This window comes from Pseudomonas abietaniphila, assembly GCF_900100795.1.
Classification (GTDB): Bacteria; Pseudomonadota; Gammaproteobacteria; order Pseudomonadales; family Pseudomonadaceae; genus Aquipseudomonas; species Aquipseudomonas abietaniphila.
Window position 1 is genome coordinate 1 of sequence record NZ_FNCO01000029.1, and the last position, 42,897, is coordinate 42,897.

Annotated in this window: 33 protein-coding genes; 18 read left to right on the plus strand and 15 right to left on the minus strand. The window is 60.0% G+C overall.

Annotated elements, in window-relative coordinates:
• Positions 1–1,512: 1,512 nt before the first annotated feature.
• The 8 genes from fabI to gloB all read right to left on the minus strand — a co-directional run bounded on the left by fabI (position 1,513) and on the right by gloB (position 12,453).
• Complete coding sequence (gene fabI / locus BLS87_RS32035; RefSeq protein ID WP_074759137.1) at positions 1,513–2,307, minus strand: enoyl-ACP reductase FabI; 795 nt, start codon at positions 2,305–2,307, stop codon at positions 1,513–1,515.
• 18 nt (positions 2,308–2,325) lie between these two features.
• On the minus strand, positions 2,326–3,936 hold the full coding sequence (locus BLS87_RS32040) for an ABC transporter ATP-binding protein (RefSeq protein ID WP_074759139.1): 1,611 nt from the start codon (positions 3,934–3,936) through the stop codon (positions 2,326–2,328).
• Between the two features lies 1 nt (position 3,937).
• Positions 3,938–4,957, minus strand: a complete 1,020-nt coding sequence (locus BLS87_RS32045; protein ID WP_074759141.1) for an ABC transporter permease — start codon at positions 4,955–4,957, stop codon at positions 3,938–3,940.
• Position 4,958: 1 nt separating this feature from the next.
• Positions 4,959–6,032 carry a microcin C ABC transporter permease YejB gene (locus tag BLS87_RS32050; protein WP_074759143.1) on the minus strand — a complete coding sequence of 358 codons (1,074 nt, stop codon included), beginning with the start codon at positions 6,030–6,032 and terminating at the stop codon, positions 4,959–4,961.
• Between the two features lies 1 nt (position 6,033).
• Positions 6,034–7,917 (minus strand): extracellular solute-binding protein, encoded by a 1,884-nt coding sequence (locus BLS87_RS32055; RefSeq protein WP_074759146.1) that lies wholly within the window; start codon positions 7,915–7,917, stop codon positions 6,034–6,036.
• Entirely contained in the window at positions 7,914–9,743 is a 1,830-nt protein-coding gene (locus BLS87_RS32060; RefSeq protein WP_074759148.1) for an extracellular solute-binding protein, read from the minus strand. Before BLS87_RS32060 ends, BLS87_RS32055 begins: the two co-directional genes overlap by 4 nt.
• 223 nt (positions 9,744–9,966) lie before the next feature.
• The gene (locus BLS87_RS32065; RefSeq protein ID WP_074759150.1) at positions 9,967–11,574 is read right to left on the minus strand and encodes a LysM peptidoglycan-binding domain-containing protein; all 1,608 of its coding nucleotides are present in this window, start codon (positions 11,572–11,574) and stop codon (positions 9,967–9,969) included.
• Between the two features lie 99 nt (positions 11,575–11,673).
• A complete protein-coding gene (gene gloB / locus BLS87_RS32070) occupies positions 11,674–12,453 on the minus strand; it encodes a hydroxyacylglutathione hydrolase (RefSeq protein ID WP_074759153.1) in 780 nt (259 codons plus the stop codon).
• A 97-nt stretch (positions 12,454–12,550) separates the two neighbouring features.
• On the opposite strand from gloB, the gene BLS87_RS32075 reads away from it, so the two are divergent.
• The 4 genes from BLS87_RS32075 to BLS87_RS32090 all read left to right on the plus strand — a co-directional run bounded on the left by BLS87_RS32075 (position 12,551) and on the right by BLS87_RS32090 (position 15,390).
• The gene (locus BLS87_RS32075) at positions 12,551–13,309 is read left to right on the plus strand and encodes a class I SAM-dependent methyltransferase (protein WP_074759155.1); all 759 of its coding nucleotides are present in this window, start codon (positions 12,551–12,553) and stop codon (positions 13,307–13,309) included.
• A gap of 44 nt (positions 13,310–13,353) precedes the next feature.
• Positions 13,354–13,806, plus strand: a complete 453-nt coding sequence (gene rnhA / locus BLS87_RS32080; RefSeq protein ID WP_074759157.1) for a ribonuclease HI — start codon at positions 13,354–13,356, stop codon at positions 13,804–13,806.
• A 192-nt stretch (positions 13,807–13,998) separates the two neighbouring features.
• Positions 13,999–14,757 (plus strand): DNA polymerase III subunit epsilon, encoded by a 759-nt coding sequence (gene dnaQ / locus BLS87_RS32085; protein ID WP_074759159.1) that lies wholly within the window; start codon positions 13,999–14,001, stop codon positions 14,755–14,757.
• Positions 14,758–14,841: 84 nt separating this feature from the next.
• Positions 14,842–15,390 (plus strand): GNAT family N-acetyltransferase, encoded by a 549-nt coding sequence (locus BLS87_RS32090; RefSeq protein WP_074759201.1) that lies wholly within the window; start codon positions 14,842–14,844, stop codon positions 15,388–15,390.
• A 94-nt stretch (positions 15,391–15,484) separates the two neighbouring features.
• Here BLS87_RS32090 and BLS87_RS32095 read toward each other — a convergent pair whose 3' ends face one another.
• Positions 15,485–15,697 carry a hypothetical protein gene (locus BLS87_RS32095; protein ID WP_074759161.1) on the minus strand — a complete coding sequence of 71 codons (213 nt, stop codon included), beginning with the start codon at positions 15,695–15,697 and terminating at the stop codon, positions 15,485–15,487.
• 316 nt (positions 15,698–16,013) lie between these two features.
• Between BLS87_RS32095 and BLS87_RS32100 the strand changes: the two genes are divergently transcribed.
• Both BLS87_RS32100 and BLS87_RS32105 read left to right on the plus strand, forming a co-directional pair.
• Entirely contained in the window at positions 16,014–16,577 is a 564-nt protein-coding gene (locus BLS87_RS32100) for an NADPH-dependent FMN reductase (RefSeq protein ID WP_074759163.1), read from the plus strand.
• Positions 16,578–16,828: 251 nt separating this feature from the next.
• Positions 16,829–22,096, plus strand: coding sequence for a dermonecrotic toxin domain-containing protein (locus BLS87_RS32105; protein WP_074759165.1), 5,268 nt, complete (start codon positions 16,829–16,831; stop codon positions 22,094–22,096).
• 24 nt (positions 22,097–22,120) lie between these two features.
• On the opposite strand, the gene BLS87_RS32110 is transcribed toward BLS87_RS32105, so the two are convergent.
• The 5 genes from BLS87_RS32110 to BLS87_RS32130 form a co-directional block, all read right to left on the minus strand.
• Complete coding sequence (locus tag BLS87_RS32110) at positions 22,121–23,272, minus strand: acyl-CoA dehydrogenase family protein (RefSeq protein ID WP_074759167.1); 1,152 nt, start codon at positions 23,270–23,272, stop codon at positions 22,121–22,123.
• Between the two features lie 3 nt (positions 23,273–23,275).
• Complete coding sequence (locus BLS87_RS32115) at positions 23,276–24,373, minus strand: enoyl-CoA hydratase/isomerase family protein (protein ID WP_074759169.1); 1,098 nt, start codon at positions 24,371–24,373, stop codon at positions 23,276–23,278.
• A 210-nt stretch (positions 24,374–24,583) separates the two neighbouring features.
• On the minus strand, positions 24,584–25,162 hold the full coding sequence (locus BLS87_RS32120; protein WP_074759171.1) for a TetR/AcrR family transcriptional regulator: 579 nt from the start codon (positions 25,160–25,162) through the stop codon (positions 24,584–24,586).
• A 131-nt stretch (positions 25,163–25,293) separates the two neighbouring features.
• Complete coding sequence (egtB, locus tag BLS87_RS32125) at positions 25,294–27,441, minus strand: ergothioneine biosynthesis protein EgtB (protein WP_074759173.1); 2,148 nt, start codon at positions 27,439–27,441, stop codon at positions 25,294–25,296.
• Positions 27,442–27,611: 170 nt separating this feature from the next.
• On the minus strand, positions 27,612–27,968 hold the full coding sequence (locus BLS87_RS32130; protein ID WP_074759175.1) for a DUF427 domain-containing protein: 357 nt from the start codon (positions 27,966–27,968) through the stop codon (positions 27,612–27,614).
• A 282-nt stretch (positions 27,969–28,250) separates the two neighbouring features.
• Between BLS87_RS32130 and BLS87_RS32135 the strand changes: the two genes are divergently transcribed.
• The 5 genes from BLS87_RS32135 (at position 28,251) to BLS87_RS32155 (ending at position 34,712) form a co-directional block, all read left to right on the plus strand.
• Positions 28,251–29,423 (plus strand): XdhC family protein, encoded by a 1,173-nt coding sequence (locus BLS87_RS32135; protein WP_074759177.1) that lies wholly within the window; start codon positions 28,251–28,253, stop codon positions 29,421–29,423.
• Between the two features lie 394 nt (positions 29,424–29,817).
• Positions 29,818–31,497, plus strand: a complete 1,680-nt coding sequence (locus BLS87_RS32140; protein WP_074759179.1) for an MFS transporter — start codon at positions 29,818–29,820, stop codon at positions 31,495–31,497.
• 101 nt (positions 31,498–31,598) lie between these two features.
• Complete coding sequence (locus tag BLS87_RS32145; RefSeq protein ID WP_425262259.1) at positions 31,599–32,705, plus strand: HlyD family secretion protein; 1,107 nt, start codon at positions 31,599–31,601, stop codon at positions 32,703–32,705.
• Between the two features lie 448 nt (positions 32,706–33,153).
• Positions 33,154–33,414, plus strand: a complete 261-nt coding sequence (locus BLS87_RS32150; protein ID WP_074759183.1) for a DUF2790 domain-containing protein — start codon at positions 33,154–33,156, stop codon at positions 33,412–33,414.
• Positions 33,415–33,488: 74 nt separating this feature from the next.
• Positions 33,489–34,712: a cytochrome c biogenesis protein DipZ gene (locus BLS87_RS32155; RefSeq protein ID WP_074759185.1), complete on the plus strand. Its 1,224-nt coding sequence runs from the start codon at positions 33,489–33,491 to the stop codon at positions 34,710–34,712.
• Between the two features lie 12 nt (positions 34,713–34,724).
• On the opposite strand, the gene BLS87_RS32160 is transcribed toward BLS87_RS32155, so the two are convergent.
• Positions 34,725–35,267: a cytochrome b gene (locus BLS87_RS32160; protein WP_074759187.1), complete on the minus strand. Its 543-nt coding sequence runs from the start codon at positions 35,265–35,267 to the stop codon at positions 34,725–34,727.
• A gap of 609 nt (positions 35,268–35,876) precedes the next feature.
• On the opposite strand from BLS87_RS32160, the gene BLS87_RS32165 reads away from it, so the two are divergent.
• The 7 genes from BLS87_RS32165 to BLS87_RS32195 all read left to right on the plus strand — a co-directional run bounded on the left by BLS87_RS32165 (position 35,877) and on the right by BLS87_RS32195 (position 41,933).
• Positions 35,877–37,118, plus strand: a complete 1,242-nt coding sequence (locus BLS87_RS32165; RefSeq protein WP_083370818.1) for a transaldolase family protein — start codon at positions 35,877–35,879, stop codon at positions 37,116–37,118.
• Complete coding sequence (locus tag BLS87_RS32170; RefSeq protein ID WP_074759191.1) at positions 37,115–37,852, plus strand: sulfotransferase-like domain-containing protein; 738 nt, start codon at positions 37,115–37,117, stop codon at positions 37,850–37,852. The genes BLS87_RS32165 and BLS87_RS32170 overlap by 4 nt, the downstream gene beginning before the upstream one ends.
• Positions 37,849–38,772 (plus strand): SDR family NAD(P)-dependent oxidoreductase, encoded by a 924-nt coding sequence (locus BLS87_RS32175; protein WP_244165937.1) that lies wholly within the window; start codon positions 37,849–37,851, stop codon positions 38,770–38,772. Before BLS87_RS32170 ends, BLS87_RS32175 begins: the two co-directional genes overlap by 4 nt.
• The gene (locus tag BLS87_RS32180; RefSeq protein ID WP_244165938.1) at positions 38,664–39,794 is read left to right on the plus strand and encodes a hypothetical protein; all 1,131 of its coding nucleotides are present in this window, start codon (positions 38,664–38,666) and stop codon (positions 39,792–39,794) included. Before BLS87_RS32175 ends, BLS87_RS32180 begins: the two co-directional genes overlap by 109 nt.
• A complete protein-coding gene (locus tag BLS87_RS32185; protein WP_083370819.1) occupies positions 39,754–40,566 on the plus strand; it encodes a class I SAM-dependent methyltransferase in 813 nt (270 codons plus the stop codon). The genes BLS87_RS32180 and BLS87_RS32185 overlap by 41 nt, the downstream gene beginning before the upstream one ends.
• 21 nt (positions 40,567–40,587) lie before the next feature.
• Positions 40,588–41,199 (plus strand): adenylyl-sulfate kinase, encoded by a 612-nt coding sequence (cysC, locus tag BLS87_RS32190; RefSeq protein ID WP_074759195.1) that lies wholly within the window; start codon positions 40,588–40,590, stop codon positions 41,197–41,199.
• Between the two features lie 98 nt (positions 41,200–41,297).
• Positions 41,298–41,933 (plus strand): CGNR zinc finger domain-containing protein, encoded by a 636-nt coding sequence (locus tag BLS87_RS32195; RefSeq protein WP_167362133.1) that lies wholly within the window; start codon positions 41,298–41,300, stop codon positions 41,931–41,933.
• Positions 41,934–42,897 lie beyond the last annotated feature (964 nt).

A 42,897-nucleotide genomic window follows, 5' to 3' on the forward strand; every position in this document is an offset into this window, starting at 1 on the left:
ATTGCCGACGCAGAAAGCTAGTGAGATCGAGCATCTACTGCCGCATCAGTGGATGCCTGGCTGATCTACGCAAGGCGTATTCCCCGTACGCTTACTTTTGGCGTTGGGATTGTGAGCTGATCCATTTTCCTGGGTAGCGCCTAATCACCTTTCCGCCCCTCCGGCGGGTCACTTTTGAAAAGGCACCAAAAGTAACCAAAAGTGCCCTGCTCCTGGTTGGGCCCGACTTCGTCGGGTACCCGCACTCCTACGACGCTCCGTGGGCCCGCGCTGAACGGACATCCATGTCCTGGCAGCGCTCTCGCGGCATCCCTGCCGCTCGGCCCACTGCGCGTCGTCTGCGTTTGGCCTGCACCCAAGTCGCGTTCTGCGGCGTCTGATCTATCGCGTATGAAGATCAAGATCAAAAGCGAACGTTGATCTTGGCCTCGCCCCGATCCCCTTGTAGGAGCAGTCGGAGGTCACGACGGCCGCGAAGGTGGTGTATCAGATAAAACATTTGCAGCTGACCCACCGCTTTCGCGGCCGTCGTAACCTCCGACCGCTCCTACAGGTTCGGCGGCGGGCACAGACCTCTGTAGCAATCCGGCTTGCCGGCGTTGGCGTCCGTGAGATCGCTGCCGCCGGCAAGCCGGACTGCTACAGGAGATCGCACGACCTCCAGCTTTTGTTTTCGCTTTGGCTTTGGCTTTGGCTTTTGATCTTCCTGCGCGATAGCCCAGACACCACAAGTCACGATTTGGGTGAAGGCCAAACGGAGACGACAGGAGGGCTTTTTAGTTTTTGACGTTGGCGGTTGGTGGGTTTGTTGGGGGTGGCGTTGGGATTGTGAGCTGATCCATTTTCCTGGGTGGCGCCTAATCACCTTTCCGCCCCTCCGGCGGGTCACTTTTGAAAAGGCACCAAAAGTAACCAAAAGTGCCCTGCTCCTGGTTGGGCCCGACTTCGTCGGGTACCCGCACTCCGACGACGCTCCGTGGGCCCGCGCTGAACGGACATCCATGTCCTGGCAGCGCTCTCGCGGCATCCCTGCCGCTCGACCCACTGTGCGCCGTCTGCGTTTGGCCTGCACCCAAGTCGCGTTTTGCGGCGTCTGGGCTGTCGCGTCCAAGAGCAACTTGGGCTGGAGCTAACGCTCTTCGCTTTCTTGAGTCGTGCATCTATCGACCGCACGGCATCCTGTAGGAGCGCGCTTGCCCGCGATCTGCCGCGTAGCGGTAGCAAAATCAGGCGACTCGGTTCTGCCTATCACCCCGCATGCACAGGTTTTGCTGCCGGTTCCCGGCAGATCGCGGGCAAGCGCGCTCCTACAGGATTCGCACAGCCGATACTTTTGCTTTTGATTTTCTAGAGCGGAACCATAATCCGCGTCACCATAAATAACGGATATACACCCACCACCACCCCAAAAAACGCCGGCCAAAAAAAACGGCAGGCCACTCAGCAAACCGCTGACTGACCCACCGCATTCGCCAGCAAGCCGGCTACAAAGGGTGCACGAAGGTTAAAGCATCAACCTTCCAGATCACCCATCGCCGTGGTGTTGAAGCCACCGTCGACGTACATGATCTCGCCGCTGACACCGGACGCCAGGTCAGAGCATAGGAAGGCGCCGGCATTGCCGACTTCTTCAATGGTCACGTTGCGACGCAGCGGTGTCTGCGCTTCGTTGGCAGCCAGCATTTTACGGAAGTTCGAGATACCCGAAGCTGCCAGAGTACGAATCGGACCCGCCGATACCGCGTTGACGCGGGTGCCTTCCGGGCCAAGGCTGCGGGCCAGATAACGAACACCGGCTTCCAGACTGGCCTTGGCCATACCCATCACGTTGTAGTTAGGCATGGTGCGCTCGGCGCCCAGGTACGACAGGGTCAGCAGGCTGCCATTGCGGCCTTTCATCATTTCGCGACCGGCTTTGGCCAGCGCCACGAAGCTGTAGGCGCTGATGTCGTGAGCAATACGGAAACCGTCACGGGTGGTGGCTTGGGTGAAGTCGCCGTCCAGTTGATCGCCCGGGGCGAAGCCCACGGAGTGCACGATGCAGTCCAGACCGTCCCACTTCTTGCTCAGTGCTTCGAAGACCTTGGCGATTTCTTCATCGCTGGCCACGTCGCACGGGAAGCACAGGTCGGCGTTCGAACCCCAGCCGGCTGCGAATTCTTCAACGCGGCCTTTGAGTTTTTCGTTCTGGTAGGTGAAGGCAAGCTCAGCGCCCTCGCGATGCATGGCGGCAGCAATGCCGGATGCGATGGACAGTTTGCTGGCGACACCGACGATCAGGACGCGCTTACCGGCGAGAAAACCCATGGTTTGTTCCTCTTCAGGTTAATCGACAGCTGCCGGCGCCAAGAAGGCGGCTTCCAGCAGCTGCTGTGTATAAGGATGTTGCGGTGCGGCGAAGATGTCTTCTGCCATACCCTGTTCGACCACTTGGCCTTGCTTGACCACCATCAGTTGGTGGCTCAGCGCTTTGACGACCGCCAGGTCATGGCTGATAAACAAATACGTCAGGTTGTACTTCGTTTGCAGGGAGCGCAAAAGCTCCACCACCTGGCGCTGAACGGTCCGGTCGAGGGCCGAAGTCGGCTCGTCCAGTAAAATCAGCGCCGGTTTTAACACTAATGCCCGGGCAATGGCGATCCTTTGCCGTTGTCCACCGGAAAACTCATGGGGGTAGCGGTGCCGGGTGTCCGGGTCCAGACCTACCTCCTTGAGCGCTTCGATCACCGCGGCTTCCTGCTCCACCGGCGTGCCGATCTTGTGGATACGCAGGCCTTCGCCGACGATGTCGCACACCGACATGCGCGGGCTAAGGCTGCCGAACGGGTCCTGAAACACCACCTGCATCTGGCGTCTTAACGGACGCACTTGATCCTGCTTGAGACACGCCAGTGAATCGCCCTGAAAGCGTATCTCGCCTTCGCTGCGAATCAACCGCAGAATCGCCAGCCCCAACGTCGACTTGCCCGAGCCGCTTTCGCCGACAATCCCCAGCGTCTGGCCCTTGGGCAGACTGAAGTGGATGCCGTCTACGGCTTTGACGTGATCGACGGTGCGCTTGAACACGCCTTTCTTGATCGGAAACCAGACTTTCAGGTCTTCGACTTCAAGCATCGGCGCGCCGGGAGCGTTGTTCGCAGGGCCGCCTTTGGGCTCGGCACTCAGCAGTTCTTTGGTGTACGGATGCTGCGGCGCACGGAACAGCTCTTCGCACGATGCCTGTTCGACGATGCAACCGCGCTGCATGACACATACTCGGTTGGCAATTTGTCGAACCACGTTCAAATCGTGGCTGATCAACAGCAAGGCCATGCCCAGACGCGCCTGCAATTCCTTGAGCAGTTTGAGGATTTTCAGCTGCACCGTGACGTCCAGCGCCGTGGTCGGTTCGTCGGCGATCAGCAGTTCCGGCTCGTTGGCCAGCGCCATGGCGATCATCACACGCTGGCGCTGACCGCCGGAGAGCTCGTGTGGCAGGGCTTTGAGGCGTTTCAGAGGTTCAGGGATGCCTACCAGTTCCAGCAGCTCCAGTGTGCGCCGAGTGGCGGCTTTGCCGGTCAGGCCCTTGTGCAGGCCGAGCACCTCGTTGATCTGCTTTTCGATCGACTGCAACGGATTCAGCGAGGTCATCGGCTCCTGAAAGATCATCGCGATCCGGTTGCCGCGAATGGCGCGCATACGTTTCTCGCTGACCGTCAGCAATTCGTTGCCCGCGTACTGAATCGTCCCGGTGGGATGCCGCGCGAGCGGGTAGGGCAGCAGGCGCAGGATCGAATGCGCGGTGACTGACTTGCCGGATCCGCTTTCGCCGACCAGCGCCAGGGTTTCGCCCTTGGGGATGTCAAAGCTGACGCCTTCGACCACGCGCTGGACCTTGTCGCCGGTGACGAACTCGACGGACAGGTTGCGGATTTCGATCAGATTGTCCTGATTCATCTCATTTCCTCGGGTCGAATGCGTCACGGGCGGATTCGCCGATGAACACCAGCAAACTCAACATGATCGCCAGCACGGCAAAAGCACTCATGCCCAGCCACGGCGCTTGCAGGTTGGATTTGCCCTGTGCAACCAGTTCGCCCAACGAGGGAGAGCCGGCAGGCAGGCCGAAGCCCAGGAAGTCCAGCGCGGTCAGCGTTCCGATCGCGCCGGTGAGGATGAACGGCATGAAGGTCATGGTCGAGACCATGGCGTTGGGCAGGATGTGGCGGAACATGATCGCGCCGTTCTGCATGCCCAGCGCCCGCGCGGCGCGCACGTATTCCAGGTTGCGCCCGCGCAGGAATTCGGCGCGTACCACGTCGACCAGGCTCATCCACGAGAACAGCAGCATGATGCCCAGCAGCCACCAGAAATTGGGCTGGACGAAACTGGCGAGGATGATCAACAGGTACAGCACCGGCAGGCCTGACCAGATCTCCAGAAAGCGCTGGCCAACCAGATCCACCCAGCCGCCATAGAACCCCTGCAATGCACCCGCGATGACGCCGATGATCGAACTGAGGATGGTCAGGGTCAGGGCGAACAACACAGAGACGCGGAAGCCGTAAATCACCCGCGCCAGCACGTCCCGCCCCTGGTCATCGGTGCCCAGCAGGTTCTCCCGCGAAGGCGGGGCGGGCGCCGGGACTTTCAGGTCGTAGTTGATGCTCTGATAGCTGAACGGGATCGGCGCCCACAGGGTCCAGCCGCCTTTGGCTGCCAGCAGTTCTTTGATGTACGGGCTTTTGTAATTGGCTTCCAGCGGGAACTCGCCGCCGAAGGTGGTTTCCGGGTAGCGTTCCAGCACCGGGAAATACCAGTGGCCGTCATAGCGCACGGCGAGCGGCTTGTCGTTGGCGATCAACTCGGCGCCCAGGCTCAGCCCGAACAGAATGAGGAACAGCCACAGCGACCACCAGCCACGTTTGTTGGCCTTGAATCGTTCGAAACGGCGTCGATTGAGAGGGGACAACGTCATATCAATGATCCCTGCGGTCGAAGTCGATACGTGGGTCAACCAGCGTGTAGGTCAGGTCGCCGATCAGTTTCACCACCAGCCCCAGCAGGGTGAAGATGAACAGCGTGCCGAACACCACCGGATAGTCGCGGTTGATCGCGGCTTCAAAGCTCATCAGGCCCAGGCCGTCGAGGGAAAAGATCACTTCTACAAGCAGTGAGCCGGTGAAGAAGATGCCAATGAAGGCCGACGGGAAACCCGCGATCACCAACAACATGGCATTGCGGAACACGTGCCCGTACAGGACCCGACGCTGGGTCAGGCCCTTGGCCTTGGCGGTGATCACGTACTGCTTGCCGATTTCGTCGAGGAAGCTGTTCTTGGTCAGCAGGGTCATGGTGGCGAAGTTACCGATCACCAGTGCAGTGATCGGCAGGACCAGGTGCCAGAAGTAGTCGCCCACTTTGCCCAGCCAGGTCAGCTCATCGAAGTTGCTGGACGTCAGGCCGCGCAACGGAAACCAGTCGAAATAACTGCCGCCGGCAAACACCACGATCAGCAGGATGGCGAACAGGAAGGCGGGGATGGCGTAACCGACGATGATCGCCGAACTGGTCCAGACGTCGAACTGGCTGCCGTGCCGCGTGGCTTTGGCGATTCCCAGCGGGATCGACACCAGGTACATGATCAGCGTGCTCCACAGCCCTAGGGAGATCGAGACGGGCATCTTCTCGACGATCAGGTCGATCACCTTGGCGTCGCGGAAGAAACTGTCGCCGAAGTCCAGACGGGCGTAGTTCTTGACCATGATCCACAAGCGTTCCGGCGCCGACTTGTCGAAGCCGTACATGTGCTCGATCTCCTTGATCAGGCTCGGGTCCAGGCCCTGCGCGCCACGGTAGGTCGAGCCTGCCACGGAGACTTCCGCGCCGCCGCCGGCGATCCGGCTGGTGGCGCCCTCGAAGCCTTCGAGCTTGGCGATCATCTGTTCCACCGGGCCGCCCGGCGCGGCCTGGATGATCACGAAGTTGATGAGCAGGATGCCGAACAGGGTCGGCACGATCAGCAGCAAGCGCCGCAGCATGTACGCCAGCATGTTATTGCTCCGTGCCTTTGGATGGCGCAGCTTCAGGTTCGGCGAGGTCAGGCGCGGTCTGCACTGGAATCGCAGGCGTCGCATCGGGTTTGACCCACCAGGTCATGGTGCCGATGTCGTACAGCGGCGATTTTTTCGGGTGACCGAGATGGTCCCAGTAGGCCAGACGCCAGGTCTTGATGTGCCAGTTGGGGATCACGTAATAACCCCACAGCAGCGCGCGGTCGAGGGCGCGAGCGTGGTCGATCAGGCTCTGCCTTGAATCGGCGTTGATCAGGCCGCTGACCAGGGTGTCGACGGCGGGGTCTTTGAGGCCGATCAGGTTGTAGCTGCCCGGTTTGTCCGCAGCCGACGAGTCCCAGTATTCGCGTTGCTCATTACCCGGTGAGCTGGACTGCGGGAAACTGCCGACGATCATGTCGTAGTCGCGCGAGCGGCGGCGGGTGATGTATTGCGAGACATCGACCCGACGGATGTCGAGGTTGATGCCGATGTCGGCCAGGTTGCGCTTGAACGGCAGCAACACGCGCTCGAATTCAGTCTGGGCCAGCAGAAATTCAATGCTGACCGGCTTGCCTTCGGTGTCGACCATCTTGTCGCCGACGATTTTCCAGCCCGCGTCCTTGAGCAGCTGGAAGGCTTTGCGCTGTTGGTCGCGAATGATGCCGCTGCCGTCAGTCACCGGCAGCTTGAACTCATCCGTGAAGAGCGGCGCAGGCAGCTTGTCGCGCAGCGGTTCGAGGATTTTCAGTTCGGCGTCCGACGGCAGGCCGCGCGAGGCCATATCCGAGTTGTCGAAGTAACTCTTGGTACGGGTGTACGTGCCAAAGAACAGCTGTTTGTTGGTCCACTCGAAGTCCAGCAACAGGCTCAATGCCTGACGCACGCGGACGTCCTGGAACATCGGCTTGCGCAGGTTGAAGATGAAGCCCTGCATGCCCTGCGGGTTGCCGTTTGGGATTTCTTCCTTGATCAGTCGGCCTTCGCGCACGGCGGGCACGTCGTAGGCCGTGGCCCAGTTCTTGGCGGTCATTTCCTGCCAGAAATCGAAAGCCCCGGCCTTTAGCGCTTCGAGCGCAACGGTGTTGTCGCGGTAATAGTCGGTCGACAGCCTGTCGAAGTTGTAGAGGCCTTTGTTGACCGGCAGGTCCTTGCCCCAGTAATCCTTCACCCGCTCATAGCGCACCGAGCGCCCGGCCTTGACGTCGACCACCTTGTACGGCCCGCTGCCCAGCGGGATTTCCAGGTTGCCCTTGTTGAAATCACGGGACGCCCACCAATGCTTCGGCAGGACCGGCAACTGGCCAATGATCAACGGCAATTCGCGGTTGTCGTTGTGCTTGAACTTGAACAGCACGGTCAGCGGATCCTCCGCGACCACCTGATCGACGTCGGCGTAGTAACTGCGGTAGAGCGGCGAGCCATCCTTGATCAGGGTGTTGAAACTGAACACCACGTCTTCGGCGCGCACCGGATGGCCGTCGTTGAACTTCGCTTCGGGGCGCAGGTAGAACCGCACCCAGCTGTTGTCCGGGGCTTTTTCAATTTTGCCCGCAATCAGGCCGTATTCGGTGAACGGTTCGTCCAGGCCCTGACGCGCGAGGGTGTCGTAGATCAGGCCGATATCATCGGCAGGCACGCCTTTGCTGATGAACGGGTTGAGGCTGTCGAACCCGCCAAAACCGGCACTGCGCAGAATCCCGCCCTTGGGTGCATCCGGGTTCACGTAGTCGAAGTGTTTAAAGTCGGCCGGGTATTTCGGTGGCTCGTTGTACAGCGTGATGGCATGTTGCGGGGCCGCCTGGGATGAGCAGGCCATCCCCAATAGAAGAGGGCCGAGCAGGAACAGGCCGCCGGCCCGTGTCACGGCGCGCAGTGCGGTCATTGAGTTTTCTCCGAAGGCTTGAGCCACCACGCACGCAGGCCCAGGGTATAGGGCGGGGTGGTGACGAAGGCGAACCGGTTGCGGTACGCCAGGCGATGATTGTTGAGGAACCAGTTGGGAATCATGTAGTGCTGCCAGAGCAGAACGCGGTCCAGTGCCTTGGTGGCCGCGACCTGATCGTCCCGGGTTTTCGCCGCCAACAGCTGGTTGAGCAGGTTATCCACAACCGGGTTGGCGATGCCTGCGTAATTCTTGCTGCCTCTGATGCTGGCCTGGCTGGAGTGGAAATACTGCCACTGTTCCAGGCCCGGACTCAGCGTCTGGTTCAGGGTCATCAGAATCATGTCGAAATCGAACTGGTCCAGGCGCTGTTTGTATTGGGCACGATCCACCGTGCGCAGCCGGGCATCGATGCCGATCCGCGTCAGGTCTTCGATGTAGGGCTGCAGGATTCGTTCTAGATTGGGGTTGACCAGAAGTATTTCGAAACGCAACGGTTGGCCGGCATTGTTGGTCAGGCCACGGTCAGTGAATTTCCAGCCGGCTTCGGCCAGCAGACCCAGCGCTTTACGCAAGGTGTCGCGTGGCACGCCGCCGCCGTCGGTTTTTGACACCGTGAACGGCTGGGTGAACAGCTTGGGCGGCAGTTGATCGCGATAGGGCGACAGCGTCAGAAACTCGCGACCGGCGGGCAGGTCGGTCGCGGAAAACTCGCTGTTGGGGTAATAGCTGGTCGAGCGACTGTAGGCATTGTTGAACAACGTACGGTTGGTCCACTCGAAGTTGAACATCAGGCCCAAGGCTTCACGCACCTTGATGTCGGCGAAGGTGCCGCGACGGGTGTTCATGAACAGGCCTTGGGTCTGCGTCGGGATCTGATGCGCAATCTGCGCCTTGATCACGCTGCCGTTAGCCACAGCCGGGAAGTCGTAACCTGTCGACCAGTTCTTGGCCTGATGCTCGATGTAAATGTCGAACTCGCCCGCCTTGAACGCTTCGAAGGCGACGTCGGCGTCGCGGTAGAACTCGACTTCCACGCGATTGAAGTTGTACTTGCCGCGATTGACCGCCAAATCCTTGCCCCAGTAATCCTTCACCCGCTCGAACACCAGGCTGCGACCGGGACGCACTTGGGTGATGCGATAAGGACCACTGCCCAGAGGCGGCTCGAAGGTCGTGGCCTTGAAGTCGCGGTTCTTCCAGTAATGCTGGGGCAGCACCGGCAATTCACCGAGGCGCAGAATCAATAATGGATTGCCGGACCGCTTGAACACGAAGCGAATGCGATGCCGGTTGAGAATGTCCACCCGCTGCACTTCCTGCAACGCCGTGCGGTACTGCGGATGGCCGTCCTTGAGCAGCGTTCGGTAAGAGAACGCCACGTCATAGGCCGTGATCGGTTTGCCGTCGTGGAAGCGGGCTTCCGGGCGCAGGTTGAACACCACCCAGCTGCGGTCTTCGCTGTATTCGACCGATTTGGCAATCAGGCCGTAACTGGAGGTGGCTTCGTCGCCGGAAGGATCGTACTGACCGGTACCGACCATCAACGGTTCGTTCAGCTCGCTGACGCCGTACTGACCGAAGTTGGGCGTCGAAATCGGGCTGCTGCCCTTGAAAGTGTAGGGATTGAGGGTGTCGAACGTCCCGTTGGCCATGATTCGCAAGGTGCCAGCCTTCGGCGCCTCGGGATTGACCCAGTCGAAATGGGTGAAGCTGGCCGGATACTTGAGGACACCGAACTGTGCGTAACCATGGCTTTCGCTGATGGTCGCGGCGGCTGTCGTGCTCAAGACCAGGCTGGAAATCAGCAGCAATGGGCGTATCAAATGGGCATTCGATCCAGGCAGCGGTCGGTCACAGTAACAGCTTGTATGGGCTGGAAAAAGGGGAGTCGTGGATGCTCACCTGTAGGAGCGCGCTTGCCCGCGAATGCGGTATGTCTGTGACACATCTGTCGTTTGACACGCCGCAATCGCGGGCAAGCGCGCTCCTACAACGGGATCGTTTTCCAGGCGGGCAATCGGTGAATACTGCCCAGTTGTGCGCCCATCAATGCGGCAGATAAACCGTCAGCGTCTGCCCCGGCTTCAGCGCCTGGCCGCTGCGAGGGTTCCAGCGCTTGAGGTGTTGCATTTCGACGTTGAAACGTTTGGCCACCAGGTACAGCGAGTCGCCTTTCTGGATCTTGTATTGTGTGGCCTTGCCATCTGCGTCATCCGCTTTGCTGTCGTTTTTGGCGACGGCGCGGGAAGGGGTCCTGGCCGGTTTGCTGTTGTCCTGCATGACCAGGGTCTGACCCACTTTCAGGTTGTAGCCCGACAGTTTGTTCCAGTGCTGCAGGTCCTTCACCTCAACCTTGTTGATGCGGGCGATCTGGCCCAGGTTGTCGCCTTTCTTGACCTTGTAGGTGCGCGTGCGAGCGGGTTTTTCGTCCACTTCCGCCACTTCTTCGAACACCGGCATCGCCGTCTTCATGCCCGGCTGAACCGGAATGGTCAGCGCCTGACCACGTTTCAAATGGTTGCTGGACAGCTTGTTCAGGTCTTTGATGGTGCTGGTCGACACTTTGTAGCGGCTGGCAATGCTGGCCAGGCTGTCACCTGGACGCACGCGGTATTGCTGCCAGTCGACCAGCTCTTCAGGCTTCATGTTCGACAGGCTGGCGGTCAGCAACTGCGACTTCGAGGTCGGCACGAGCAAATGCTGCGGGCCGTCGATGGTCAGACGCTTCTTGAAGGCGGGGTTGAGCTGCATCAGCTCGTCTTCGTCGATGTTGGCCATCTGCGCGACCTTGTTCAGGTCCATGCGCTGGTTCAGCTCAACGACGTCGAAGTAGGGTTTGTTGTCGATCGGGTTCAGGTTGACGCCATACGCTTCCGGCGACATGACCACCTGCGAGAGGGCCAGCAATTTAGGCACATAGTCGCGGGTTTCCTGCGGCAGTGGCAGGTTCCAGTAGTCGGTCGGGAGGTTGAGCTTTTCGTTGCGTTCGATGGCCCGGCTGACGGTGCCTTCGCCGGCGTTGTAGGCGGCGAGGGCCAGCAGCCAGTCACCGTTGAACATGTCGTGCAGCTTGGTCAGGTAATCCAGCGCTGCCGTGGTGGACGCCGTGATGTCGCGGCGGCCATCGTAGAAACTGGTCTGACGCAGGTTGAAATAACGGCCGGTGGACGGGATGAACTGCCAGATCCCGGCAGCATCGCTGCGTGAAAGCGCCATCGGGTTGTAGGCGCTTTCAATCACGGGCAACAGCGCCAGCTCCAGCGGCATGTTGCGTTCTTCCAGGCGCTCGACGATGTAATGCATATACAGGCTGCCACGCTCGCCAGCCGTTTCGAGAAACGACGGGTTGTTAGCGAACCAGAGACGCTGTTGATCGATGCGCGGGTTGAGGTCGTTGCCATCCTGCAGCTGGAAGCCCTGACGCATGCGCTCCCACACGTCGTGTGGCGGAGCCAGAGGCGCTGGTTTGCGTGCGACAAATACCGACTTCGGCTTGACGGTGGCGGGCGAGTGAGAGGCGATTGACGCGCCGGCAGGGTCCAGACTGCTGGTGGTCTGGCAGCCTGCCAATGTTGCGCTCGCGACCACCGCGATTGCCTGAGCTAACCGAGTCAATGCGTCGGAATTAAAGGTTCTGCGTATAGATGACGACATTGGCTGGGGGATAGTTCCAGTCGAAAATGTCGGGCGATTCTAGAAAGCGTCTTAACAACGGTCAACCTTTCAGAATTTTTGTGCTGATCCCGACGCGGATTAGAACTTATCTTTCCACGCCCTCAAGGCGGCAAAAACCGCTGTGGGCGAGGTGTTGTCTGTACCGGTCCGTTCGTCTGCTTTTTGTTTCACCGCAGGCTGTGAAACACGTAGAAACGGATTGGTCTTGTGTTCCAGCGCCAACGTGGACGGCAGGCTGATGCGGTTCTCTTCGCGCCATTGGGTCACTTGCTCGAAGCGGCCGGTCACGTCGGGGTTGTTCGGTTCGACGGCCACGGCAAAGCGCAGGTTGCTCAAGGTGTATTCGTGGGTGCAGTAGACGCGGGTGTTGTCGGGCAGTGCGCCTAGTCGGGACAGCGAGTGGTGCATCTGCTCGGGCGTGCCCTCGAACAGGCGACCGCAGCCAGCCGCGAACAGAGTGTCGCCGCAAAACAGCAGCGGTGATTGTGGATCGGCGTGATAAAAGGCGATATGGCCCAGTGTGTGGCCCGGAACCGCATGGACGGCGAACCCAAGGCCGAGTACGGTGATCTTATCATTGTCGGACAATGCGACATCCCGGGCAGGAATTTTCTCGTTGGCTGGCCCATAGACGTTGGCGCCCGTGATGTTTTTCAGCTCGGCGACACCGCCGGTATGATCGGCATGATGGTGAGTCACAAGGATGTCACTCAGTTGCCAGCCGGGGTTGTTGCCCAGCCAGGCGAGGACCGGTGCCGCATCGCCCGGATCGACGACTGCGCAGCGCTTGCTGGCATTGTCTTGTAACAACCAGATGTAGTTGTCGGTGAAAGCGGGCAGAGCATCGATCTGTATCATGGCGCGGTTCGCTTTGTTGAGAACAAAGAAGCATCTTAGAGTCTGAACAGCGTCCAGGCGAGCCGCGCTCGCCGAGGATCACTCATGGAGACCGGAAATGACCGATGAAGCGTTCGCCCAGGCCGACCCCGAATGGCTTGAGTTGATCAGCTCTGCCCGTGAATGGTTGTCCGGGCCGTTGGGGCAATTGCTGCTGGAAGAAGAGCGCCGGGTGCTCGAGGAAGAGCTCGAGCGATTCTTCGGGGGTTATCTCGTGCACTACGGCCCGTCGGCGCAAACGCCGCCTGCCGCCAAACAGGTTCAGCGCAATGTGCGGTTGGGCGCGCCATTGCCGGGGGTCGAGATCGTCTGTGAAGAACAGGCCTGGCCCTTGAGTGAGCATGCCGCGGATGTCGTGGTGATGCAGCACGGCCTGGACTTCTGCCTTTCCCCCCACGGCCTGCTGCGCGAAGCGGCGAGCAGCGTGCGACCGGGTGGCCATCTGCTGATCGTGGGCATCAACCCTTGGAGCACCTGGGGCATTCGTCATTTCTTCGCCAACGACGCGTTGCGCCGGGCGCGCTGTATTTCGCCTTCCCGGGTGGGGGACTGGCTCAACCTGCTGGGCTTTGCGCTGGAGAAACGCCGGTTCGGATGCTATCGTCCGCCGCTTGCTTCGCCCAAGTGGCAGACCCGGTTATCGGGCCTGGAGCGTCTGGGCGACGGTTGGCAAAGCCCCGGTGGCGGCTTCTATTTATTAGTGGCGCGCAAGCTGGTCGTCGGGCTTCGGCCTTTGCGCATGCCGCGTCGCGAGCCCATGGGCAAGCTGCTTCCATTGCCGATGGCCAAGGTCAATCGGCGCAGCCCCGAGCCTTGATCTCCAGGCTGTACCCGGCCTTTAAAATTCTGGAATAAGTCGTAATGAGCGATACCGTAGAACTCTTTTCCGATGGCGCCTGCAAAGGCAACCCGGGCCCCGGCGGCTGGGGCGCGTTGCTGGTGTGTAAAGGCGTTGAAAAGGAACTGTGGGGCGGTGAGGCCAACACCACCAATAACCGCATGGAGCTGCTTGGCGCCATTCGCGGGCTGGAAGAGCTGAAGCGTCCCTGCGACGTGATTCTGGTGACCGATTCCCAGTACGTGATGAAAGGCATCACCGAGTGGATGGTCAACTGGAAGAAACGCGGCTGGAAGACCGCCGCCAAAGAGCCGGTGAAGAATGCCGACCTGTGGAAACAGCTGGACGAGCAGGTCAGTCGCCACAACGTCACCTGGAAATGGGTACGCGGACACATTGGCCACCACGGCAACGAACGGGCCGACCAGTTGGCGAACCGTGGAGTGGATGAAGTGCGTGGGATCAAACACGGTTAATTGTTGCAACCAGAACCGCTGAACCCTTGTGGGAGCGAATTCATTCGCGAGACGTCGGTACATTCGACTTAACGAGGTCGACTGATAAACCGTATCGCGAATGAATTCACTCCCACAGGGCGGGATCGTCGGTCCTGCACATCCCGAAAACACCCATGTTAGTATTCGCGCCTGAAAGTGAGGCGGTAGGCAATGACGGTACAAAACATCATCACTGAACGCAGGGTCGTACTCGACACCGAAACCACGGGCATGCCGGTAACTGATGGCCATCGGGTGATCGAGATCGGTTGTGTGGAGTTGATCGGTCGGCGCCTGACCGGGCGTCACTTTCACGTGTACCTGCAACCGGATCGCGAGAGTGACGAGGGCGCCATCGGCGTTCACGGCATCACGGATCAGTTCTTGATCGGCAAACCCCGGTTCGCTGAAGTCGCCGATGAATTCTTCGAATTCATCAAAGGCGCGCAACTGATCATCCACAACGCAGCGTTCGACGTTGGCTTCCTCAACAACGAATTTGCCCTGATCGGTCAGAACGACCGTTCGGACCTCAGCACCTATTGCACGATCCTCGATACCCTGGCCATGGCCCGGGAGCGTCACCCAGGGCAGCGCAACAGCCTCGACGCCCTGTGCAAACGCTACGATGTCGACAACTCGGGCCGCGAACTGCACGGCGCACTGCTCGACTCCGAGATTCTGGCTGACGTCTATCTGGCGATGACCGGTGGCCAGACGACCTTGTCTCTGGCGGGTAACAATGATGGCGAAGGCGGTGCTGACCGGCCGACGGAAGTTCGCCGCATCGTCAATCGCGCGCCGGGCCGGGTCATTGTCGCCAGCGAGGCGGAAATGGCGGACCATGAGGCGCGGCTCGCAGTGATTGCCAAGTCAGCCGGAGCGCCGGCATTGTGGACTCAACTGCTGGAAGCTCAGGCTCAAGCTTAAGGGCTGCAACGTAGGCGGCGGGCATCATGGATGACCGGCCGCACACGGGTGTGATCCTTTCATCGATGGTGCAGGAGGCCCATGGTGACAATGGCGAACCCGACATTGAACATTCGTGTCGCAGACGAATGCTTCGAAGACTACATCCTCAACTGCGAATTCACGTTTACGGTCACCGGCTACGCCCAGGTGCAGATCGGCACACCGGTCGCGCAATGGCGCATCGACCCGGTCGAACCTTATCTCAAGAATTACGGCATCGACTCGGAAGAGTTCTGCCATTACCGGGACGCGGCGGACGGCACCGTGCTGGTGGCGTGGCTCGACGAGGATCCAGTGGGGCATATTGTCATCAGCAAGCACTGGAACGGCTTTGCACACATTGATGAACTCGCCGTGGACACGGTCGCCCGACGCAATGGCGTTGCACGCAAACTGCTGGACGTCGCGCAGTTCTGGAGCCAGAAACACAACCTGCCCGGCATCATGCTGGAAACCCAGAACAACAACCTGGCGGCGTGCAAACTGTATGAAAGCTACGGATTTGTGGTCGGCGGGGTGGATCATCTGCGTTATCGCGCGATTGATCCGGCCACCCGCGAAGCCGCCATCTTCTGGTATCTGGTGTTTTAGCTGCAAGCCGCAAGCGCTGAGCCGAACGCGGTCGGTGGCCAGATTGCGGACAGCCGTTAACGTGCCACGTAAAGCCTGGTGCCTGTAACGGCTTTTAAACCACCCTGGTCAGTTTGATTCCCGACTGGAGCAACTCGAACTCGTCGCCGCCCAGATGAGTCACGCGGTCGCCAATGGCCAGGCGATAGGTAGACACGGGCTCCTTGCCGTCAGCCTCTTCCGGCTGTGATTCGCGGAATTCATGCACCGGGTAGATGCGGCCTTCCGCATCTCTGGCATGAAATTGCCCAACTAGAACTGAAGCCATTTGCTTTGTAACCTCTGGAAATAACTGCTCGTTTTCGTCCGCATCGTAACACTGCGCGCGAAGGGTCCGTGTCCGCTTGTAAGGGAATTCTGTAGGTTATGTACGTACCTTCCTCACTCAAGCCTCTCAGACCGCTGTTTTAAGGGGGAGTTTTCCGTGGAGGAAAAAATAGTCTCGACCAACGGTATCGCCGCAATACCCGGTATGGGCGTCACGTATCATTTTTTTCGATCAGTGATAACGAAAAAACAGGGCGGTAGACATCGCATCTTTCATCTATAACTGTCCATTCCTCCATTAGAAGAAGGTCAGCTTCATGAGCCAGGTTCATTCGATTGCGGTGATCGTCGGCAGTCTGAGAAAAGACTCACTCAACCGCAAGGTTGCCCGCACACTGGCAGAGTTGGCGCCCTCCAGCCTGAAACTGAGCATCGTCGAGATCGGCGATCTGCCGCTCTACAACGAAGACATTGATCTGGATTCACCGCCCGCCGCTTACACCGCGTTCCGTCAGGCGCTGCAAGGCGCGGACGGTTTTCTGTTCGTCACGCCGGAATACAACCGTTCGGTGCCGGGCGTGCTGAAAAACGCCATTGACGTGGGCTCCCGGCCCTATGGCAAGAGCGCCTGGGGCAAAGCCAAGCCTGCGGCGGTGGTGAGTGTTTCTCCGGGCGCGATTGGCGGCTTCGGTGCCAACCAGCACTTGCGTCAGAGTTTCGTGTTCCTTGATGTGCTGTGCATGCAGCAGCCTGAGGCGTATCTGGGTAACGCTGGCAGCTTCTTCGATGAGCAGGGCAAGCTCAGCGAGAAAACCCGGCCGTTCCTGCAGAGCATTATCGACGGTTTCGCCGCGCACGTGGCCCGGACGGTGAAGGCCTGATCGCATCGTTTCAAACACTGCGAACCCGTGTGAGAGTGAGCGGGCTCACTCCCACACGTCAGGGATTGACGACACGCCCTGCATGATCTCGCCGTTAGTCAGGCGGCCCAGGGCCGTCAGTCAATCCTGAATATCCCCTCTGCATGACAGCGTTATGTAACGCAGTTCGTACGAAATTCGACCATACGCTCCTTTGCCATTGTTGCCCCTGTCAGTTGCTGGCGGGGCGTTATTGTGCAAAAGGAACTGTTATGTCCTCGACGTCTTCTCCCTATTTCCACGCAGCTTCACTCAAGCAGCGGTTCATCGACGCGCTTGGCGAAGCGGTGCTTGAGCAGCGGCTTACGACCCAAGAGCAGCGATGGCTGCAACGCGTGACTCGCCACAGTGAAAGCGAGGCACCAGACCCTGTCCGAGTCGACCGCCTGACGCTTGATTCGAGCAGGGTGACGCCATTCGAACTGGCGGCGGCGTTGCTGCTGAGCCACGCAAATGGCAGCCAGCGGCAGGTCTATCTGTACACGCTGGCCCACGGTATCGAACGCTTCGAACATCGCATCGACCTGTTGGCCGCGCTGCAGCGCTATTTCGCCGACGCGAGTGCGACCGCCAATTTCGAGTACGAAAAAATCGATGACGATCCGTTTCAGGTGCAGATGCTGGAGATCGTCGATTATCAGGCCGAGCGCGTCGCCAGGCTGACTGACGCGCTCTCACAGACACCCTCGCTGTTCACGGCGTTGGTGCGTTCGCTCAAACATCAACTGTCGGACACGCTGCCGCAGCTGAACATCGATGCAGAGAGTCAGTTGCTTCAGGTCGTGGAGCGGGGCTCGGCGAACAATCCGGACATCGTTCTGATGACCCAGACCCTGGCTCAGGCTGCTTTTGAGGATGGCAGCGGCAGGATGTTGCTGCCCGGTGTCGAGCGACGATTCCTGGCGCCCGACGGGCAGCCATTGAGTGTTGAAAATACGCAGATGATGGCCCAGGCGTTGAGCAAGGCGGTGAGCCAGGTTGGCGACCACTATGGCGTGCTGCTCAAGGCGTTCTGGGAAGAAAAGCTGATGCACCAGCGAACCCGCCGTGACCTCGCGGTGGAGAGCTTTAGCGCCAGTGTGCGCCATGCGTTGTATCGGCAGCTCCATCAAACCGAGCTGTCGAAGCAGGCCCGGCACGTGTTGCAGTCTCTGTTACGGTCGGCCCATGGCACGTTGCCTGCTGATGGCAATGCGCGTCTGGCGCGAATGGCGATAGTGGGGAATGACGGCAGGTCGTACTCACTGGCGGGAACGTTCGTGGTCCGTCTCGGCGCGGGTTCCGACGCCCCGTTGCTCTGGTTTTCACCTCAGCACCGGTTGCTGCCGTTCGACAATCTGGCAGCGTTGCAGACCTTTGCCGCGACGCCCGAAGGCTGTGAGTGGTTGCGTCGGTCACTGGCCCTGGACGATCAGGGCATCGTGCTTGCGCCCGACACGTGGCAGCTGGGTCTGAACACCATCGAGACTGCGCTCTTCGCCGAGCGGGTCGATTCGATCATCGCCGTGCAAGCGCGAAATCTGGCGTATGGGTTGAGTGTGGTGATCAACTCCGAAAGTTTTTCGGCGATGGTCGACGACGCGCTCGATGTCCGGTTGCTGATGGACCCTCGGCAACTGCAATTCAGTGCCCGACGCTGGCGGGTGGATGCCCTGATCAATTTTGCCTCGGTCTGGGAAGGCAGCGTCTCCGACGACTTGATTCAGGTCCAGGTGCCCAGATCCCGAAGCGAGCCTGCGCCGTCGTGGGTTGAGCAGACTCAGATTTTTGAGGCCAGGGCCACCCAGCTGCGACACGTGGGCGACGGTCTTCGTCACTACTGCGCTCAATTGCTGCAGCACTATTTGTGCGTCGTGAACACGACGGACGTGGACCCAGCGCTTATTTGGGTGACGTGGCAGGCACCGGCTGCTGTCGATCCTCTGGATCCCCCGGTCAATGGCGAAGCCGCCGCCCCTGTCAGTGTGCAACCGGCGCGTATTTCCAGAGATCTGGTGTCGCTGCTCATCGAGCGAGTCAGTGGTCATTGGAGCGACGCCGTGGTTGCCGATGCGCAAATCGTGCAGCGTCTGTCATCGGGCTCGGACGAGTCGACGCTCAATGACCTTGACGTCCCTCTGATCAACCATGTGCTGGACAGCGCAGCCTTCGACTTCGTCGAGCTTTATCAGCGCTACGTCAAGCAATGCCGGGAGGGCGTATGGCGTGACGGCGATGAGAAGTGGAGACCTGAAACGGTTGCGCGGTATTTGCGTGAAGACATCTTGCGCCTGGATCTGGCGGTCAAGCGTCGCACCAATGACATTGAACTCGATGAGCTGAACATGGCCCAGCAGGTTCTGGATCGCCCGGTTCGTGGTTTGAGAACCGGGCTCCCCGGGCCTGTGACCGAAGCGTTTCTGGTGTCGGTCCTGTACGGCAATAATCGCGCGACCCCGTTGAGTGACATGCTGGTGGTGTGGCAACCGCAGGCGCAAAACGGTGGGGTGATGCTCTGGAACGGGGTGAAAGGCTGGTGCAGTTTTTCCTCTGTCAAACAGATGCAGGACCATGTGCGGAACGGGTTTTACGGAGTACACCGTGACCAGATGCTGGCGCTGACCGGCGCCTACGACCGGGCGTTGCTGCAAAAACACTTGCAGCAAGACGCCGACAGTACGGTGGTGATTCGGCTCGACCGGGTCGACGATCATGCCCTCACGGCCCTTGAAACCCGGGCGCTTGACCGCCAGCGGCAAAATCTCAAGCAGGTCACTGCCAGGGCCCTTCGCTGCGGTCTGGAGGCTGAGCTGTTTGCCCGCATGATCGAGGAGGTTAATTGCGATACGTATCTGAGTCGCGCACTGGACACATTGTCATTGCGAATCGACAGTGCATTGATGCAGGCCATGCTGCCGGACTGGCTGTTGGAGGCCTCCCCCGCAGACCAGATGCTGTATGCCGACAGGCTGCACCGCTTCGATCAGCAGACCCGTGACCAGCCGGATTTTCTGTTCGACATTCCCTCGTTGCAAAGCTACTCCCGTGAGCAATTGCTCCAGCAGTTGAGCAAGGACTTTACGGAGCAATCCTGGGACCCGGACCATATTGTTGTGACGCTGCGCCATTATGTGCCGGGATTGCCAAATGCGGGGCAGACACCGTCGGGCATTCCTGCCTCGACCATCGTCAACAGCGAGTCGTTGACCGAATACGCGCTGAACCGCTTCGTCACCATCCAGGACGCAGCGCTGAGTGTCACTGCGCCGGACCAGCCAAGGGCGGCCGAACTGCTGACGCCGGACTACTTGCGCGGGTTGATCGACAAGCTCGACGTGGGCGGTGGTTACATGACGCTGCTGGAAAATGCGCTGAGCCCGAAAAGCCCCGATTACCCGCTGCGTCACGAGTACTTTTTCGACCAACTGCCCCCGATGATGGCCATCCGGGCACTGGAAGAAAAGCTTCAAGGGAACATCAGTGATCAGGCCTACCACTACATTCTGGCCGTGATCATGATGCCGGACGGGATTGCAAGGGAGCCGGTGGGTCAAACACCCGTCATCATCAGCCCGCTGCAATTGGTGGCTGACGCGGGCATGGCGCCCGACGGTGTTCCGGGCGTCTACTTGATCTGTGCACGCGGTGCTGCCAGCGGGCCCGTGATCCTCCACACCGTTTACAACTCGGACTTCAGTATCAAGGAATACGCCAGTCTGGATGCGCTGCTCGTAGATATTCGCAGTGACGAAGCGCTGCAGAAACTGTTGCTTGCGCGCCTTGATCCGTTCACACGCCGACGTTACGACCAGGGAGGTTTTGTCGAGCCCCATCTGCCTTTCAATGTCGATGGGCTGGGGGAAGTGCCGTTTGAAACACCGGGCCCGGTGACGCTGGCGCTGGCCGAGCAAAAGGGCAACGCTCTGGAGTTCATGTTTGGCAATGCATTGCGTGTGCTGCTGGACATCGGACGCGCAAACACGGTGACAAACGCCGAGGCAAGCGAGGCATCAACCCGGTTTCTGCTGACCCTTGGGGTTGAACAGATCATGAGTTTGATGCCCGGCAAACTCGGTGCGCTGGTCGGTTTGTGGCAAAGCGAAACCCTGCTGCGCGCCTCGGCCGCCTCGGCACAGGGCAAGCGCTGGGGCGAGGCACTCTCGGAGTTTTCTGCGGCACTGGGTGTGATGGCCAGCGCCCGGGAGCAGGTTGACGACGACCTGGTGAGCGGGGGCGAGTCGCGACCCTATGTCATCGAGGCGCTGGAAAACGAGACCACGACGTTCTCCTGGTCTGACCCACGATTGACCCCCGAGCAATGGGTGCGATTAGGCGCGCTGGAAGTCAAGGATGTGGCGCTGAACGAACTCCAGCACGATGAGCTGTTAAGCCTGTACATCGGCGCCGGCGGTACGCGCTTCTACGCGTCGGTCAGGGGGCGGGTGTATCAGGTCGCGCGAACCACGGACGAAACCCGGTGGATGATCATCGGTGCCGATGGCGCGCCAGGGCCAATGCTTGAAATGGACGCCAGTCAGCGCTGGCAACTCGATTTGAAGCTGGGCTTGAAGGGCGGCGGTCTGATCACTCGAATGCGATCAGCGCTCCTGGACCTCGATATTGACGAGGTCATGGTGGTCCAGGCGACCGGTATGCCGGAAATTCGCGCACGTTATCGGGATAAAGCCCTGCAAATTGCTGAAGCGCAGCTCTACAGCAAACGCTATCTGGAGAACTGCCTGGATAACCTTCATATCCATCAGCGAGGCAAACCGCTGGATCCCCGGGTCAATAAGATTCTGACGGATTTCTATGGTGTCGCGACCCCTGACCAGCGCTTGCTGAGCGAAACCGAACGCGTGATCAAGTTGCTGTACGACGGGCTGATGGATGCGTCCATGTCGACGCATTCGTCGTTGCGGTATGTCGTCGGCACCAATCGATCCGTCAAGGACCCGACCACGGGCTTTGTGTTCAAGCGTGATCCACAAAAACGCATGTTCCTGACCGAGCGTTTTTTCAACGTTTTACCTTATTCGCTGAATGCCCGGGCGCGGACCGAAGGTTTCGAACTGGTCCCCCATTTTCAGGCGGCGACATTGATTCATGAGTTTTCGCACCTGGTCGCGGACACCCATGACATCGTCTATCTGGAAACGTCGGCGCCTTATCCTGACCTTCTGCTGGAGGACAACGCGAATAACGTTAGGCTCAAGGCCGATCTGGCACTGGTGCATAGCCAGGGCATGTCGCATCTGACGCAGAAAGCCAACCTTTTTCTGTACCAGAAGGACGGTCAGTGGCGAGATCTCGGTCGCAGCGAGGGCAGCGGCTACGATGCGGTCTTGCGGATCACCGGCACCCGAAACCTTGACGCTGCACGGGATGTGTTTCTGACGGATGCGGTCAAGCGCAGTCAGCTGTTGCTGAGCAATGCCGACTCGGTGACTCTGCTGGTGTTGCTACTCGGTCGCCACAACTACGTGGTGCCGACCCCGTGAAGCAGTCGGCACCGCGCGGGGCTATTACAGCGCGTAGTGCCGCAGCTCGCGGGCGATCAGCAGGCGCTGGATTTCGCTGGAGCCTTCGTAGATCTGGGTGATACGTGCGTCCCGGTAGTATTTTTCCACCGGGTAGTCTTCGAGGTAGCCGTAGCCGCCATGAATCTGTACGGCTTTGGAGCAGACCCACTCGGCCATCTCCGACGCAAACAGCTTGGCTTGTGAGGCTTCCGACAGACAAGGCCTGCCCGCCGTGCGCAAGCGCGCGGCGTGCAGGACCATCAAGCGTGAGGCGTTGATGCGGGTGTGCATGTCGGCCAGCAGGTTCGAGACGCTCTGGTGTTCGATGATCGGCTTGTCGAACTGCACCCGTTCACGCGCATACACCAGCGCCGCTTCAAACGCTGCACGCGCGATGCCCAAGGCTTGTGCGGCGATGCCGATGCGTCCGCCTTCAAGGTTGGAGAGGGCAATCGACAGCCCCTTGCCACGCTCGCCCAGCAGACTGGACGCGGGAATACGACAGTCGCTCAAGGTCACCGCGCACGTGTCCGAGGCGCGGATGCCCATCTTGTGTTCCATTCGGTCGACGCGATAACCGGGGTTGTCCGTGGGCACCAGAAACGCCGAGATGCCTTTCTTGCCCAACTCTGGATCGGTCACCGCAAAGACGATTGCCAAGTGGGCGCGCTTGCCGTTGCTGACGAATTGCTTGGCGCCGTTGAGCACCCATTCACCGTCTTTGAGCTCGGCGCGGGTGCGCAGGTTATGGGCTTCGGAACCGGCCTGCGGTTCGGTCAGGCAAAAACAGCCGATGGCTTTGCCGCTGGCGAGTTTTTCCAGCCACGCTTGCTTCTGTTCTTCGCTGCCGTAATTGAGCACGGGGCCGCAACCCACCGAGCTGTGCACGCTCATCAAGGTGCCGGTCGCAGCGTCACCGGCGGAGATCTCCTCCACCGCCAGGGCGTAGGCCACGTAGTCGATGTAGGTGCCGCCCCATTGCTCCGGGACGATCATGCCCAGCAGCCCCAGCTCGCCGAGCTTGTCGACCAGCCTGTCATCGATCCATCCGGCCTGTTCCCACGCGTGTGCATGGGGCGCGATTTCGTTGCGCGCAAATTCGCGCGCCATGTCGCGGATCATGATCTGTTCTTCGGTCAGTTCAAGGTCTTGCATAGGTCATGCCTCATGACCGCTGAAGAAGCTCGCCACGTGCTCGGCATCCAGGGCCTGCACGGTGGGCGGGTTCCATTGCGGCTTCTTGTCTTTGTCTACGATCAGGGCGCGGACGCCTTCGATCAGGTCGCCCCGTTCGAACCACTGCCGGTCCAGATGCAACTCCAGTTCGAAGCAGCCTTCCAGCGTCAGGTGTCGACCCCGGCGCAGCATCTCCAGCGTCACGGCCATGGCCAGGGGGGAACGGGTTTTCATCAGATTGGCCGTGTCGACGGCCCAGCTGTGGGTGTCGATGACGGTCACTTCCAGCAGTTGCTCGATGATGCTCGGGATGTCCGGCAGGGCAAAGAAATGATCGATGGCCGGGCGCAGTTTTTCCAGCGGCGGATCCGGCAGGCGCTGCACGGCGATTCTCGCCAGCACGCCTTGCAGGTCCTTGAGCGGGGTCAGTGTCCACTTCAGGTTGTCGAGCTGGCGGTCGAGATCATTCAAGCGTGCGCTTTGCAGGTACCAGTCAGCCAGGCCGCAGTACAGCGCATCGGCCGCTTGAATCTGCACGCCGGTGACGCCCAGGTAAATGCCGAGTTCCCCGGGCACGCGCGGCAGGAAATAACTGCCGCCAACGTCAGGGAAATAGCCGATCGCCACTTCAGGCATCGCCAGCCGGCTGCGCTCGGTCACCACGCGCAGGTCCACGCCCTGCGCCAGGCCCATCCCGCCGCCCAGCACGAAGCCGTCCATCAAGGCCATGACGGGTTTGCGGTAGTGATGGAGGGTGAGGTCCAGCGCATATTCTTCGACGAAGAAGTCCTGATGGTGGGGCTCACCGTGTTTGAAGCTGTCGTAGAGTGCGCGGATGTCGCCCCCCGCACAGAAGGCCTTCTCGCCGGCCCCGCGCAACACCACTGCATAGACCTTGTCGTCGGTGGCCCATTCATCCAGCTGGCGTTGCAACTGGCGGACCATGTCCAGATCGATGGCATTGAGCCCTTGTGGGCGATTGAGGGTGATGTGGCCAATATGATTGCGTACGTCGGACAGAACGGTGTCGCAGGCCGGTTCATGACCTGAGGACTTGGCCGATACTACCTGTGCCGTCATTGCAGACTCCCTGTGGCTTTTTATTCTTGCTCGTTCAGGCGGCCATTCGAGCCGCATTCCATGAGGTTCAGCAGGGATGCTAACAGCGCAATTTTGCAAATGACAATGAAGAATCGTGCAGGGTGGGTGTGCAAGTTTGCATGGGAGAACGGGTATTCACCGGTAAATTCCGACCCGGCGCCCTGCAGCAAAGGCTTTCGCTTTCGCCGCTCAGCGCAGGACGCTGGTCGCCAGAATCGTGGAGAAACTGTCCAGCGCGGCGGTGTTGCGCTGAGCCTTGGCCAGCAGAACGGCGCCTTGTACCGAGGCGATGATGAACAGGGCGACCTGCCGGCTGTTGAAGTCCCGGGGCAGGTCGTCCGCCTGAATGGCCTCGTCCAGACAACCGCGAACGTGGTCGCTGAGCCAGTCATAAATCTGCGCCAGACGCGCGCGGATCGGCTCACTGTGTTCGGTGCTCTCAGCGGTGAAGTTGCCGAGCAGGCACCCTTTGTTTACGGCGCATTCGAGCGCGCTTTTGTGGAAGTCGACATAGGCTTGCACGCGCGCGATGGGTGGCAGTGATGGGTTGAGCAAGGTCTGTCCGACCATTTGTCGGGTGCCTTCGAAGTAGAGATCGATAATCTCCAGGCCGAAGGCTTCCTTGGACACGAAATGATTGGTGAACGACCCCTGAGGCACTCCGGCCGCCTGCACGACGTCACGCACACTGGCGCCTGCGAACCCTCGCTGATGAACAACCTTCAGTCCTTCGGTCAGTATCTTTTCACGGTGCGATGGTTTAGCCATGGAGGGGCAAGCTGCCTGTACCCGGTCGGGTCGGTTTTGAAGAGGCCGGACGTTATCAGCCGGGTACGGCTGGCGTCGATAAGCGCCAGAAGGATCGGTTGCGGTGCGCCGGTCAGCGCACCGCAACGTTTCTACGCTTGCAGGCTGAACAACGCCATCTCTGGCGCGTCGCTGATCCAGACCTGGCTGACCGACCACCCTGCACGCGCCGCCAGTTCAGTAAAAGACGCCACCGTGAACTTGTGCGAGTTCTCAGTGTGCAGCCGCTCACCGGCAGCAAAGTGAAAGCGGTGGCCCGCAACGTTTACCACCTGCTCGACCTGACTCACCAGATGCATTTCCATGCGCTCCCGTTCGGCATTCCAGAGTGCCAGATGATCAAATGCCCCAACGTTGAAGTCGGCACTCAGCTCGCGATTGATGCGCGTCAGCAGGTTCTTGTTGAAGCGTGCCGTGACGCCCTCGGCATCGTCATAGGCCGCAACGAGCGTGTGAGCGTCTTTGACCATGTCCACGCCGACGATGAAGTGAGCGTTCTTGCCCAGCACATCGTGTGCCGCATGAAGGAAGTCCACGGCCTGTTCGTGGGTGAAGTTACCGATGGTCGAGCCCGGAAAGAAACCGACGCGGGTGTGGCCATCGGCTTCCTTGGGCAGGGTCAGTACGCGAGTGAAGTCGTCCACCTGTGGTGCAACCACCAGCGTCGGGTACTTCTTGCGTAACGACTGCGCCGCCTTGTTCAACGCAGTGGCGCTGATGTCGATCGGCACGTAAACGGCAATGTGCGGCGCGGCGTCCAGCACCAGTCGGGTTTTCTCGCTGGCGCCGCTGCCAAATTCCACTAGCGCGGCACCGTCGGGGATCGACGCGGCGATCTGATCCGCAATGCCTTTGAGCAAGCCGGTTTCAGCGCGGGTCGGGTAATACTCGGCGGTTTCGCAGATGGCCTCGAACAGGTCCGACCCCATCGCGTCGTAGAAATATTTCGGCGACAGCGTCTTGGTCGGTTCCGATAAACCTGCAACGACATCGCGGGCGAACTCGCTGTCGTTGGGATTCACCACGCCCGGTTGGCGGCTGTCACGGGCCAGGCGCAACCCGGCGACCATCCAGCGTTTTTCGGTCTGGAAGAAGTTGCGATAGGTCAGGCGGCAGTGATCAGGCGAGGTCACGCTGGCGCCACCGCGCAGCACCATCTGGTTGACCATGAATTTACCGTTGTACTCACCCACGGCACCGGCCGAAGGCTTGAAACCGGGGTAGGCGCTGTAGGCACTTTGTGTCCACTGCCAGGCCACATCATCGACCTGTTCCAGTAAACCGGCCCGGGCGGCGGCTTCCCATTCGGCCTCCGTCGGCAGGCGGGCGTCGGCCCACGTGGCGAACGCGGCGGCTTCGTAATAACTGATGTGCGTCACGGGACCTGCCGGGTCGATGGGCTCCAGTCCGCGCAGGCTCATGCGTTTCCAGCCGTTCTCGTCGTGTTGCCAGTACAGCGGCGCGTTCCAGCCGTTTTCCTGGACCATCGTCCAGCCTTCGGACAACCACAGAGCGGCGGTGTGATAACCGCCGTCTGCGATGAAGCTCAGCCATTCGCCATTGGTGACCAGCCGATCGCTGATTTCGAAGGATTGCAGGTACGTGGTATGTCGCGGGCCTTCATGATCGAACGCAAAGCCGTGGCCGTCGTGACCGATTTGCGTCAACCCGGCGCTCAATGGCTTGAACTGGCCGCGCCGTCCAGACGCATCTTCCGGCCAGTCGGGGCTATACGCGGGCTTGAGCGACGACAGGCTGAACAGGTGCAGGATGTCCATCAACAGCAGTTCCTGATGCTGCTCCTCGTGGGCGAGGCCCAGTTCGATCAGACTTGTGATCTCGTCGGACAACGGGGTCATCAGCAAGGCCGACATGTGTTCATCGACGTGTTTTCGATAGGCCATCACCTGATCGACGCCCGGACGGGTCATCAGCCCTCGTTGCGGGCGAGGGTGACGTGGGCCTACGGCTTCGTAATAGGAGTTGAAGAGGTAGCCGAAGGTCGGGTCGAACGGCGTGTAATCGGGGAGGTTGGGGGCCAGCAGGAAGGTTTCGAAAAACCAGGTAGTGTGCGCCATGTGCCATTTCGCCGGGCTGGCGTCGGGCATCGACTGCACCACCATGTCCTCGGCACTCAGTGGAGCAACCAGTTGTTCAGTGCGAGTACGCACGCCCTGATAGCGCTTGCACAGAGGATACGTGGCGGATGTTTCGCGAAGCTGGCGTGAATGGCGCGTCATCGGGTGTTCTCCGGATCTTGCCGGCGCCCGGTTGGCTGAGTCGGTGCAGCCAGGCGGTACGGCTTTCCTGCGTTCTTCTCATGAGCGAGCCGCAACGGTGTTCGTTGCGGCCCGGACGTCGTGTGGCAAAAACGATGGAGCGATGCAGCGAGGCGATGACTGGAAAGGACTCAGTGAATGTCCAGGGTCACCTTGTCCGGGTAGAACGCGACGTGGCCCTCGATTTCTTTCACTGAGGGATACGCCTCTTCATAGGTCCAGACGGCGTTTTCAGCGATTTGGCCGTTGGCGCTCAGGCTGAAGTAGCTGGCATCACCCTTGTAGGGGCAATGGGTTCGATGTTCGGTTCTTTCGTAATGTTCAATCGAAATATCCGAGCGGGGCACAGAAATGACTGGCGGATAGCTGGCTTCCTTCAGTTCCAGTGCCTTGTCGCTTTGCGCGACCTGGACGCCCTTGAACTGAACCGTGACCCGGCCGTTGAGTGGGGAAAGGGTAATGGGGTGATCGGGACCTGGAATTTTCATGACGATAATCCTGTGGCGAGGAATTCTGTTTTACAGAAGAGACCGACAAGCCAATACCCGTCGGCACGTTGACACCGAAGAAGGAAAAGCAGTGTAGTAGGAAGCAATATGGATGAACGTATTTTTTTGCGTTGCTCCGTGCGGGGTGCCTGCGCGGGGTGAGTGAACGCTTGAACCTGAGGCGCTGCCGGCAGTCAGCAAGTAAACGCACCAATATGCTAGGCAGCGATGCCTTGCCGATTGAACAGTACCGTTTCAGCTCATGACTCAGTGGGGACATGCATGAATGATCTATCCAGTTTGCTCGCGGCGCTCGATCAGGCGCAGGCCGGGCAGCAGGAAACAGTGATCGCCACGGTGGTCAAGGTCGAGGGTTCGGCTTACCGACGACCCGGTGCGCGGATGGTCATCGCGCAGGTGGGTGAAGCCACGGGCACCGTCAGTGGGGGTTGCCTGGAAAGTGACGTGAGCAAGAAGGCCTGGTGGTTGACGGCCAGTGGCAAGCCGTCGATTCGTGCGTACAGCACCGGCGAGGACGACGATGAACTGGAAGAAGCCGAGTTGAGTTTTGGCCTGGGCTGCAACGGCACGGTGCATATCCTTTTCGAACGCGTGCTGCCAGAAGGTGAAAGCCTGGTGGTAGACATACTGCGCGAGGTCAAGGCCAGCGGTCACGGCGCCGCGCTGGCGACGGTGATTGGTTCGCACAACGACCGGCAGGTCACGGTCGGTGAGCGGGTCGCATTGTCCCCGTCGAGCGGGTTGCGCACGCACATGCATGAACGCTGGCTGGCGCAGGCGATTGCCGAGGATCTGCGTGCGGTACTCAGTGCTCGTCGTTCTGCCACTCGAACGTATGAAGGGGCGGGCGGGGAGATCGAAGTGCTGCTGGAATACATTCCGGCGCCACGTCGGCTGGTGATTTTCGGGGCCGGTCATGACGCTTCTCCGTTGGTGAGCATGGCGCGCTTGCAGGGCTGGCACATCACGGTGATCGATGCCCGCCCGCATTTCGCCCGGGCTCAGCGGTTTCCCGAAGCAGACCGGGTTCTGGCGGCGCCGCTTCAAGCCTTGCCCGATCTCACCGCGATGGTGGCGGATGCCGCTGTGGTGGTGATGACCCATAGCCTCACGCAGGATCGTCACTGGCTCGGTCAGGTCCTCAACGGTGCGCCGCGCTACATCGGGCAACTGGGGCCGCGCAGCCGCACCGAGCGGTTGCTCGATGAAATGCCTGCTCAACTGCGCGAAGGCCAGGCGTTCTCCACCCTGCATTTCCCCGTCGGCCTGGACCTGGGCGGTGACACGCCGGACAGCGTGGCGTTGTCGATCCTGTCGGAGATCAATGCCGTGTTCAACGGCCGTGCGGGTGCCATGCTCAAGCACCGCGAGGCGAGCATTCATGCGGTGGACGTGAAGCTTGAGCAGGAGCCGGGGTTGCGGATGATCGGGTGAGCCCGGCGACCGTTCGCTCGCAGGTCGCCCTCGAGCGATGTCAGCGTGCAGAATCTGTGGGGTGAGGTTGCTCACGGGCACTGAGTTTCAATCTTCGCAGGCCGGCTGGATGTTCCGGCCTCTTCGTCAGCACGCTGACTCCCACAGGTGATGTGTCTGATATCGCTTATGGGTATCGCTGACAGTCTGCTTGCTTTCGTCGTGGGCAAGCCAGGTTAGCAGCAGGGTTGCAGGTGAACTCCAGGCGCTGCAATTCCTTTGGCTACATCTAAACTCCCTCAAACGGATCCTCAGACACTCGACAAATAATGCCGAATCATCATCACGCGCGAGCGGCCGGTGAGTCATATCGTTCTGGTCACGGTCTCAGGACAGCATCCATCAGGTCTGCTCGATGAACGACAAGTACACGCCTCATAACTGGGCTCCTCATGAGCGGCCGACCATACCGGGTTCGCCTTCCACGCCGTTGCACTCGACGCCCAAGCGGCTGGCGTTTGCGATTGTCGGCGTCATCGTCGCGCTGACCGGCGGGTTGGGTAACGCGCTGGTGGTTGCCAACCTGCAATACCTGCAGGGCGCGCTGGGGGCCACGCAGGCAGAAATTGCCTGGCTGCCAGCCGCATACGTCATGACCAACGTCTCGATCAATCTGCTGCTGGTGAAATTTCGCCAGCAATACGGACTCCGTGCGTTTACCGAAGGCTTTCTGGTGCTGTATGCGTTGGTGACCTTCGCCCATCTGTTCGTCAATGACATTAATTCGGCCATCGCGGTACGCGCGGCGCATGGCATGGTCGGTGCGGCCCTCAGTTCGTTGGGGCTGTATTACATGATTCAGGCGTTCCCGCAGAAGTGGCGGATGAAGGCCCTGGTGCTGGGGCTGGGGACTGCACAGTTGGCGACCCCGCTGGCACGGCTGGTCTCCGAAGACTTGCTGCAGATTGCCGAGTGGCGAGGGTTGTATCTGTTTGAGCTCGGCATGTGTTTGCTGTCGCTGGGGTGTGTGCTGGTCCTCAAACTGCCGCCGGGCGACCGCTTCAAGGCGTTCGAGAAGCTCGACTTCCTGACCTTTGCATTGCTGTCCTCAGGCTTTGCGGCCCTGTGTGCGGCGTTGTCGCTGGGACGGATCGAGTGGTGGCTGGAAGAGCCCTGGATCGGCATGGCGCTGGCGTTTTCCATCGCGACGATCTGTGCAGGGCTGGCGATCGAACACAACCGCACGCGACCGCTGCTCATCACCCGCTGGCTGGGCAGCGGGCGGATGCTGAGGTTTGCCTTGAGTGTGCTGTTGACGCGCATTGTGCTGTCCGAGCAGGCAACGGGGGCCGTGGGTTTTTTACAGGGGCTGAACCAGGGCACGGAGCAGTTGCACACTTTATATTTATTCATGTTGCTGGGCAGCGTCGCCGGGCTGTTGGTCAGCGCCATGACCATCGACCCGCAGCACCTGTTCAAACCCCTGATCATCTCGCTGGCGCTGATGGCCATCGGTTCCGGCATGGACAGCTTTTCCACCAGCCTGACCCGTCAGCCACAAATGTATTTCAGTCAGTTTTTGCTGGCGTTTGGCGGTACGTTCTTTCTGGGTCCGACATTGGTACTGGGCATCAGCGGGGTGATCAGCAACCCGCGCAACATGGTGAGTTTCTCGGTGATGTTCGGGATCACCCAGAACGTCGGCAGTTTGATCGGATCGGCCTTGCTGGGGACGTTTCAGGTCTGGCGCGAGAAGTTTCATTCGTCCTACCTCGTCGAGAACGTGACCTTGCTCAACCCGCAGGTCCAGTCACGTTTGCAGAGTTCGAGCGGGTCGTTACTGTCAGCGATTGCTGACCCGACCTCACGCACCAGCCAGGGCATACGCACCCTGGCGACGGCCGCGACCCGCGAGGCCAATACACTGGCCTACAACGACGTCTTCATGCTCATCGCATTGATCGCGGTCTTGACGATGATCTGGATCACCAGCCGTGCGACCTGGCTGTGGATCACCACAGAACCGGTGGCGCCGTTCACCCCGTCGGCACCTGCACCTTCCTCCGTTCCCTCTTCTGGCGCGCACTCTTCATGACAGAACCCGGCAATCCTTCGGACAAACCTTCAGGCGATGCGCCCGGCAACTCCGCAACCCAATCGGCACCGACCACCGGGCCGGCGCCTGCTCCCGCGGTGATGCCCGCCACCACGCAACCGCGCTCGGCACGCATTCGTCTGGTGTCGTCGATCCTGTTTGGCGGCGTCGCGCTGGCGGGCGTGTTGATCGTGCTGTACGCCTGGCAACTGCCACCGTTCAGCAGCCCCATCGAAAGCACGGAAAACGCGCAGGTGAGGGGGCAGACCACGATCATTTCGCCGCAACTGAGCGGCTACGTTTATGAAGTGCCAGTGCAGGATTTTCAGTGGGTGAAGGCGGGTGACCTGCTGGTGCGCATCGACGACCGGATGTATCAACAGCATCTGGATCAGGGGCTTGCGCAACTGGGGATTCAAAAGGCCGCGCTGGAGAACAACCTGCAGCAGCGGCGCAGTGCCGAAGCCACCATCGCGCAGCGTCAGGCGACTGTTGCAAACGCCGAGGCGCAGAGCCAGAAGGCGGCGGCGGACCTGCGCCGCAGCAACGCGCTGGTGACCGATGGCTCGGTGTCGAAAAGCGAACTGGACGTGACCCGCGCGGCAGATGCGCAGGCGCGTGCAGCGCTGGCTGAAGCCAAGGCAACGCTTGAAATAGCCCGGCAAGATTTGCAAACGGTGATCGTCAATCGAGGCTCGCTGGAGGCGTCGGTCAAAAATGCCGAAGCCGCCATCGAACTGGCGCGCATCGACCTGACCAACACCCGCATCACTGCACCTCGTGACGGTCAGTTGGGGCAGATCGGTACGCGACTGGGCGCTTACGTGAACTCGGGTGCGCAGTTGATGGGGCTGGTGCCGCGTCCGCGCTGGATCATCGCCAACATGAAGGAAACGCAGATGGCCAATGTGCGTCTGGGGCAGCCAGTGTCGTTCACTGTGGATGCCCTGGAGAACCGCAAGATGCGTGGACGTGTGCAGCGGATCTCACCGGCGGCGGGGTCGGAGTTCAGCTTGTTGCCCGCTGACAACGCGACGGGCAACTTCGTGAAGATTGCCCAGCGGATTCCCGTGCGTATCACGGTGGACGGCGATCAGGATGATCTGGCGCGTTTGCGTCCGGGCATGTCGGTGGTGGTCAGTATCGACACCAGTCAGGACGGCCCGATTCCGCCGGATCCGGTGGATGGGTCGGTTGAGCAGCCGTAAACAGTTGGCCTGCCTCGTGCTTGGCAGGGATAGGTGTTTCGACGCGCGAGGCATGAAGTACAAAAGCAGAAGTCATTTGATCGTTCCCGCGCTCCGCGTGATAACGCAGGGACTGACGCTCTGCGTCAGCGTGGACGCGGAGCGTCCTGACAGGCATTCCCACGCAGAGCGTTGGAACGATCCCGGGTATCGGCTTCTGCCGTCAGGCAGAACCAAATGATCAGCCCCCCCAAAATGGCAGAGGTACCGAGCGCCTCTAGCGCCGACCGTAAGCCAACCCAGCACACGCCTTTGTATCGCACTGTATCCACACCCCCCTGCGACACGTAGCGATGCCATTGACCGCTTTGCGGACACATCCGCGATACCTCCAGACCGTTCAATAGGCGCCATCGAGGAACAACGCCTCGGCCCATTTGAACCATCAGCCATCGCTCTGGAGATCGCCATGAACTGGAAAAATCTTTCAATCGCCACCCTGTTTGCCGCCCTCAGCCTGGGCGCTCTGTCCGCTCAAGCGCAGGACTCCGTGAAGTCTGAAACCTACACATACGGTACCCATCTGGACATCAAGAAAGTGATCTCGTCCAAAGAAGGCACCACCCCCGCCTGCAGTGTTGTGACCTCGCAACTGACCTACCTGGATTCGACGGACCAGGTCCACGTCCTCGACTACCTGAGCATGTCGGACGGCTGCCACGACAACTGAGTCGTCCCTTCAAGACGCCGGTTTCCAAGGGGCGAGGTTAACGCTCGCGCCTTTTCTGATTGCAGGTAATGCGTATGTTGCTCATCGCTTTTCTGGGCGGGATCGTCACGGTCCTCAGCCCGTGCATCCTCCCCGTCGTGCCGTTTCTGTTCGCCCGCGCCGACCGCTCGGCCTCTTCAGTGCTGCTGACGTTGCTGGGGCTGACGCTGACCTTCGCGTTGGTCTCCAGTCTGGCGGTGGTGAGCAGTGACTGGGTGGTGACGGCCAACGGCATCGGTCGCCAGGTCGCGCTGGTGGTGTTGGTGTTGTTTGCGCTGTCCTTGCTGTCGGCGAAGGTCGGGAGCTGGTTGATGTGGCCGTTGGTGACCCTCGGCAACCGGCTTGACCCGGCCACCCGGCGGCTGTCAGGTCCTTCGGCTTCGCTGTTGATCGGCGTGGCGACCGGGCTGTTGTGGGCGCCGTGTGCCGGACCGATTCTGGGGATCATCCTGACCGGTGCCATGCTGCAAGGACCGAGTGCGCACACCAGCCTGTTGTTGCTGGCGTACGGGCTGGGGAGCGCAGTGTCGCTGGGCACGCTGATATTTGCCGGACGCGGTGTGCTGACCCGAATGAAACTGTCGTTACCGGTGACCGCGTGGCTCAGGCGCGGCGCTGGTTGCGCAGCGTTGCTGGTGGCTGTCGTGATCGCCAGCGGGAACCAGAATCAACTGCTGGCCGGGACATCCTCAGAAGGTGCAGCGGCCATTGAGCAGCGCGTACTGACTGGCGTGCCGGCGGTCATCGATTACCTGGTGGACAGCGTGAAGGCTGCCACGGCGCCTGATGTCAGCAACAAAGGGGACATGCCATCGCTGTCCGGCGCGGTGCAGTGGTTGAACTCGCCTGCACTGAGCAAGGAATCATTGAAGGGCAAGGTGGTGCTGGTGGATTTCTGGACCTTCGACTGCATCAATTGCCAGCGCAGCATTCCCTACGTGAACGGTTGGGCGAAGAAATACGAGAAGGACGGTCTGGTGGTGATTGGTGTACACACACCCGAGTACCCCTACGAGCGCGTCATCGACAACGTGCGCAAGAACGTGGAGAAGCTGGGCCTGAGCTACCCGATCGCGATCGACAATGACTACGCCATCTGGCGCGCGTTCGGCAATCAATACTGGCCCGCGCATTACATCATCGATGCGCAGGGCCAGATTCGATACACCCACTTCGGTGAGGGCAGCTACGACACCCAGGAACAGGTGATCCAGCAACTGCTCGACGAAGCCAAGGCCCAGGCCAAGCCCCAGGGCTAGTGCCGGGTGGGGTTACACCATGCGCCGCACGGTATTGTCCTTGCGCACGAAGTGATGCCAGACCGCAGCGACCACGTGCAACCCGATGACGTAATAGAAGATTGTGCCCAGCAACACATGGAAGTGTTCCAGGGTTTGCGCGGTGTCCTTGGCGATATCGAAGGGCGCCGGAATGGTCAGCGACGTCAACGGGACCGGCAGCGCGCCGCGTTCGAGCAGCACGGTGAACAACCCCAACAGCGGTTGCGCGAAGAGGAATGCATACAACGCGTAGTGCGACAAGGTGGCGGCCAGCCGCAGGATGCCTTCCAGCGGCGGGGTAACCCCCGGCGGCGTATGACGATGACGCTCCGCCACCCGGAAAAACGCCATGATCAGTACCACGATCCCCACCCAGAAATGCGATTGCACGACAAAGGTTCGCAGGTCGGTACCCTTGGCGAACTGACTGCGGCTGAGTATCAGGGCATACGCCAGCACAATCAGGGCAGCCATCACCCAGTGGAACCAGCGAGCCCGGTAGCTGTAGCGTTCAGTGTTCAGTGGTGTCGTCACGGTCAGGTCCCTCGATTTTTTGATGTTCTCGCCTGATTTAAGCAGGTTGCCGATAAGAACACGATGCTCGCTACAGGTTTCAGCAGGCCTTCACATGAACGCCTCGACAGGAATGACGAGTGCAACTTGCAAGCGCTGTAAGAGTTATTCCAAGACGTGGATGTTCTGTGCATCAGGCCGATCTCATAATGGCGATTGAATAACTGTCCATTAAACGGCTTAATAATGTCATTAAGCCTTCAATGAATTTTTCCCGGCTGGCCACGTTATATGGGGGATATCATTGATTCGTTTGTTAATGTCGGTTGTACGATGTTCTAATAGTATATGTCTGAATGTTTCTTATTCTTCTCCATATGAAGTTATTCAAACGAGGGGGTGAAACGTGTTTGAACGCGTTTGCTAATGGCGTCATATAAAGTTCTGTTCTTATACGTATTCGTGATTAACAAACCATCAAAACGAGTTTGACAGGTAATCCGCTTGGATCCATCTTTACCCCGGAAGGTTCAGAGCGTCTGACTATCAGTCTGATCAGACTGGCATTTTGCCCAGCTTTGCTGGGGCCCTCGTCATCATTAATGGATACCTGCATACAGGACTCTTCACATGGAAGTCCCCGGATTCGCTTGTCTTTTGAAAAAGAACACTGTGGATTCCGAACTATGGTGGGATTCGTCTCCGACGATCTATGGCGCCTTTAAAGATCGAATGATTACCCAATACCCGAGCATGTTTGACGTGATCGAGAGTTGGCTTCCCGATAACTTTTCAGCCAGTCAATCAGGCCTCAGCGGTGCAACTACCAATCCCCGACTGGTTGCACGTGCGGTGCTGGAAGATCCTCAACGGTGGCAGGATTTTGCCGACCGTCTTCCCTCGCAGCTGACGGATTGCGACAAAGCGCGTCAGCTCTACGACCAGGTGATCGTGGAGGGGGCGGGGAAACTTCGCGCGTTATGGGATGCTACGCAGCAACGTCAGGGCTGGTTGTCGGCACAAATCGAAGGCGGCGAATGGATGCACGAACGCCTGCTCGTCACACGCGGGCTGCAACTGGCCAGTCTGGCCCCCAACGTGATGATCAAGGTGCCCGGCAGCGAGCAGGGGTATCGGGCGATCGAACAGCTGGTCGCCCAAGGGTGTTCGATCAATAACACCTTCTGCTTCACCGTTTCGCAGTTCGCGGCTTGCCTGAAGGCCATCCACAGCGGTCGTCTGCGCGCACGGGTGACGGGGGTGAACACGGACCGGGCCCGCTACGTCATCACGTTCATGATGGGGCGGCTGGGTGCCGAACAGGAATTTGAACGTCAAGCCGCGCAGCGGCGGCTGTGCCTGACCGCGACGGACCGGCGCTGGGCGGAACTGGCGGTCTATCAGGCGATTCAGGCGTTGTTGCGGCGTTGGCAGACACCGGCGCGGTTGTTGCTTTGCAGCCTGAAAGTCGACACCGATGTGCGCGGGCGTGAGCATTGCTGGCACCTGCAGCGCACGGGCGCAGACACGACCTTGTACACCCTGACGCCGGACATCCTTGAGTTTCTCATCCGCCGGCAACAGCTCAATCAGCCGGTGACGCCCGCCACCGAATGGGTGCAGGTACCACGGCGGGTTCTAAATCGGCTGATGGCGATTCCTTACTTCAACCAGGCGTACTTCGAAGGTGAACTGGCGCCGTCACGGTTCGCGCTGCATCCTGCGTTCGTCACCGCCAGCCACGACGCCCGAGAAGGACAAGCGCAACTGCTGGCGTTTGTGAAAGGCCCCAGCAACACGGCGTTGTTCCCCGCGCTGAGGCCCCTGAGCGATCTGGCCATGCGTGATATGGCGATGGGGCGTGTGTCATGAATCGCATGATCGCGCTGTGGGCCCATCCGCGTTCGCGCTCCACAGTGCTGGAGCGCGTGTTCATCGAACGGGGGGACTTCGAGGTCTTCCACGAACCCTTCGCGCACATGGCTTTCAATGAGCAGTCGGCCATTCCCCACGACGACTTGGACTGTGGCCTGCCGCGCACCTACGAGGGGATCAAGTCCTTGCTGCGCAGCACGCGTGAGCGGCGCAACGTGTTTCACAAGGACATGTGCTACCACTGCCTGGATGAACTGAAGACAGACACCGACTTTCTGCTTGAGCAGCAGCATGTATTCATTATTCGCGAGCCAGGTCGGGCCATCGTTTCGCACTTCGCGATGTTTGCTCAGATGCCCTTGCACGCCATCGGCCATAAAGCCCTGTACGACGTGTTCTGTAGGGTCACCAAGCTCACCGGCAAGATTCCGTACGTGATCAACGGGGACGATCTGGCGAACCAGCCGGAAGAAACGCTGCGCAGGCTCTGCGATCACTTGCAGCTGGAGTTCCTCCCCGAAGCGCTCAGTTGGGCGCCGTCCTGTCCGCCCCAATGGCAGGCCTGGCGCAGCTGGCACAAAGACGCCGAACGCAGCACGCACATCGTCGCGTCGACATCGGATTTCGACGAGCGACAGCTCACCGCCCATCCGCATCTGATGGGTTACTACCACGCGCACCGGCCGTTCTACGAACGCATGAATCAATTCACTCAGCAGGGACGCTCATGAAAAAAATTGTCATCACTGGCGCTGCCAACGGCATAGGCAAAGCGACCGCCATTGCCTGTGTGGAAGCAGGTTATTACGTCATTGCCGCCGACAAGGACAAACAGGGTTTGCGTAACCTCCAGGACCTTTTGCCCGCCCACCGGCTGGAGGGGCATGTTGCCGACTTTTCCAGGCCAGACACTTATCGGTCCTTTATCAGTGAACTGTACCAGCGTGACGATCGCCTCGCGCTGCAGGGACTGGTGAACAACGCGGGTCTGTACCACGGCAAAAGCGTTTACGAATACAGCGATGAGGAAATGGAAGAAATGTGGTCCGTGAACCTCAAGTCACTGGTCTATCTGTCGAGGGACTTCGCCCGTCACGAGCTGCAAGCGCCGCACGCGCGCTGCATCGTCAACATCACATCGGTGGCCGGTGAGGTCGGCAGCATGGATGCGCTCTATGGCGCCACCAAGGCTGGCGTCATTGGCCTGACCAAGGCCAACGCCTGGAATTTCGCGCCCCGTGTACGCGTCAATGCGGTCTCGCCGGCCTTGATCCGGCAGACCTCGATCCATGACCGCATCCCCGAACATCGCCGCAAGGAGTACGAGCGACAGGAGGTGCTCAAAGAACCGATTCATCCGGAGGGGGTCGCCGGTGTCCCTGTTTCTGTTGTCCGATCAGAGCCGTCATCTGACCGGAAAAATCATACCCGTGGACAACGGTGCCTACCCGCGCTGATGCGCAGTCTGGACACTCAGGGAGATGAAACATGCAACGCAAGAAATTGCTCATCGTGGGCGGCGGTAACCTGTGCCTGCAGGTTTTGCAAATCCTCGCGCCCCGCAATCAGTTCGACTTTCATGTGGCCAGCCGCAACCTGGAACAGGCGACCCGCCTGTGCAACCTGGTCAGCCTGGGTGCGTTGCAGCTGAATGTGTCGGTCCGCATCCAGGCGTGGGAAATGGACCTGACGGAATCCGCGATCGAACGCAACGCCGAAACGCTGTCCCGGATCAAACCGGATGTCATCCTCAATTGCGCGTCTTTGCAGTCCTGGCGCGTCATTACGCAACTGCCCAAAGCGACGTTTGACGCACTGGATCAGGCTCAGCTGGGGCCCTGGCTGCCGATGCACCTGGCGCCCGCGTACGCATTGATGCGTGCCGTGAAGCAGTCCTGCCCCAAAAGCCTGGTGGTCAACGCGGCATTCCCCGACGCGGTCAACGCCGTGTTGTACAAGGTCGGGATGGCGCCGGACGTCGGCGTGGGCAACATCGCAAACCTGATTCCCGCAACGCGCTGCGCCATCGCCCGTCTTGCGCGGTGCGAGCCGTCGCGGGTCTGCGTCAAACTGATCGGCCAACACTTTTTCAGTCACTACGTGCCACGCCATGGTTTGCCACAGCAGGCGAACTTCAATCTGTCTTACTGGATCGATGGCCGGGAACGCACGGATGAATTCAATGCGGACGTGATCTTTCGCAGTGTGGCGGACAACTTCCGTCGCCTGGGGGGCGTCGATGGACAGTACCTGACGGCGATGTCGGTCATCAGTGTCCTGGAAAACCTGTTCGCCGACGAAGAGGTGCATGTGCATGCACCCGGACCACATGGTTTGCCGGGCGGGTATCCGGTGAAGGTCGGGATGGGTCAGGTGCTGCTTGGCCTGCCTTATGGCGTCCGGCGTGAGGAAGCCATTCAGGTTAATGAGGCCGGGCAACGACAGGACGGCATTCAGTCGATCATGGCCGATGGCACGGTCATGTTCGGGAGTGCGCAAATGAACGTCATGGAGCAGATGCTCGGCTACTTCGTAGCGGGCATGAAGGTCCAGGACGCCGCCGAATGCGCCAATGAGCTGGGTCAAAAATATCAAGCGTTTGCTCACAACATCAGCCAACAAGGAGTCAGCCATGTTCCCCAGCAACGCATCCTCACCCGTCAATTCGGCTGATTGCCCTGACCTGAGCAGTGTGGGTCAGGCCGTCGCGCCTGCCGCCTATACCGAACAATACAACGCTGATTTTGTCAGTCGCTGGGACGAGTTGATCGACTGGAACAAGCGCGCGGAGGGAGAGGGGACGTTCTTTTCGCAACTGCTGTTGCAGGCCGGCGCGTGCCGGATATTCGATGCCTCCTGCGGCAGCGGTTTTCATTCGGTACAGCTGCGTCGCGCAGGGTTTGATGTAACGGCTTGCGATGGCAGCCCGACCATGGTCAGGCAAGCGAAGGCCAACTTTGCCAGCCGAGGCCTGGACATTCCCACCCTGTGTTGCGACTGGAATGACCTGGACCCTCGGCAATTGGGCACCTTCGATGCGGTGCTGTGCCTGGGCAGCTCGCTGTGTCATGTCTTCGAGGAGGCCGAACGCATTGCGGTGTTGAAGCGGTTCCGTCGGCTGCTCAATCCGGGAGGCGTGCTGCTGGTGGATCAGCGTAATTTTCAGGCCATTCTCGCCGGGCAGTTCTCGTCATCCGGTCGCTACTACTATTGCGGCAAAACGGCGAAGGTCACGTTGGGCGAGTTGCACGAGTCGTTGTGTGAATTCGTTTACACCTTCGCCGACGGTGCCAGTTATCGCTTGCGGGTGTTCCCGATTCTGCCGGGTCGGCTTCGAGGCGAGATGAGAGCGGCCAGGTTCGTGGTGAAGCAAAGCTACGGCGATTTCAAATCTGTCTACGACCCGATGGCCGCCGATTTCATCATTCATCAGGCGCATGTTTAGGTCACACAAGGAGGTGTACTCATGGATATTCAACAGCAGCCCCAGGCGTCGCGTCACAACCTGTTCGCCTACAACTTCGCCCACGGCGCTGCGCCGCAGGGGCAGCCGACGCCTCATGTGATCTGGCTGACAGGGCTGTCCGCTGCCGGAAAATCCACCATTGTCGACGGGCTGAACCCGGTGTTGCAGGCGCGCGGGCTCAAGACCTGCATTCTGGATGGCGACTCGTTACGCAGCGGCCTGTGCCGGGACTTGGGGTTTACGGATCACGATCGTGACGAAAACGTTCGGCGTGTGGCCGAAGTCGCGGCACTGATGGCCGACGCCGGCCTGACGGTCATGGTGGCACTGATTTCGCCCACCCGTGCCGCGCGGCATTACGCCCGCTCGATCATCGGCAACGAACGCTTCGTCGAAGTCTTCGTCGATGCGCCGCTGGCAGTCGCCGAAAGCCGTGATCCCAAAGGGTTATATCGCCGTGCCAGAGAGGGCGAGGTACGCGGTTTTACGGGCATCGATTCGGTGTACGAGCCACCGGTATTTACGGAGCTGCATATCCACAGCGACCAGGTCAGTGTGGCGACAGCGGTGGAGATGATCGACGACTGGTTACGCCATTCGCGGGGATTTTAGAGGCGATTCCGCGCAATTTGAGGGGGGTTGGTCAGAAAGTCCGGTGTGTTGGCCCATCTCTGCCATTATTTAGGCTTCAGCCAATGCCGGGGTGGGCCATGTCCGTCGGTCAATTGAAGATCAACGCTATTCGTTTGGTGGGTGGCGTGAGTGTGCTCGACTATCTGAATACATGTGATGGCCGAAGGCCCGGCACATCGCTGACGGCGGTGGTGGATAAGCTTTCGAGCCTTGAGGAGATTGTGCACTGGTTTCTTCACGCCGGGCTGATTGGTGAGGCCGAGCACGCCCGGTGCGTGGAGCTGGTGCAGCAATCGTCCTGGCATTCGGTGACGGCGTTCAGGCAGTTGATCGGTTTTCGTGAGTCACTTTACCGGCTGTTTCTGTCTGTGGCGTTAGGAGAGCCGGTTGACGCTCGCGAGCTTGAGGCGTTGAACGAGGTGCTGGTGTCGACGTCGTCGCAACGCGCGCTGATTTCGATACCGGCCGGGTTCGTCTGGACGTGGCGCCCATGCGAGACCCTGGATGGGATGACGTCCGGTTTTACGGGGCGGATCGCGGTACAGGCGGCGGCGCTTCTCACTTCTCCGGACTTGGCGAGGCTCAGGCTGTGTGCCTTGCCGGATTGCGATTGGTTGTTCGTGGACACGTCGAAGAATGGTCGTCGGCGGTGGTGTCAGATGAACGTGTGCGGGGCCAAAGAAAAGGCCCGGCGCGCGGTGGGGCAATTTTAAGCTGTTTTTTTGGTTTGGCAGTTGGCATTGGGCCGATTCATGACTGTTTCTTTAAGGGGGCGCTGGCTTCTGGTTCTGCCTAACCGGTGACGCCAGGGGTAGGGTGCTTATCCGCTTGCTCGGGTGTTGCTGAGTTTTCGGGTTGGCCTAACGGCCAACTGTTCCGCCTTCGGCGGGTTACTTGAAAACCGGAATGCCGGACCATCCCCAAGTAACCAAGGGTCTGAACTCCCGGTTTGGCCTCGACTTCGTCCAGGTTCCTTCACTCCGGCGACGCTCCGTGGGCCCGCCGCCATCGGCCATCCATGGCCGGGGGCGGCTCTCGCGGCATCCATGCCGCTCGGCCCACTACGCGCCACCTGCGCTCAGCCTGCACCCAAGTCGCGTTTTGTGGTGTCTGGAAGTACGCGGTATGAAGATCAAAAGCGAGAGCAGGAGCAGCTTGCTGCTCTGCTTTTGATTCTGCCGAAGGCGTAGGAGCGCGCTTGCCCGCGATCTACCGCGCAGCGGTAGCAAAATCAGGCGACTCAATCATGTCTGGCACTCCGCATGCACAGGTCTTGCTGCCGGTTCCCGGCAGATCGCGGGCAAGCGCGCTCCTACAGTTGAAAATGCAGTGCGGGAGATGGATGTACGAACCAAAAATGCGAAGAGCGTTAGCTCCAGCCCGCGTTGCTCTTTTACGCGACAGTTCAGACGATACAAATCGCGACTTGGGTGCAGGCCAAACGCAGATGACGTGGAGTGGGCCGAGCGGCATGGATGCCGCGAGAGCCGCCCCCCGCCATGGATGGCGGATGGCGGCGGGCCCACGGAGCGTCGTCGGAGTGCGGGTACCCGACGAAGTCGGGCCAAACCGGGAGCCAACCTGAACTGACCCCCGAAAGTTGGACACCCAGTCCAACCGAGGGGACAGCCATGACGAAGTACGATCCAGCCTTCAAACTCAAGCTGGTTAAACAAT

What these genes read in the sequence shown, in the direction of transcription:
- fabI (WP_074759137.1), bottom strand. Translation starts at nt 2,307, where the DNA reads ATGGGTTTTCTCGCCGGTAAGCGCGTCCTGATCGTCGGTGTCGCCAGC.
- BLS87_RS32040 (WP_074759139.1), bottom strand. Translation starts at nt 3,936, where the DNA reads ATGAATCAGGACAATCTGATCGAAATCCGCAACCTGTCCGTCGAGTTC.
- BLS87_RS32045 (WP_074759141.1), bottom strand. Translation starts at nt 4,957, where the DNA reads ATGACGTTGTCCCCTCTCAATCGACGCCGTTTCGAACGATTCAAGGCC.
- BLS87_RS32050 (WP_074759143.1), bottom strand. Translation starts at nt 6,032, where the DNA reads ATGCTGGCGTACATGCTGCGGCGCTTGCTGCTGATCGTGCCGACCCTG.
- BLS87_RS32055 (WP_074759146.1), bottom strand. Translation starts at nt 7,917, where the DNA reads ATGACCGCACTGCGCGCCGTGACACGGGCCGGCGGCCTGTTCCTGCTC.
- BLS87_RS32065 (WP_074759150.1), bottom strand. Translation starts at nt 11,574, where the DNA reads ATGTCGTCATCTATACGCAGAACCTTTAATTCCGACGCATTGACTCGG.
- gloB (WP_074759153.1), bottom strand. Translation starts at nt 12,453, where the DNA reads ATGATACAGATCGATGCTCTGCCCGCTTTCACCGACAACTACATCTGG.
- BLS87_RS32075 (WP_074759155.1), top strand. Translation starts at nt 12,551, where the DNA reads ATGACCGATGAAGCGTTCGCCCAGGCCGACCCCGAATGGCTTGAGTTG.
- rnhA (WP_074759157.1), top strand. Translation starts at nt 13,354, where the DNA reads ATGAGCGATACCGTAGAACTCTTTTCCGATGGCGCCTGCAAAGGCAAC.
- dnaQ (WP_074759159.1), top strand. Translation starts at nt 13,999, where the DNA reads ATGACGGTACAAAACATCATCACTGAACGCAGGGTCGTACTCGACACC.
- BLS87_RS32095 (WP_074759161.1), bottom strand. Translation starts at nt 15,697, where the DNA reads ATGGCTTCAGTTCTAGTTGGGCAATTTCATGCCAGAGATGCGGAAGGC.
- BLS87_RS32100 (WP_074759163.1), top strand. Translation starts at nt 16,014, where the DNA reads ATGAGCCAGGTTCATTCGATTGCGGTGATCGTCGGCAGTCTGAGAAAA.
- BLS87_RS32105 (WP_074759165.1), top strand. Translation starts at nt 16,829, where the DNA reads ATGTCCTCGACGTCTTCTCCCTATTTCCACGCAGCTTCACTCAAGCAG.
- BLS87_RS32110 (WP_074759167.1), bottom strand. Translation starts at nt 23,272, where the DNA reads ATGCAAGACCTTGAACTGACCGAAGAACAGATCATGATCCGCGACATG.
- BLS87_RS32115 (WP_074759169.1), bottom strand. Translation starts at nt 24,373, where the DNA reads ATGACGGCACAGGTAGTATCGGCCAAGTCCTCAGGTCATGAACCGGCC.
- BLS87_RS32120 (WP_074759171.1), bottom strand. Translation starts at nt 25,162, where the DNA reads ATGGCTAAACCATCGCACCGTGAAAAGATACTGACCGAAGGACTGAAG.
- egtB (WP_074759173.1), bottom strand. Translation starts at nt 27,441, where the DNA reads ATGACGCGCCATTCACGCCAGCTTCGCGAAACATCCGCCACGTATCCT.
- BLS87_RS32130 (WP_074759175.1), bottom strand. Translation starts at nt 27,968, where the DNA reads ATGAAAATTCCAGGTCCCGATCACCCCATTACCCTTTCCCCACTCAAC.
- BLS87_RS32135 (WP_074759177.1), top strand. Translation starts at nt 28,251, where the DNA reads ATGAATGATCTATCCAGTTTGCTCGCGGCGCTCGATCAGGCGCAGGCC.
- BLS87_RS32140 (WP_074759179.1), top strand. Translation starts at nt 29,818, where the DNA reads ATGAACGACAAGTACACGCCTCATAACTGGGCTCCTCATGAGCGGCCG.
- BLS87_RS32145 (WP_425262259.1), top strand. Translation starts at nt 31,599, where the DNA reads ATGCCCGCCACCACGCAACCGCGCTCGGCACGCATTCGTCTGGTGTCG.
- BLS87_RS32150 (WP_074759183.1), top strand. Translation starts at nt 33,154, where the DNA reads ATGAACTGGAAAAATCTTTCAATCGCCACCCTGTTTGCCGCCCTCAGC.
- BLS87_RS32155 (WP_074759185.1), top strand. Translation starts at nt 33,489, where the DNA reads ATGTTGCTCATCGCTTTTCTGGGCGGGATCGTCACGGTCCTCAGCCCG.
- BLS87_RS32165 (WP_083370818.1), top strand. Translation starts at nt 35,877, where the DNA reads ATGGAAGTCCCCGGATTCGCTTGTCTTTTGAAAAAGAACACTGTGGAT.
- BLS87_RS32170 (WP_074759191.1), top strand. Translation starts at nt 37,115, where the DNA reads ATGAATCGCATGATCGCGCTGTGGGCCCATCCGCGTTCGCGCTCCACA.
- BLS87_RS32175 (WP_244165937.1), top strand. Translation starts at nt 37,849, where the DNA reads ATGAAAAAAATTGTCATCACTGGCGCTGCCAACGGCATAGGCAAAGCG.
- BLS87_RS32185 (WP_083370819.1), top strand. Translation starts at nt 39,754, where the DNA reads ATGTTCCCCAGCAACGCATCCTCACCCGTCAATTCGGCTGATTGCCCT.
- cysC (WP_074759195.1), top strand. Translation starts at nt 40,588, where the DNA reads ATGGATATTCAACAGCAGCCCCAGGCGTCGCGTCACAACCTGTTCGCC.
- BLS87_RS32195 (WP_167362133.1), top strand. Translation starts at nt 41,298, where the DNA reads ATGTCCGTCGGTCAATTGAAGATCAACGCTATTCGTTTGGTGGGTGGC.